Source organism: Cupriavidus sp. FW306-1B-F12B (assembly GCF_058781795.1).
This window is the reverse complement of the sequence record NZ_JBYSXC010000017.1, coordinates 55,224-108,920: the sequence shown is the minus strand read 5'-3', so window position 1 is coordinate 108,920 and position 53,697 is coordinate 55,224. Positions and strand designations below refer to the sequence as shown.

The window sequence follows — 53,697 nt, the reverse complement described above, 5'->3', positions numbered from 1 at the left end:
CATCTTCCGGCTGGTCGAGCGCGATCTCTTTGTCTCGGTGCTGGCCACCTTCGGCCTGAGCATCGTGCTGCAGCAGCTCGCCAACCTTGCTTTCGGCGCCAACGTGCGCACGCTCGATGCGGGGCTGGGCAGCCTGTTGCTGCCGGTCGGACTGGTGGTGCCGAAGATCAAGCTGGCGGCGTTCGCCGCAGCCCTGGCGCTGGGCGCCGGCCTGATGCTGTTCCTCAGGCATTCGCGCCGCGGCCAGGCGATCCGGGCGACCGCCCAGAACGCGCGCGCTGCCCGTGTGCTGGGGGTGGACGCCGATCGCATCTACGCCTCGACCTTCGCCCTCAATGCCGCCATCTGCGGCGCGGCGGGTGGGCTGGTGGCAATGACCTGGATCATCCACCCCTACCTGGGCCTGCCCTATACCGTGCGCGCCTTCATGATCGTGGTGGTGGCCGGGCTGGGCAGCATGCTGCCGGTGCTCGGTGCGGGAGGCGGGCTGGGCATCGCCGAGAACTATGCCGGCTTCCTGCTCGGCACCGAATACCAGACCGCCTTCCTCTACGCGCTGCTGGTGGTGATCCTGGTAAGCCGCAACCTGATGCTGCGCCGGCGGCGCGGCTACCTGCGATGAAGCTGCACCTGCGCGGCGCGCGCCGGTCCGCATCGGATGTTCCCCCCACCTCCCCGGTGGCCTGGCTGGCGCTGCTCGCGGGCAGCCTGGGCGCGCTGATCGCGCCGTGGCTGTTCGCCGGCATCACCACGCAACTGACCTTTCTCTGGCTGATGGTGCTGTTCGCGCTGACGTGGGACGTCATGGGCGGGCAGATGGGCTACAACTCCTTCGGCAATATCGTGTTCTTCGGCGTTGGCGCCTATGTCTGCGCGGTGGTGCAGCGCGACTTCGGGCTGGGCTACTTCGCCGGCCTCGCGGCGGGTACCGGCCTGGCGGCGCTGGTGGCCGTGGCCGCGGCGCTGGCGCTGGGCCCGGCCATGCTGGGCTTGCGCGGCCATTACTTCGCCATCGGCACGCTGGGCCTGGGCATCGCCTGCGCCGATGGCGCCGCCGGCTGGGACTTCATCGGCGCGGGATCGGGCATGACGCTGCCGCTGTTCCCGGGCGCGGCCGGCAGCCGCGAGCCGTTCTTCTACTACGCGATGCTGGTGCTGGCCGTGGTGACCCTGCTGTCGCTGCGCTGGCTCTATGCGCGGCCATTCGGCCTCGCGCTCAATGCCATCCGCGACGACGAGGACAAGGCCGAGGCGCTCGGCCTGCACACCACGCGCTACAAGATCCTGGCCTGGTGCGTGTGCGCCGTCTTCCTCGGCATGGCGGGCGCCCTGACGGGCAACCTGGTGGGCTTCATCGATCCGCGCGAGCTGGCCTTTGCCGGCGCCACCTTCGGCGTGTGGATGGTGGTGATGGCAATCCTGGGCGGCAAGGGCACGCTGTGGGGGCCGGTGATCGGCGCCGCGCTGTTCCACCTGACCCAGGAGCTGTTCTGGACTTACCTGCTGAACTGGCAGCGCGTTGCGCTCGGCGTGCTGATCGTGCTGATCGTGGTGCTGTTCCCGACCGGCATCATGGGCTGGCTGCGCGATTACAGCGCAAACCGCCGCCCCATGACGGGGAGTGCCGCGCCATGACCGACCTGCTTGCGGTGCGCGGCGTCACCAAGCGCTTCGGCGGCGTTGTCGCCAACCATGACATCTCCGTGCAGGTGCCGCACGGCAGCATCGTGGGCCTGATCGGGCCGAACGGTTCGGGCAAGACGACCCTCTTCAATTCGATCGTCGGCTACCACCCGATCGACGGCGGATCGATCGCGTTCGACGGCCGCGAGATTTCGCGGCTGCGCGTTCCCGAGATCGCCCGCCTGGGCCTGGTGCGCACCTTCCAGCAGACGCGGGTGTTCGGCAAGATGAGCTGCCTGCAGAACCTGCTGGTCAGCGTGCCCCATATGCATGAAGGACTCGCCGCGATGTGCACGCGGCAGGCACCAGCAGTGACGGAGCGGGCCCGGCAGACCCTGCGCATGGCCGGGCTGCAGGACCACGCGGACCAGCGCGGCGCCGACCTGTCGTTCGGGCAGCAGAAGCTGCTCGAGATCTGCATGGCCCTGATGAACGAACCCAGGCTGCTGCTGCTCGATGAGCCGACCGCCGGCGTGAACCCGGTGATGATCGACAGCCTGATCGCACTGCTCACGGACATCAACGCGCGGCTCGGCATCACCCTGCTGGTGATCGAACACAATATGCGGGTGATGATGCAGCTGGCCGGCCACATCTATTGCCTGGCGCATGGCGAGGTGCTGGCGCAGGGATCGCCGGCGCAGATCACCACCAACCGCGCGGTGATCGAGGCCTACCTGGGAGGACAGCCATGAGCAGCGCGCACACCGCCCGGCCGGTTGTCCACGCGCCTGCCGCCGCGCTCGCCGCAGCGCTCTCGCGCCCCCGGCCAACGATCGAGCAACTCGAGCAACTGGCCGGCGGCACGCCGATGGTCGCGGTGGACAACCTGGTCGCCGGCTATGGCGGCATGGAGATCGTGCACGGCTTCAGCCTGCGCGTGGCGCGCGGCGGTTCGCTGTGCCTGATCGGCCCGAACGGCGCGGGCAAGTCCACCGTGCTGCGCGCCATCTACGGCCTGGCCCGGGTCATGTCGGGGACCGTCACCGTGGCCGGCGCGCCGGTCACCCACCTGCGTGCCGAGCGGAAGCTGCGGCAGGCAGGCGTGGCCTATGTGCTGCAGGAGGGTTCGATCTTCCCTGACATGACGGTCGAAGAAAACCTGCTGATGGGCGGGTACCTGATGCCGCACCCGCGCGATGCCAGGGTTGCGGCCGAGCGCATCTTCCAACGCCATGGCGCGCTCGCGCAACGGCGCGGCCAGCGCGCCAGCGTGCTCTCCGGCGGCGAGCGCAGGCTGCTCGAAATCTCGCGCGCGCTGATGATGGACCCCGCCGTGCTGCTGGTGGATGAGCCCTCGATCGGGCTGGAGCCGCGCTATGTCGATCTGGTGTTCGAACACCTGCGCCAGCTGCAGCAGGACGAGGGCAAGACCATCCTCCTGGTCGAGCAGAACGCCCGCAAGGGGCTCGCTTTCGCCGACCTCGGCTATGTCCTGGTGGCCGGCCAGCTGGCCATGGCCGGAACGGGTGGCGAACTGGGCCGGGATCCGGAGGTCGGCAGGTTGTTTCTTGGCGCCTGAGCCACCGCTGCGGCGCGGTGACGCCGTACAAGGAGATCCAAATGTTCAAGCATCTGCTCGTAGCGGTCGACGGCTCGGACCTGTCCGATACGGCCTACCGCAAGGCCATCGCGCTGGCCAGCTCGATACAGGCCCGCCTTACCGCGATCCAGGTCGTTGCGCACTATGACGTGATGCGCCTGCAGACCGCCATGCTCCAGGAAACCCGGCAACGCTTCATGCAGGAAGCCTACCGGCAGGCCGAGGCCTACCTGGCGACGATCGTGCAGGAGGCCGCCGCGGCCGGCGTGCCCTGCGAAACCGCCTGCCCCACCGGCGACCACATCTTCCAGGCCATCGTCGACGAGGCCGAGGCGAGGAAGTGCGACCTGATCGTGATGGCCTCGCACGGGCGGCGCGGGGTGCAGGCGCTGGTGATCGGCAGCGAGACGCAGAAGGTGCTCACGCACACGAAGATCCCGGTGCTGGTCTACCGCTAGTGTCCTGTTCCGCGAATACCTTGCCATGAAATCGCCCAGTTGGCCGCCATGCGTCGTTGCTCGTCGTTGCCATAGCTACGGCTATGGCGCCTCCTCGCGCCTAGCCTGACAGCCAACTGGACGATTTCACTTTGGCAAGTTATCTGCGCAACAGGACCTAGCGCGCCGGTGCGCCCGGTGCGCTGCGCTCAACCGCCGATGCGCGCCGCCACCGCCGCCACGCGCGCCGCTTGGACACGGTCGCGGATCTGGCCGACGTCATCGCCGCAGGCACGCGCGATCGCGCCGGCGTCGACCGCCGCCGCCGCTTCCAGCGCCGCCAGCAGGCGCGCCGCCTGCGGGTAGGCGCTCGACTCGAAGCCCTTGCGCCCGCGCAGGTCGGCCTCGCAGGCCTGCAGCGCCTCGGCGAAGCGTGCCGGCTTGCGCAGCGCATCGCAGCGCTCGAGCAGGCGCATCACCGCTGCGGCGCTGAACTCGAGCGAGCGGTGGATATTGCCGTGCTCGCGCGCCACCACCAGCGCCAGGTCGCGGCACTCATTGGGTACGCGCAGGCGCACGCAGACGTCTTCGAGCAGCTGCGCGCTGCGCGTTTCGTGACCGATATGGCGCGGCAGCACGTCCGCGGGCGTGGTGCCCTTGCCCAGGTCATGCACCAGCGCGGCAAAGCGCACCGTGAGCGGCGCGCCCATGGCGGCGGCCTGGTCGATCACCATCATCACGTGCACGCCGGTATCGACTTCCGGATGGTAATCGGCGCGCTGGGGCACGCCCCACAGGCGCTCCAGCTCGGGCAGCAGCCGCGCCAGCGCGCCGCATTCGCGCAGCACCTCGAACATGCGCGACGGCTTCGCTTCCATCAGCCCGCGCGCCAGCTCCTGCCAGACGCGCTCGGGCACCAGCGCGTCGACCTCGCCGGCGGCGACCATCTCGCGCATCAGCCGCATGGTCTCGGCGGCAACGCCGAATTCATGGAAGCGCGCGGCAAAGCGGGCCACGCGCAGGATGCGCACCGGGTCTTCGGCAAAAGCGTCGGAGACATGGCGGAACAGGCGCGCGGCCAGGTCACGCTGGCCGCCGTGCGGATCGATGACCGGGCCGGTCAGGTTACCGTCGGCATCGACCGCGCGCGCCATCGCGTTGATGGTGAGGTCGCGCCGCACCAGGTCGTCTTCCAGCGTGACATCGGGCTCGCAATAAAAGGCAAAGCCCTTGTAGCCCATCGCCGTCTTGCGTTCGGTGCGGGCCAGCGCGTATTCCTCTTTGGTGCGCGGATGCAGGAACACCGGGAAGTCCTTGCCGACCGGCTTGTAGCCGGCAGCTTCCATCTGCGCCGGGGTCGCGCCCACTACCACGTAGTCGCGATCCTGGCTGGGCTTGCCCAGCAATTCGTCGCGGATCGCGCCGCCGACGGCATACACCTGCATCGTTCTGGCCTCGTCATGTGCCGGCGCCCGGACCTGGCCCGCCGGCGGTATTGCTCAGTGGTTGATGATTATCGCATCGGGACGATCCGGGGCCAGCCGGTAGGGTTCGTCGTCGGCCAGGAAGTCGCGCTCCTCGCGTGCGCCTGCAATCCATTGCTGCATTGCCGGCAGCGCCAGCATGAAGTCGGCGTAGGCCTTGGCGTCCTCGGCGTCATCGGGCAGGTGGATGCCGTAGGTGGCAAAGCGGCTCACCACCGGCGCAAAGAACGCGTCGGCGACGGTGAACTCGCCGAACAGGAACGGCCCGTTCGCACCGTGCTGCTGGCGCAGCCCTTCCCAGATCGCGGCGATGCGCTCCACGTCGCGCTGCACCGCCACGTTCCAGCCGCGCCCGGGCAGCACCGCGGTCACGTTCATCGGCAACTGGCTGCGCAGGTTGCCGAAGCCCGAATGCATCTCGGCGCAGACGGCGCGCGCCACCGCGCGCTGGGCGCGGTCGGCCGGCCACAGGTTCTTTTCCGGGAAGCGCTCGGCCAGGTATTCGCAGATCGCCAGCGAATCCCACACCGTGACCTCGCCATCGACCAGCGCCGGCACCTTGCCCGCGGGCGAGTAGCGCGCGATCTCGGCGGCGAAGCTGCCGGTGAACAGGCGCACCTGCACTTCTTCGAAATCAATGCCGGCCTGGCGCAGCAACAGCCATGGGCGCAGCGACCAGGAGGAATAGTTCTTGTTGCCGATGACGAGCTTCATCGTGGGTCCTTGGGGGAGGAAACGGAGGGAGACGGCGCAGGCGCGGCGCCTGCGGGCCTGCAGGACGGCATGGCGGCCGCGCGCCGGACTGGTCATTCTGCCAGTGCTGCCGCCCGCGTCAAAGTGAATTGCGCTAGCAACCGATATGAAATCCGGTCACATAGGGCGCACCGGGACGCCGGCGCGTCAGCGGTGCACGCTGGCCCGCATATGCGTCATCGCGGTATCGCGGTTGCGCCCCGCCAGCGCGTCGGTCATGACCGACTCCAGGCTGGCCGGATGCAGGTTCAGTTCGGGTGCGACCGGGTGCTCCAGCACATTGTCGAGCTGCATCGAGTCGAGGTTGTCGCGCGACAGCATCGGTTCGCCCGGCATATGCTCCATGATGCTGGCCTGCACCCGTGCCAGCGCATCGGGCAGCGCGATCACCGGGCGCGGATGCCCGGAAGCGCGGCCGGCAAAGCGCACCAGCTCTTCCAGGGTATAGACCTGCGGGCCGCCCAGCTCATAGCCGTGGCCGATGGTGGCCGGGTTCACCATGGCATTCAGGTAGGCCTGCACCACATCCTGCACGAATACCGGCTGGAAGCGCGCATGCGCGCACGCCAGCGGCACCACCGGGGCCATCTGCTGCATGTGGGCGAACAGGTTCAGGAAATGGTCGTCGGGGCCAAACACCACCGAGGGCCGGAAGATGGTCCAGTCCAGCCCGCTGGCGCGCACCACGCGCTCGCCGTCGCCCTTGCTGCGCAGGTACATCGATGGCCCGTTGCTGTCCGCGCCCAGCGCGCTCATATGCAACAGCCGGCGCACGCCGGTGGACAGGCACGATGCCGCGATCTGCCGCACCATCTCCACATGCGCGCTGGCAAAGGCTTCGCCGTAGGGGTCGGCGCGCTCGCCGTGCAGCACGCCCACCAGGTTGACGACGATGCCATCCACGCCCAGCGAGCCGATGGCATCGTCCAGCGCGGCATTGTCGGCCAGGCCCAGCTCCACCACCTCCACGCGCGGCAGCAGCAGCAGGTGCTGCGCATGCTCGATATTGCGCGTGCCGACCACGATGCGGTCGGGGGCGATGGGCGAATCGGGGTTGGCGCCAGGCTCAAGCGGCGCGCCCGAGGCCGAGGCAGCCCCGGCCAGGCGCGAGACGAGGTGGCTGCCGATAAAGCCGGCGCCACCGATAACGAGGACGTTGCTGGTCTGCATGATGCCTCCGTGCCAAGAAAACTGCACGCCGCGGCACCCTGCGCCAGCCCGGGCCCGCCGGATCGTCCCGGCAGGGGCCGTCCTGCCCGCCCCCGCAGGGGTGACTTCAGGGCAGGCTGGTGGTAGTCACCGCCGACGGCGCGACCATGCCCAGGCGCGATTTCAGCGACTGCGGACGGCCACTCATCAATGCAGCATAGTACGTGGCGTTGGAAAGCACATTCTTCACATAGCCGCGCGTTTCATTGAACGGAATGGTCTCTGCAAAGATCGCGCCTTCCACCGGCCGCGCCAGTGTGCTGCGCCAGGCCTTGGGCCGGCCCGGGCCGGCGTTGTACGCAGCCGAAGCCAGCGTCCACGAACTGTCCAGGTCGGTCAGCACCATGTTCAGGTAATTGGTGCCAAGCAGGATGTTGATATTGGGATCGCCCATCATCGACGGCGAAAAGTCGTTCATGCCGATCTTGCGCGCGACGTACTTGGCCGTGGCCGGCATTACCTGCATCAGGCCATGTGCGCCCGCCGACGAGCGCGCATTCATGATGAAGCGCGATTCCTGGCGGATCAGGCCGTAAACCCACGCCATGTCCAGGCCGACATCGTCGGTGGCGCGCTGCATGATGTCGCGATACGGCATCAGGAAGCGCAGCGTGAAATCATGTTCGTTGCGGGTCCGGTCGGCGGAGTTGACGGTGCGGTCCAGCAGCTCCAGGCGGCGCGCATACTCGGCCGCGGCCAGCAGTTCGCGGTCGCTCATATTGCGCAGTTCCCAGTTCCACTCGCGGTTGCCTTCGAAGCGCAGGTTCATGTTGTAGAACTTCTGCGCCCGCTGAAAACCGGGGCGCGAACGCATGGCCATGGCCTCGGCGTCGCTGACGGTGGTGCGCGCCGGCAGCGTGATGCGGTTGCCCAGCTCTTCGCTGGCCAGCTGGCCGTAGAAGTTGAACTGGCCGGCGATCTGCTGGAAGTTCTGCTGGGCCTCGGTGTCGCGGCCGTCGGCCTTGAGCGCGCGGCCATACCAGTAGATCCAGGCCGGGTCCTTGGCGCGCAGTTCGGGGCGCATCAGCTCCACCGCCTGGCGCACCTGTTTCCAGTCGCCCTGGCGCAGCGCGGCGCGCACGCGCCACTCCTGGGTGTCGTCGGAGAGCCACTGGTTGCCGCCCAGGTCCATCTGGCGGCGGTAGTAGCCGGCCGCGTCGGGCAGCAGCTTCTTGGCCGCGAACTGGCCGATCACGCCCCAGGCCGCGCCTTGCTCGTCGCGCGACAGCGCGCCCTGGGCCGTGCCGAGGTAGGCGGCAGCCTGCGACGGGTCGTTGCGCGCCATCTTGACGATGGTGGCGAGCGTATCGCCATCCGCGCGCGCGTCGGGCACCAGCGCGGCGATCTTGCCGGCCAGCGTGACATAGTTCTGCTCCAGCGCCAGCCGCGCCTGGTAGGCGACGTCGCTGCGCTGGATCTGCTGGCTTTGCGCCAGGTAGCCGATCAGGTCGACACAGCCTTCGCCGTAGTACCTGGGGTCGCTCAGCACATTGCGCGCATCGGCGGCCACGTTCTGGCCCTTGAGCGCGCGCGACAGCAGCGCATAGCACTCGACCTGGGTATCGTCCTTGAGCGCGAACTGCGGGTATTCGACATCGAAATTGGCCCAGTCGCGCTTCTTGCCCAGCACCAGCAGCCAGTCATTGCGCATGCGGTCGGCAATGGCGTCGCCCTTGTAGCGCTGCAGGAACACGCGCACCTGGTCGTCGGGCGCATCGATGCGCGCCAGGCCGCTGGCGTCGAACAATTGCGGCTTGATGCGGAAGTACTCGACATAGGAGGGGACCGGGTAGTCCACCAGCGTGGCCGAGATCGCGTAGGCACGCTCCACATCGTTCTTGCGCGCGGCTTCGCGCAGCGCGGTGAAGGCCTCGTCGGGATCGCTCGGGATCACCGCCGCCTGCGGGCGCGACACCGCCTGCGGGCGCTTCTGCGCATGGACGGGCGTGACAAGCAGTGCACATGCCAGCGCGATCCAGGCGGCCCGGCCGGCACGCTGCAGATATACTCCCTTCAGCATTCTTTGCTTCCTTGTCGATGACGGCGGCGCCGGCGCCTGCAACCTTGTGCCCAGCCGCGGTTCCGCCGTTCGTGTTGGTTCGGACGAGGGGCATTATCCCACGCCATGTCATCCACTCCTGCCACGACCGCACCCAACCCCGCCGCCGAAGACCGTCGCGCACTGCGCACGCAGTTGCTGGCGCAGCGCGCCGCCCTGCCCGCACGCGCCGAAGCCGACGCGCGCATCGCCGCCGCGCTGTCCGGATTGCTGGCCGGCCTGGCCGCGCGCTGCCTCGGTTTCTACTGGCCGATCCAGCAGGAGTTCGACGCGCGCGACGCGGTCGGCATCTGGCTAGCCGCCATGCCTGGCCGCAGCGCCGCGCTGCCGTCGGTCAGCCGCCCGGGCGCGCCGCTGGATTTCCACCTGTGGACACCGGACACGCCCATGGCCACCGGCCACTACGGCATCCCGGTGCCGGACGGCACTGAGGCCGTGACGCCCGATGCCCTGCTCATTCCCTGTGTCGGATTCAGCCCGGACAAGTTCCGCCTGGGCTACGGCGGCGGCTTCTACGACCGCACGCTGGCGGCCATGGCGCAGCGGCCGGTGGCGATCGGCATTGGCTACGAAAACTGCCGGGCACCGTTGCAGGCGCAGCCGCATGACATCGCCATGGACTGGATCGTCACGGAATCCGGCGCGTTCTAACCTTGCTCGGCCTCGTCGCGCCGCACCAGCTCGTCCACCAGCGCACGCATGCAGCGCCAGTGCGAGCCCTCCCAGAACACGCGCCGGCACTGGTCGCAGGTGACAAAGCTGCGATGGCGCTCCAGCACCCCTTGCGGCACGCGCCCGGCCGCGCCCGCCGCATCCAGCGCGCGCAGCGGCGCATTGCAGTCCAGGCATAGCGAAAACGGCCGTGCGCTGCGCGCCAGGTCCAGCCGCGCAAAGATTTCCCGCACCTGCAGTTGCGACTTGATCGCGCGCACATAGCAGCCGTGGGTGATGCCGCGGCGCTTGAGCAGCTCGCGGTCGCGCGTCAGCACGACGCGGCCCTGGTCGACGGCGATGCGCTCGATCTCGCTGTCTTCGAAATGGTTGTCGTAGAGGGTGTCGAAGCCGGTCATGCGCAGCAGGTGCGCCAGGCCGCCCAGGTGCGCGTCGGCGACAAAGCGCATCACCCGCAGCGGCTGCTCGCGTACCCGCAGCAGCGGGGACACGTCGAGCCGTTCGAACTTGGGATAGACCGAGACCCGGTCGCCATCGCACAGCGGCCGCTCGAACCCGGACGATTCGCCATTGACCAGGATCAGCTCGACTTCGGTATGCGGCACGCCCAGCGCCTCGATCATGTGCTTGACCGTGGCGGCGCGCGCGCAGGCGCAGGACAGGTCACGCCGGCGCTGGTCCGGCGCGAGGAAGTCGTTCAGTTCCTCGTAGAAGCGGAAGGTGGCGGTGACCATGGTGCCGAGTATGGCACCGATCGCAGGCATCGTGGGAGCACCACAAGCGCCCGCAGCAGGCTCCCCTCTCCCGCACGCGGGAGAGGGAAGCAAACACTCAGCCCGCGTTCCCCAGCCGCAGCGCCGCCTCCACCGCCAGCTTCGCCCAGGGCGTCATCGCGCCGGGCGATTCCAGCGCCGCCGGCGGCAGGCTCAGGTAGTGGCGCATGGTGACCTCGCGCTTTGCCGACTGGTAGCGGAAGGGCTCGCTGCCCTCGGCCTCGAACTTGCCGCGCGTGGCGTCATCCGCCTTCAGGTAGCAGGTGCCTCCCGACACCAGCGCAAACATCAGCCCGTCATAGAACAGGCCATGGCCGCCAAACATGCGCTTGGCCGCAATGGGACCGATGCGCGCCGCCAGCGGCCCCATCAGCTCGAGCAGATGTTCGATGAAGGGATCGGGGCGGCGCGTGGCCATGGCGGGCTTTACAGCTTCAGGCGCTGCCAGATCGCCTTGGTGGCGCCGGCGGCATTGAGCGTGTAGAAGTGCAGGCCCGGCACGCCCGCGGCGAGCAGGCGCTCGCACAGCGCGGTGACCACGTCCAGGCCGAAGGCGCGGATCGATTCGCGGTCGTCGCCGAAGCTCTCCAGCCGCTTGGCCACCCAGCGCGGCACTTCGGCGCCGCACATCTCGGAGAAGCGCATCAGCTGCGAGTAGTTGGTGATCGGCATGATGCCCGGCACGATCGGCACCTCCACGCCCTGCGCCCGCACATCGTCGACAAAGCGGAAGTAGGCGTCGGCGTTGTAGAAGTACTGCGTGATGGCGGAGTCGGCGCCGGCCTTGACCTTGCGCACGAAGTTGTCCAGATCGTGGCGCGGGGACTTGGCCTGAGGGTGGTACTCGGGGTAGGCCGCGACCTCGATGTTGAACCAGTCGCCGGTCTCGGCGCGGATGAACTCGACCAGTTCGTTGGCGTAGCGGAACTCGCCGATCTCGCCCATGCCCGAGGGCATGTCGCCGCGCAGGGCGACGATATGGCGGATGCCGCCCTCGCGGTACTGCTGCAGGATCGCGCGGATGCTCTCGCGCGACGAGCCCACGCACGACAGGTGCGGCGCGGCCTCGATGCCTTCGCGCTGGATTTCCAGCACCGCGTCCAGCGTGCCCTGCTGCGTGGTGCCGCCGGCGCCGAACGTCACCGAGATGTACTTGGGCTTGAGCGGGGCCAGCTGCGCACGCGTGTTGCGCAGTTTCTCCGTGCCCTCCGCCGTCTTGGGCGGGAAGAATTCAAAGCTGAAGTAGCGGTCTTGCATAATGGTGGCGCGCCGCGTTGGCGCGGCGCGCGGTATGGGATTCGTGTCAGTGCAGGCCGCGTCAGGCGGTGCGTTCGCCCAGCAGCAGGCTGGCCAGCAGCCACGAGATCACGCTGTACAGGATGGAGCCCAGCAGGGCCGCCCAGAAACCGCCGACGGTAAAGCCCGACAGCAGGTTGCCGACAAACAGGAACAGCAGCGCGTTGATGACGAAGATAAACAGCCCCAGCGTCAGCAGCGTGACCGGCAGCGTCAGGATCACCAGGATCGGACGGATCAGCGTATTGACCAGGCCCAGCACCAGCGCCGCCAGCATCGCCGAGCCAAAGCTCTGGATGTGGATCGACGAGATGATGTACGGCAGCACGAACAGCGCAACAGCGTTGATGATCCAGACGACCAGTAATCTCATGACGGCTCCTTGAATGTGGTTTCTCCCCCTCTCCCGCAAGCGGGAGGGGGAGCCCTGCCTTCCTGTGCGGATCAGTAGCGGTAGTGGTCGGCCTTGTACGGGCCTTCCTTCTTCACGCCGATGTACGCGGCCTGCTGTTCGGTCAGCTCGGTCAGCTGCGCGTTCAGCTTGCGCAGCTGCAGGCGCGCCACCTTCTCGTCCAGGTGCTTGGGCAGCGTGTAGACGCCGACCGGGTACTTGCCGCTGTCGCGTTCCTGCCAGAGTTCGATCTGGGCGATGGTCTGGTTGGCGAACGAGCTGCTCATCACGTACGACGGGTGGCCGGTGGCGCAGCCCAGGTTCACCAGGCGGCCCTTGGCCAGGATGATCAGCTTCTTGCCGTCCGGGAACTTGACGTGATCGACCTGCGGCTTGATCTCATCCCATTCGTACTTCTCGATCGAGGCGATGTCGATCTCGTTGTCGAAGTGGCCGATATTGCAGACGATGGCCTGGTCCTTCATCTTCGCCATGTGGTCATGGGTGATGACATGGTAGTTGCCGGTGCAGGTGACGAAGATATCGCCATGCTCGGCGGCGTAGTCCATGGTCACCACGCGGTAGCCTTCCATCGCGGCCTGCAGCGCGCAGATCGGGTCGATCTCGGTCACCCACACCTGGGCCGACAGCGCGCGCAGCGCCTGTGCGCTGCCCTTGCCCACGTCGCCGTAGCCGGCCACGATGGCAACCTTGCCGGCGATCATCACGTCGGTGGCGCGCTTGATGCCGTCCACCAGCGACTCGCGGCAGCCGTACAGGTTGTCGAACTTGCTCTTGGTCACCGAGTCGTTGACGTTGATGGCCGGGAAGCGCAGTTCGCCCTTCTGGGCCATCTGGTACAGGCGGTGCACGCCGGTGGTGGTTTCCTCGGTCACGCCGCGGATGGCTGCCAGGTTGCGGCTGTACCAGCTCGGGTCCTTGGCCAGCTTTTCCTTGATCGCGGCGAACAGGTAGGTTTCTTCTTCGCTGGTGGCCTTGGCGATCACCGACTCGTCCTTCTCGGCACGCGCGCCCAGGTGCAGCAGCAACGTGGCGTCGCCGCCGTCATCCAGGATCATGTTGGGGGTGCCGCCATCCGCCCAGTCGAAGATGCGGTGGGTGAAGTCCCAGTATTCCTTCAGCGATTCGCCCTTGAACGCGAACACGGGCGTGCCGCCGGCGGCGATCGCGGCAGCGGCGTGGTCCTGGGTCGAGAAGATATTGCACGAGGCCCAGCGCACGTCGGCGCCCAGTGCCTTGAGCGTCTCGATCAGCACGGCGGTCTGGATCGTCATGTGCAGCGAGCCGGCAATGCGCGCGCCCTTGAGCGGCTGCGCCGCGGCGAATTCGTCGCGGATCGCCATCAGGCCGGGCATCTCGGTCTCGGCAATGGCGATTTCCTTGCGGCCCCAGCCGGCCAGGTTGATGTCGGCGACGAGGTAGTCTTGCTTCAGGTCGGTCACAGCGTTCATGTTTCACTCCCGGTGAAGAGTGGCACGCAGGTGACGAGTACGGGGAATCTGGCAGCCGTGGCATGGCGCAAGGGCACATGCGAAGCACGCGGATAGGTCGACTCGCCTCCGTGCGGACCACGGATCAGCGAGCGCCGTTGAAGACAGTCCGAGCCTGGCGGATGGCATGGGGCGGCTGTGCCGCCGGCCGCGCGATGTGCTTCGCAGGCCGCCATCCGTTGCAACGCTCCTCGGAGTGGCGGTATTGTAGCGTGCCCGGGCGCCTTGCGCACCGGCTCCCTCCGATTCCTGCACAGATGATCCCAACGCCACCCCGTACCCTGACCATCGCCGGTTCCGACTCCGGCGGCGGCGCCGGCATCCAGGCCGACCTGAAGACCTTTTCCGCGCTGGGCTGCTTTGGCATGAGCGCCATCACCGCGATCACCGCGCAGAACACGCTGGGCGTGACCGGCGTGCACGCCATTCCCGCCGACATGGTGGCCGCGCAGATCGATGCCGTGGCCAGCGATATCGGCGTGGACGCGGCCAAGACCGGCATGCTGGGCACCGCCGCCATCGTCGAGGCGGTGGCCGCTGCGGCGGACCGGCACGCCATCCGCAAGCTGGTGGTGGACCCGGTGATGATCTCGACCTCGGGCGCGACGCTGTCCGATGACGCCACCACGCAGGCGATGGTGCGGCTGCTGTTCCCGCGCGCGCTGCTGGTCACGCCCAACCTGCCCGAGGCTTCCTACCTGCTGGGCCGCAGGATCACGCGCCGTGCGGAGATGGAACAGGCCGCCGCCGACCTGATCGCGATGGGCTGCCCCGCGGTGCTGCTCAAGGGTGGCCACCTGGAAGACGGTGCCGCCGCCGGCGGCCTGGATGACCTGCTGATGCTGGCCGACGGCAGCGTGCGCGTGTTCACGCATCCGCGTGTCGATACCCGCAACCTGCACGGCACCGGCTGCACGCTGGCCGCCGCGATTGCCGCTCAGCTTGCGCGCGGCGATGCGCTGGAGGCGGCGGTGGGCACGGCGCTGGACTACGTGGCGCAGGCCATCGCGGCGGGCGCGGGGCTGCGGCTGGGTGCCGGCAACGGCCCGCTGAACCATTTGTTCGCGCCGCGCGCGCTGGGTTGACGGACATGCCGATGCTGGCCGATATCGACCTGCGCAGCGACCCGGCTGCCGCGTTCTACCTCAAGCATGAAGTTGTCGACGTGGTGTTCGCCACCGAACCCGGCGAGCTGATCAGCCGCGAGGGACCCAACCGCTACCAGCCTGGCGATGCGCTGATCACCAGCCGCGGCGGCGACCGCTGGTGCGTCTCGCGCGACCGCTTCGACCCCAAATACGAGGCCGTGCCGCCGCTGGCGCACGGCCAGGACGGCGCCTACCGCAACAAGCCGATCCCGGTACTGGCGCGCGAAATGCACGAGGCCTTCAGCATCGCGCGCAGCGCCGGCGGCGACGTGCTGCACGGCAAGCCGGGCGACTGGCTGATGCAATACGCGCCCGGCGACTATGGCATCACCGAGCGCGCACGCTTCGAACAGGTGTACCGGCCGCTGCAGGACTGAGCGGCCAGGCCGACGCCAGGGTCAGTTGCCGCCGGCGGACAGCGGCACCAGCTTGAATGCGGCCCGCGCCACGCACACCACTGTGCCGGCAGCATCCTTGACCTCGCCCTCGCAGAATGCAATGCGCGCGCCGCGGCGCAGGCAGCGCGCCTCCAGCGTCAGCTCGCCGCGCGCTGCCGCCAGGAAATGCGTGGACATGTCGATCGTGATCACGCCGGTTTCCAGCGGCGCATGCGAGCGCGCGGCTCCGCTCAGGGTGAAGTCCAGCGTCGCCATCAGCGTGCCGCCATGCACATCGCCACGGCTGTTGACCAGCGACGGGTGCGCCGGCAGCCGCGTGCGGCACAGGCCCTCCTCGATCTGAACCGGTTGCAGGCCGAAATAGCGCATCAGCGGCACGTCGATGCCGAAGTAGGGCTTTTCGGGCGTGCCGGGGGCGACGGGGATGATTTCGGGGGCGGTCTGGCTGGACATGATGGGGGATGCTGGATGGTTGGCGGGGAATGCTGCCCAACATCATAACGGCGGGGCCCCGTTCGGTTCCCGCGGCTGGGCGAATGTCGCACAAATCCTGGCGCCGCGCGCGCCCTTCAGAGCACCTTCCGCATCGCCACCCGCTGCCGCAGCCCCGCAGCACGCTGCGCCGCCAGCGCGTCGGCCAGCAGCGGACACAGCTCGTCGTCACGCAACTGGCGAAACCCGAGCGATGCATAGAACGGCGCATTCCAGGGCAGGTGGGCAAACGTGGTCAGGTTGAGCGAGTGCGATCCCCCCGCCCGCGCCCAGCCCTGCACCGCCCCTACCAGCGCCCGCCCGATGCCGCGGCGCCCGTGGTCGGGGTGCACATCCATTTCATCGAGATAGGCGCACTCACCGTTGCGGCTGGCCAGCGCAAAGCCGGCCAGTTCCCCATCGCGCTCGGCTACCCACAGGCGCGCTTCGCGCTGCGCGGCGGCCAGCACCGGCTCGGGCGTGCTGACCAGGCGCAGCAGCGCCGGCAGATCCGTATCAGGGAAGAGCGCCGCGGCGGCCAGTTCGATATCGGCCAGGCGCGGCACCTCGTCCGCCGCTGCCAGGCGGATGTGCGCAGCAGCAGCCATGGCTGGCTCCGCGCTCAGACAGCGGGGAACAGGCTGATCAGTTGGGCCACCGCGGCCGGCACGTCATCAGCCTCGGTCACCGCGCGCACCACGGCGGCACTGCCGACGCCGACGGCCAGCACCTCGCGCATATTGGCCGCGTTGACGCCGCCGATGCCCACCAGCGACGGGATCACCGGCTGCATCAGCTTCACGTAGGCGCGGAAGCGGCCCATGCCCTGCGGCTGGGTCGGCATCACCTTGGTGGTGGTCGGGAAGATCGCGCCCAGCGCCAGGTAGCTGGGGCGGATCGCGGCCACGCGCAGCATCTCGGCATAGCCATGGGTGGAGACACCCAGGCGCAGGCCCGAAGCGCGGATCGCATCGAGGTCGGCATCGTCCAGGTCTTCCTGGCCAAGGTGGATGCCGTAGATGCCGCTCTGATCGCCGCCGTTGGCGGCGCGGTAGTCGATCGCGGCCTGCCAGTGGTCGTTGACGAACAGGCGCGACGACGAGCCCTGCATGGCCTTCGCCGCGCGTGCGATCTCGGCACGCACCGCGGCGGGGTCGTCGGACTTGAAGCGCAGCTGCACCGTCGGCACGTTCAGCGGCGCCAGGCGCTCGATCCATTCGGCGCTTGGCACCACCACGTACAGGCCCAGCGCGGGGCACGGCGCGAACGGCGCCGCGGCCTGCTCGGGTGCCACCAGGGCGGCGTGCCGCACATGCGGGAAGCGGGCAAAGTCAGACGGCCAGTCGGCCGAGCCCGGCTCCCAGGCGCGCGCCAGGCACAGCGCGTCGTGCGCGGGGAAATGCAGCGACAGGCTGGCCAGCAGCACCGCGACGAAGGCGGGCGAATGCGGCTGGTCGGTGTCGGCGGCGACGGAGAAGACCCAAGTGCCCATCGGCGAGCGCACCGTGTCGATCCACTGGCCGCCCTCGCGGTCGGTCTCGATCAGCGTGGCGCCCGCGGCGGCGACGCGCGCGATCGTGCCTGCGTCGGCTTCGCCGTCGAACAGCAGCACGTCGTGGGCGCCGGGTTGCGCGGGCGCGTCGGCCAGGCGCCAGGCCTGCCACGGCTTGTCATCGACGCCGAAGGTCTCGCCATAGTGTTCCAGCACCGCCTGGCGCAGCGGGCCGTCACTGGCGGCATGCACGGCGCGGCGGGTCATGCGCGCTGCTCCGTGCTGTCGGCGTGCCAGAACGGCATGCCAACGACAGGGGTGCTGGCCTGCGCCACCTCGCGCTCGGGCATCGGCCCGGCCAGGTAGGCGGTGCGGCCGGCCTCAACGGCCTGCGCAAAGGCGCGCGCCATATTGACCGGGTAGGCGGCCTGCGCCACCGCGGTATTGAGCAGCACGCCGTCGTAGCCCCACTCCAGCACCTGCGCCGCATGCGACGGCAGGCCCAGGCCGGCATCGACGATCAGCGGGGTGTCGGGCAGGCGCTCGCGCAGCACGCGCATCGCGTGCGGGTTGACCGCGCCGCGGCCGGTGCCGATCGGGGCGGCCCAAGGCATCAGCGCCTGGCAGCCCACGTCGAGCAGGCGGCGGCACAGCACCAGGTCCTCGGTGCAGTACGGCAGCACCTTGAAGCCTTCCTTGATCAGGGTCTCGGCCACGGCCGGCAGGTTCAGCGTATCGGGCTGCAGCGTGTAGTCGTCGCCGATCAGCTCCAGCTTGATCCACGGTGTTTCGAAGACCTCGCGCGCCATCATCGCGGTGGTGATCACTTCCTGCGCGGTGAAGCAGCCAGCGGTATTGGGCAGCACCGGCACGTCCAGCGCCTTGAGCATCTGCCAGAAGGCCTGGCCGCCCTCGCCGGCGCCTACCGCGCCCTGGCGGCGCAGCGCGACTGTGATCATGGCGGGCCTGGAGGCCTGCACGGCCGCCTCCAGCGTGGCCGGCGACGGGTAGCGCGCGGTGCCCAGCAGCAGGCGCGAGCCGAACGACTCGCCATACAGCACGAACGGGTCGCGCAAGGTTTCGGAAGGTTCGAATGTCATGGGTCAGCCTCCCGTCACGGGTTGCACGAGGTCGATGCGGTCGCCGGCCGCAAGAATGGTGTTGGCGTGGGCGCCGCGCGGCACGAACTGGCCGTTGACCGCCGCGGCAAAGGGGGGCGCGATCTGCGCCGCGCTCACCGCGTCCGCCAGCGTGGCGGAATCGGCAAGGGCGAGCGGTCGGCCGTTGAGCAGGATTTCCATGTCAGTCATGCGTTAGTGCAGCAGCCCGCCAGGTGCGGCCATGGTTGCGGCGGCGGGCGCTTCGGTCACGGCTTCGATCATGCCAGGCCAGCGCAGCGCGGCCGGCACCGCATGGGCCGCGGGATCGCCCTTGAGCAGCGCGCCAACCACCGCGCATGCAGCCTCGGTCACCGCCGGCGCAATCAAAAAGCCATGCCGGTACAAGCCGTTGACGCGCACCACGCGCGCGCGCTGGTCCACGCGGATCGCCGGCAGGTGGTCGGGCCGCGTCGGGCGCCGCTGCACGTTCAGTTCCAGCACGCGCGCCTCGCCGAAGGCGGGATGCAGCGAATGCGCCGCCGACAGCAGCTCCAGCGCGGAACGCACGCTCATGGGCGAATCATCCTCGCTTTCCAGCTCGGTGGCGCCGATCACGTACAGGTCGTTGGGCTTGGGCGCGATATAGATCGGGTAGCGCGGATGCAGCAGCCGCACCGGCCGGTGCAGCCTGACGTCGGGCGCATGCACGCGCACCACTTCGCCACGCAGGCCGCGCAGGCCCGGCTTGTCGCCGCCCGGCTGCGCGGGCCACGCCGAGCGCGCGCCCAGGCCGCGGCAATCCAGCACCACGTCGGCACGGATGCCGAGCTTGGGCAGCGATTCGGCATCGACCTCGCCAGCCTCCCAGACGCAATGCACCCCTTCGCTGACCGCGCACGACAACAGCGCGCGCAGCGCGCCACGGTTGTCGAGCTGGCCTTCGCCGGCCAGCAGCAGGCCCTGCGGGAAGCGGCCCGCCAGCGCGGGCTCGACTTCGCCCACGCCCTTGCCGTCCAGCGCGCGCAGCCGCTGCGACACCAGTTCGGGCGGCGCCACCGCGCGCACGCGGCTGGTGAACAGCGACATCTCGGCGCGGTCACGCGCATGCCAGACCACCAGCGTGCCGTCCTCCTGGAAGAAGACCGGCTCAGGCAATTCGGCCAGCCACGCGCGCCACAGGTCGACGCTGGCGATGCCCAGGTCGACGATGCGGCGCTCGGCAATGGCCGATTCCGCCAGCGGCGCCAGCATGGCCGCGGCCACATAGGCGGCCGAGCCCGCACCGTCCGGACCGGCCCGCTCCACCAGCGCCACGCGGGCGCCGCTGCGTACCAGTTGCCAGGCGGCCAGGCGGCCGGCAAGACCGGCCCCGAGGATGGCGACGTCAAACGACTGCACTGCTGTCATGAGGGGTGTTGTACCGGACGGGCGTGCGGCCGCGCCGGCCTCCTTGTTGTCGGTGCCGCCGCGCGAGGCGCTGCGCGGCGGCGAAACACGAGCGGGCATGGGTGCGAAGCCATGCCCGTACTGCCAGTCACTGCATCACGAGTAGATCTTGCTGCCCTTCTTCAGGAACTCGATCGACTTCTCTTCCATGCCCTGCTTCGCTTCCTTGGGCAGCGACGCCGCGTAGTCGCGCACTTCCTGCGTGATCTTCATCGAGCAGAACTTCGGCCCGCACATCGAGCAGAAGTGGGCGATCTTGGCGCCCTCGGCCGGCAGCGTGGCGTCGTGGTACGAACGCGCGCGTTCCGGATCGAGGCCCAGGTTGAACTGGTCTTCCCAGCGGAACTCGAAGCGTGCCTTGGACAGCGCGTTGTCGCGCAGCTGCGCGCCGGGCCAGCCCTTGGCAAGGTCGGCAGCATGGGCCGCGATCTTGTAGGTGATGATGCCTTCGCGCACGTCTTCCTTGTCCGGCAGGCCCAGGTGCTCCTTGGGCGTGACGTAGCACAGCATTGCCGTACCCATCCAGCCGATATTGGCCGCGCCGATGCCGCTGGTGATGTGGTCGTAGCCGGGGGCGATGTCCGTCACCAGCGGTCCCAGGGTATAGAACGGCGCCTCGTAGCAATGCTTGAGCTCTTCGTCCATATTGGCCTGGATGCGCTGCAGCGGCACGTGGCCCGGGCCTTCGATCATCACCTGCACGTCGTGCTTCCACGCCTTGGCGGTCAGTTCGCCCAGCGTGCGCAGTTCGCCGAACTGGGCGTCGTCGTTCGAGTCCGCGATGCAACCCGGACGCAGGCCGTCGCCGAGGCTGAACGACACGTCATAGGCCTTCATGATCTCGCAGATCTCGTCGAAGTGCGTGTACAGGAAGTTTTCCTTGTGGTGTGCCAGGCACCACTTGGCCATGATCGAACCACCGCGCGAGACAATGCCCGTGACGCGGTCGGCGGTCAGCGGCACGTAGCGCAGCAGCACGCCCGCGTGGATGGTGAAGTAGTCCACGCCCTGCTCGGCCTGCTCGATCAGCGTGTCGCGGAACATCTCCCAGGTCAGGTCCTCGGCGATGCCGCCGGTCTTGTCCAGCGCCTGGTAGATCGGCACCGTGCCGATCGGCACCGGCGAGTTGCGCAGGATCCATTCGCGGGTTTCATGGATGTGCTTGCCGGTGGACAGGTCCATGATGGTGTCGGCGCCCCAGCGGATCGACCACACCATCTTTTCCACTTCCTCGGCCAGCGACGAGGTCACCGCCGAGTTGCCCAGGTTGCCGTTGATCTTGACGCGGAAATTGCGCCCGATCGCCATCGGCTCCAGCTCGGTGTGGTTGATGTTGGCGGGAATGATGGCGCGGCCCGAGGCAATTTCCTGACGCACGAATTCCGGCGTGATGTCTTCCGGACGCAGCGGCAGGCCGGCGCCCAGCGCGTTGCCGGGGTGCTGGCGCAGCAGCGCCTTGTAGTCGGGCTTGTCGTACAGCGCCTGCAGGTTCAGCGATTCGCGCAGCGCCACGTACTCCATTTCAGGCGTGATGATGCCGCGGCGCGCATAGTGCATCTGCGACACGTTGGCACCGGCCTTGGCGCGGCGCGGGTTGGTCAGCTGGGCAAAGCGCAGGTGCGCGGTGGCGGGGTCGTTGGCGCGGTCGCGGCCGTATTCCGACGACAGGCCCGGCAGCACTTCAGTGTCGCCACGCTCGTCGATCCACTTGGCGCGCACGGCGGGCAGGCCGGCCTTCAGGTCGATATGCACGTCCGGATCGCTGTACGGGCCCGAGGTGTCGTACACCGGGATCGGCGGATTCTGCATCTCGCCCTTGTCGGTGCGCGTCGACGTTTGCAGGATGGTGCGCAGCGGTACGCGGATATCGGGGCGGCTGCCGGTCAGGTAGGTCTTGCTGGAAGCCGGGTAGGCGAATTTCTGGTCGAGGTCGCTTTCGAGCGATTCGAAGGATGCAGCGGGGGCAGTACGGGCCATGGGTGTCGTCCTCTCTCTTGCGGGGTGGACGAAACCAGGAGCCTTGTGAGCGCTGCCCGGGGCCTGAGGCCTGAGGCGGCGAGTCCCGGAGGGACTGGAGACTTGGTCTTGTGAAACTTCCCACGCCGGTACTAGCCGGATCGGGTTCGAAGGGACTCTCTCAGCCGCACGGCCCATCCGTACGGCACCCCTGTTTCATCCAACGGGGTGAATTTAAGCACAAGGTGCCGGTGGGCGCCAGTGCCAGTTCCCTGCCGTTTGTGGTGCCACACCTGTTCGAAAAGGTATCGAATCGCGCATGCTGCGGCGCAATAATCACCCGCAAGGGGACAACCGCGCACTCAAACGCCGGCGACGTGCTCTACCATGCAGTAAGACGCGTCCATCTTCCGATCCCGCCATGACTGAAGCTGCCACCCACCGCGTGTTCAACCAGGTGCCCGATCTCGCGCACTACAACCTGTTCGCCACCGATCCGGCGCTGCGCGGCGCGCTGGAACGGCTGGGAGGCGGCTGGCACGCCGGCGCGCTGGGCCAGTTCGGCGCGCGCCTGGGCGAGCCGGAAGTCCAGCAATGGGCAGCCGATGCCAACCGCCACACGCCCGAGCTGCACACGCACAGCCGCACCGGCGAGCGCATCGACGCCGTGGATTTCCACCCGAGCTGGCACGCGCTGCTGGCCCTGTTGCGCAGCCAGCAACTGCAGGCCCTGCCCTTCGCGCAGCCGCGCGCGGGCGCATGGGCGGCGCGCACCGCCGGCTACTTCCTGCAGGCGCAGGTGGAATCCGGCTCGCTGTGCCCGCCCACCATGACCTTCGCCAGCATCCCGGTGCTGCGCAAGGAAACCGCATTGTTTGCCGAGCTTGAGCCGCGGCTGTATGCGACCGAGCACGATGCGCGCGACCTGCCGTGGCGCAGCAAGAGCGCGATCATGATCGGCATGGGCATGACCGAGAAGCAGGGCGGCTCGGACGTGCGCGCCAACACCACCGTGGCGCGCGCGGTGCGCGGCGAAGGCCGCGGCGCGGAATACGCGCTGACCGGGCACAAGTGGTTCTTTTCCGCGCCGATGTGCGATGCGCACCTGGTGGTCGCGCGCATGGGCGCCGAAGACGGCCCGCTGTCGTGCTTCTTCGTGCCGCGCTTTCGCGACGACGGCAGCAAGAACGCGGTGCTGATCCAGCGGCTCAAGGACAAGCTCGGCAACCGCTCCAATTCCAGCAGCGAGGTGGAATTCCGAGACGCCACCGGCATCCTGATCGGCGAGGAAGGCCGCGGCATCCCGACCATCATCGAGATGGCCACCGGCACGCGGCTGGACTGCGTGATCGGCAGCGCCGCGATCCTGCGCGCGGCCCTGGTGCAGGCGCTGCACCATGCGCGCCACCGCAGCGCCTTCGGGCGCCTGCTGGCCGACCAGCCGCTGATGCGCAATGTGCTGGCCGACCTGGCGCTGGAATCCGAAGCGGCCACGCTGCTGATGATGGAACTGGGCCACGCCTTCGAGCACGCTGACGATGATCCGCTCGCGGCGGCGTGGAAGCGCGTGGTCACCCCCGCGGCCAAGTTCTGGGTCTGCAAGCGCACGCTGGAAGCCACCGGCGAAGCCATGGAAGTCTGGGGCGGCAACGGCTACGTGGAAGAAGGCCCGATGGCGCGCCTGTACCGCGAGGCGCCGGTCAACTCGATCTGGGAAGGCTCGGGCAACATCATGTGCCTGGACGTGCTGCGCGCGATCCAGCGCAATCCCGACGATGCCGCACGCTTGCTGCAAGACCTGTCGCGCCGCGCCGGCGGCCATCCGGCGGTGCGCGCGGAACTGGCATCGCTGCAGGCGCTGCTGCGCCAGCCGCCGGAATTGCTGGAAGCCAGCGCCCGACGCTTTGCGCAGGGGCTGGTGCTGACCGCACAGGCCGCGCTGATGCTGGCGCATGCCGATACCGAGAATGCCGAGCTGTTCGTCGCCAGCCGGCTGGGACGGCAGCACGGGCGCGTGTTCGGCACCCTGGATGCGGATGCCGACGTGCTCAAGCGGGTGTTTTCGCGCGGCTTCGAAGGCTAGCGATTCAAGCCTCCATCGATTCCAGCACCCGCAGCATCACGCGCGGCGCGTAGCGGATCAGGTCATGCGCGCGCTCGCCGATCATGATGGCGGGTGCATTGATGTTGCCGCCGACCAGGGTCGGCATTACCGACGCATCGACCACGCGCAAGCCCTCGACGCCGCGCACGCGCAATTGCGGGTCGACCACCGCCATCGCATCCATGCCCATGCGGCAGGTGCCCACCGGGTGGTAGATGGTGTCGGCATGCTCGCGGATCATCTCGCGCACGGCAGCGTCGTCACTGCCATCGGCACGCAGGCCGGCGGAATAGAGTTCGCGCCCGCCGAAGCCGGCCAGCTGCGGCTGCGCAAAGATGCTGCGCACGATGCGAACGCCGGCGACCATGTCGTCCAGGTCGCGCGCATCGCTCAGGTATTGCGGGTCGATCAGCGGCGCGCGCCGGATATCGTGCGAGGCCAGCCGCACCTCGCCGCGGCTGCGCGGGCGCAGCACGCAGACATGGCAGGAATAGCCGTGGCCGAAGTTCAGCCGGCGCATGTGGTCATCGGCCATGCCGACCACGAAATGCAGCTGCAGGTCGGGTTCGGGCAGATCCGGGCGGCTGCGCAGGAAGCCGCCTGCCTCGGCGAAGTTGCTTGACATCATGCCGGTGCGCTCGCGGCGGTAGCGCAGCATTTCAGGCACCAGCCGCGCCAGGCCGCCGAACGACACGCCGAACAATTCAGGCACGGCCACGCGCTTGTGCAGCACGATGTCCAGGTGGTCCTGCAGGTTGGCGCCCACGCCGGGCAAGTCATGCACGACGGCGATGCCATGTTCGCGCAAGTGCGCGGCGGGGCCGACGCCCGACACCATCAGCAGCTGCGGCGAGCCGAACGTGCCCGCGCACACGATCACGTCGCGGCGCGCGCGCAGCAGTTGCCGGCGGCCCTCGCGCACCACCTGCACCCCGGCCGCATGGCGGCCTTCGAAGACAATGCGCAGCGCCTGCGTATCGGTCAGCACCCGCAGGTGCGCGCGGCCGCCATTGCAGGCCCGGTCGCGCTTGTTGCCACCGTGCAGGTAGGCACGCGCCGCGTTCCAGCGCTCGCCCGCGTGCTGCGTGACCTGGTACCAGCCCACGCCCTCCTGTTCTTCGCCGTTGAAATCGTCATTGCGCGGGAACCCCGCCTGCTGCGCGGCCTCGATGAAGCGTTCGGCAAAGGGGTTGGGGGTGCGCAGGTCGCTCACGTGCAACGGCCCGTTGCCGCCGTGCAGCGGGTCGTCGTCGCTGCCGGCCAGGCGTTCATTGCATTCGGCGCGGCGGAAGTACGGCAGCACGTCGTCCCACGACCAGCCGTCGCAGCCGGCGGCGGCCCACGCGTCATAATCGGCGGCGCGGCCGCGCGTGTAGATCATGGCGTTGATCGAGGAACTGCCGCCCAGCCCGCGCCCGCGCGGCTGGTAGCCGCGGCGGCCGTTCAGGCCTGGCTGCGGCACGGTTTCATAGCCGTAGTTGCGTGCCCCCGCGCGCGGCAGCAGCGCGGCAAGCGCCGCGGGTGTGCGTACCAGCACATGGTGATCGTGGTGCCCGGCCTCGACCAGGGCAATGGTGTCGTCGCCGCTGTCGGCAAGCCGCCCCGCCAGCGCACAGCCCGCCGAGCCCGCGCCGACGATGACGTAGTCAAAGGTGGTTTCCATCTGTCTCCCCGCGAGTCCGCAGGCGGCGCGCGTGCGTGAGCCGGGCCGCGCCGGTGCATGCGCGCCCTGTCCGTCCAGCGGATGGCAAGCTGTGAGATTCAGTGTAGGCGCTAGCCCGGACGGTGGAGAAGCCCGGTGGCGCGGGCCGCCGGCGCTGCGCAGACGGGCGTTTGAATTGCCCTTCTGGTAGGAAACTTCCATTGCCATGGCTGGCACGCTACCTTATCGTGCGCGGGAACACGCGGACCGCTGCAGCGCCACCCGCCGCGATCCACATCCACTTTCCCCGCACGTCCCGTGCCCAGGAGCGCAGCAATGCGAGAAGTCCCCGACCTGTCGTCCGTCTTTGGCGCCATGCACGCCGCGTCGCGGCGCGACCAGCTGCCCGCCTGGGCCGTGCGCGCCGACCGCCTGCAGCGCCTGCGCCGGCTGGTGACAGAAAACGAGGCTGCGATTGCCGCCGCCATCCACGCGGACTTCACCAACCGGCCGCGGCAGGAAACCGCGCTGCTGGAGGTATTCCCGAGCCTGGGCGGCATCGACGACGCGCTGCGCCACGGCAAGCGCTGGATGCGCGTGCGCCGCGCCGCCACCGGCTTCTGGTTCCGCCCGGGCCGCTCGCGGCTGGTGCCGCAGCCGCTGGGAGTGGTGGGCATCGTGGTGCCCTGGAACTATCCGCTGTACCTGACGGTGGGGCCGCTGGCCGGCGCGCTGGCGGCGGGCAACCGCGCCATGGTGAAGCTGTCGGAATACACGCCGCGCTTTGCGGCCTTGTTCGCGCAACTGGTGCCGCAGCACTTTGCGCCGGACGAGATCATGGTGGTCAATGGCGATGCCGAGGTGGCGAGCGCCTTTACCGCGCTGCCCTTCGACCACCTGCTGTTCACCGGCTCGACCGCGGTCGGCCACCATGTGATGCGCGCGGCGGCCGCCAACCTGACCCCGGTGACGCTGGAACTCGGCGGCAAATCGCCGGCGATTATCGGCGCCGGTGCCGACCTGCCACGTGCGGTGGAGCGCATCCTGGTGGGCAAGCTGATGAACGCGGGCCAGACCTGCATCGCGCCAGACTACGTGCTGGTGCCGGAAGACCTGCGCGAGCAACTGGTGGAAGCGGCACGCCGGTGCGTGGACCGGCTCTATCCGGACCTGGCGCGCAACCGGGACTACACCAGCATCATCAGCCCGCGCCACTTCGCGCGCCTGGCGGCGCTGGTGGATGAAGCCGCGGCGCAAGGCGCGACCGTGGTGCCGCTGTCCGATGCCCAGCCGGACGCGCAGGCGCGGCGCCTGCCACCGGTGCTGCTGCTGGATGTTCCCGAAGGCGTCACGGCGATGCGCGAAGAGATCTTCGGGCCGGTGCTGCCCGTGGTGACGTACCGCACCCTGGACGAGGCGGTGGACTACATCAATGCGCGCCCGCGACCGCTGGCGTTGTACCTGTTCGAGCGCGACCGCGGCGCCATCGGCCATGTGATGAACCAGACCGTTGCCGGCGGCGTCACGGTCAACGACACGCTGTTCCATATCGCCCAGGACGGCCTGCCCTTCGGCGGGGTCGGCGCCAGCGGCATGGGCGCCTATCACGGCCAGGCGGGCTTCGACACCTTCTCCAAGGTGAAACCGGTGTTCCACCAGGCTGGCCTGAACGGCGCAGGACTGCTCAAGCCGCCCTACGGCAAGACCTTCGAAACCATGTTGCGCCTGCTTCTGCGTTGATCAGGACACCAGCATCGGCCGCCCGAGCATGCGCGACAGCACCGCCTCGGGCGAGTGGGTGTGGTCGGAAATCGCCTGCGGCGCCAGGTAGATGGTCTGCTCCATCATCGCCCGTCCGCGCATGGCCGCGTGCAGCAGCTGGTCGCTGAAGACGATCCAGGTGGAACCCGGCGGGAAGTGGAATTCCTGCTGCGGCACCTTGGCCTGGTAATCCAGGTCGGCCTTGGCCAGGTCATGCAGCTGCAGCATGCGGTGGTCGTATTCCGAGCGCTTGCGCTTGGTGATATGCAGCAGCTTCATCAGCGCCGCCTGCCCCGGCCACAGGCCATGGGTCTTGGGCACGAACTTCTGCGCAAAATCGCCGAACGGCTCACCCACGCGCCACACGCGCGCCGCGGCCGGGTCGATGTTGTGGAACACGCGCAACAGGCGCTTGCCCAGCATCGGGTTGGACGGGAACGAGTCCACGTGCAGGCGGGTGTCATCCTTGCGCCAGCTGACCGGGCGCCCGGCGATCTCGCTGGGCCGCAGCGAGGTGCCGGCGCGCGTCATGTGCGGGATGTATTCCGGGAACAGCGTGCGCACCAGCAATTCGCTGTTGTCGGCGTAGCGGCGGATCAGCGTGTACAGGTCCGCCAGGTCCTGCGGGCTGCCCTGGGCGCCGCGCACCGCGGTGTCGTCGGCGCGCAGGTTGATGTTCTTGGACTTGCCGTCGGAATAGCGGCTGTCCAGGAAGCGCTCTTCGCCCGGCTGGAAACGGAAATTCAGGTTCGGGAAGTACAGCACGGCGCCCTGCTCCAGCTCGCGGCGCAGCGTGGCGCGTTCCTCGGCCGTGACCTGCGGCGCCCAGTCGGCATACGGCTGCGGGCGGATCAGGTTGAGCTGGCCGGCGGCGGGCGGCCGGGTTGAAGTCGAGGGGGCAAGGACAGGCGCTTCGGACATGGCATCCTCTGGAAACGGTCACCAGTGTTTGGGGTGGGCCGCCGGCGTGGCGGCTGGGGATGGCGGGATTTTACTCCCTGCCGCCCGCCGTGGCGCCGGCGTCACGCGGCGACTGGACCAGGATCAAGCCCGCGTAAAAAAACCCCGCTGGCCCTTGCGGGCCGGCGGGGCTTGCCGTCAGTGCTGCTGGCGCGGGTGGCGCTTACAGGCCGGCCGCGGCGCGCAGGGCAGCCGCCTTGTCGGTGGCTTCCCACGAGAATTCCGGCTCTTCGCGGCCGAAGTGGCCGTAGGCGGCGGTCTTCTCGTAGATCGGGCGCAGCAGGTCCAGCATCTGCACGATGCCCTTCGGGCGCAGGTCGAAGTGCTCCTGCACCAGCTCGGCGATCTTGGCGTCGGGGATCTTGCCGGTGCCTTCGGTGTAGACCGTCACGTTGATCGGGCGGGCCACGCCGATGGCGTAGCTGACCTGCACCTGGCACTGGCGCGCCAGGCCCGAGGCCACCACGTTCTTGGCCACGTAGCGCGCGGCGTAGGCGGCCGAGCGGTCGACCTTGGACGGGTCCTTGCCCGAGAACGCGCCGCCACCGTGGGGCGAGGCGCCGCCGTAGGTATCGACGATGATCTTGCGCCCGGTCAGGCCGCAGTCGCCCTGCGGGCCGCCGATGACGAAGCGCCCGGTCGGGTTCACCAGGTACTTGGTTTCCTTCAGCATCTCGGCCGGCAGCACCGGCTTGATGATTTCCTCGATCACGGCTTCGCGGATCTGGGCCTGGGTGATGTCGGGCGAATGCTGGGTCGACAGCACCACGGTATCCACGCTGTGCGGCTTGCCGTCGACATAGCGCACCGTCACCTGGGACTTGGCGTCCGGGCGCAGCCAGGGCAGGCGGCCATCGCGGCGCAGCAGCGACTGGCGCTCGACCAGGCGGTGGGCGTAGTAGATCGGGAACGGCATCAGTTCCGGGGTCTCGTCGCAGGCGTAGCCGAACATCAGGCCCTGGTCGCCGGCACCCTGGTTGAGGTAGTCGTCGGAAGCACGATCCACGCCCTGGGCGATGTCGGGCGATTGCTTGTCATAGGCGACCAGCACCGCGCAGCCCTTGTAGTCGATCCCGTACTCGGTATTGTCGTAGCCGATGCGCTTGATGGTGTCGCGCGCGATCTGGATATAGTCGACGTTGGCGGTCGTGGTGATTTCCCCGGCCAGCACCACCAGACCGGTGTTGCAAAGCGTCTCAGCTGCCACACGCGCGTACTTGTCCTGGGCCAGGATGGCGTCCAGGACGGCGTCGGAAATCTGGTCGGCGACCTTGTCGGGATGGCCTTCGGAGACGGATTCCGAAGTAAAAAGGAAGTCGTTTGCCACGAACTTATTCTCCAGGTTGGCTATTGCGTGCCAGCCCGATCGGTTCATGGCGGCGACGCTTTAGCGGTATTTCAAGCAGCCAGGTTAGAGCCGCATCGCCCCGCAAGTTGTCAGTTAACTCGGCGATACACGCTATTATACGCGCCTGCCGGACTCGTTGCAGCGCGCCAGGGGCGCCGGCGCAACACCAGCGCCGCCTTGGCGCGCGCTGGCCGTGCGCCTTGCCGGATGTCGGCACGCTGCGCGCGGATCTGAATACCGCCATCGAAAAAAACGCCTGTTGGCCCGCCCGTTTTCCGGCACGGACGCGCGACAGGCTCGCTTTTCGCGCCTGATGACCTTTCTTTTCTGGCTGATCTCCCGTTTTCCGCTCCGCCTGCTTCAAGCCTTGGGAGGCGTGCTTGGGCTAGTCGCGGCGAGACTGCCCGGCCGCTATAGCCAGCGCCTGAGGGAAAACTTCCGCCTCGCGTTTCCGGATGCGACCGACGCGATGATCGACGAAGCCGGCCGCTCGGCCGGGCGCATGATCATCGAGATGCCTTACTTCTGGAGCCGCAGCCAGATCGGCGCGAAGCTGCATGGCTTCGACGACGACATGTGGCCGGCCTTGGGGGCGCTGCAAGCGCGCGGCAAGGGGCTCATCATCCTGACGCCGCACCTGGGCTGCTTTGAAGTGCTGCCTCAGTCCCACGCCTTGCTGCGCCCGGTCACCGCCCTGTTCAAGCCGCCGCACCAGCCGTGGCTGCGCGACTGGATCGAGAAAATGCGTACGCGCCCCAATATGCACATGGCGCCGGCCACGCCACGCGGCGTGCGCATGCTGGTCAAGGCACTCAAGCGCGGCCAGGCGGTGGGCATCCTGCCGGACCAGGTCCCGACCGGCGGTGAAGGCAACTGGGCGCCGTTCTTTGGCAAGCCGGCCTACACCATGGCGCTGGTGCACCGGCTGCAGCAACTGACGCAGGCGCCGGTGGTGGTGGTGTTTGCCGAGCGGCTGCCGCGCGGCGCGGGCTATCGCGGCCACTACCGCGTGATCGACGGCGGCGGCATGCTGCCCGAGGATGCCGCCGAGGCCGCCGGCGTGATCAACCGCCATATCGAACAACTGGTGGCCATGGCGCCCACGCAGTACCTGTGGGGCTACCACCGCTACAAGCATCCGGCCGGCGCCGAGCTCCCGCCTGACTATGCCGCCAGCACCGCGACCAAGACGACCACTGATCCTTCCCTTTCATGAGCCGCGTGTTCACCTGGCTCGGCATCGGACTGCTGACGGTGCTGGGCAAGCTGCCATATCCGTTTGTTGCCCGCTTCGGCGAAGGACTGGGCCGCCTGCTCTACCTGGTCCCCAGCGAACGCCGCCGCGTGGTGCGGGCAAACCTGCGCCTGTGCTTCCCTGACAAGACCGAGGCCGAGATCGACGAACTGTCTCGCGAGAGCTTCCGCATCCTGTTCCGCAGCTTTGCCGAACGCGGCATCTTCTGGACCGGCAGTGAAGCGCAGATGCGCCGCTGGGTGCAGATCGACGACCAGGCCGACCTGGTGGCGCTGGATGGCACCCCGCATATCCTGGTGACGCTGCACCTGTCGGGCGTGGAAGCCGGTGCGATCCGGCTCACCATCCACCTGCGCGAGCATCTCGACCGCTCCGGCGCGTCGCTCTATACCAGGCAGAAGAACGACCTGTTCGACCACTTCCTGAAGCGCGCGCGTGGCCGCTTCGGCGCCAACATGATCTCGCGCAACGACAGCGCGCGCGACATCCTGCGCTGCCTGAAGAAAGGCGAGGCGCTGCAGCTGATCGCCGACATGGATTTCGGCGAGCGCGACTCGGAGTTCGTGCCGTTCTTCGGCGTGCAGGCGCTGACACTGACCTCGGTGTCGCGGCTGGCGCGCCTGACCGGGGCCAAGGTGGTGCCGATCTATACCGAGATGCTGCCCGACTACCAGGGCTATGTGCTGCGCATCCTGCCGCCCTGGGAAGACTACCCCGGCGCAAGCGTCACCGACGACACGCGCCGCATGAATGCCTTCTTCGAGGACTGCATCCGCCCGCGCGTGCCCGAGTACTACTGGGTGCACAAGCGCTTCAAGCACCGCCTGCCGGGCGAGCCCGAGATCTACTGAGCGCGCCGGCACGTCCGGCGCCGCGCAGCTACAATCCCCACCATGAAACTCCAGTTCACCAAGATGCACGGCGCGGGCAACGACTTTGTCGTGCTCGACGGCATCCACCAGCAGATCGACCTGACCCCGGCGCAATGGCGTGCGCTGGCCAGCCGGCATTTCGGCGTTGGCGCTGACCAGATCCTGATCGTTGAAAAGCCGTCCCGCCCCGATGTCGACTTCCGCTACCGCATCGTCAATGCCGATGGCAGCGAGGTGGAGCACTGCGGCAACGGCGCGCGCTGCTTTGTGCGCTTTGTCACCGACAAGGGCATGACCGACAAGCGCTCGGTGCGCGTCGAGGTGATGAACGGCGTCATTACCCTGACGCTGCAGGACGACGGCCAGGTCACAGTGGACATGGGTGCGCCCGAACTGGAACCGGCGCGCGTGCCGTTCCGTGCCGAAGGCCTGCCCACCCGCGCGGAAGGCGCGGACACGCTCTACGGCCTGGAGGTCAACGGCCGCACCGAATGGATCTCGGCGGTATCGATGGGCAATCCGCACGCGGTGCAGGTGGTGGACGACGTGGAGAACTTCCCGGTGCTGCAGGACGGCCCGGTGGTGGAGCACCATGCCGCCTTCCCCAACCGCGTCAATGCCGGCTTCATGCAGGTGCAGGACCGCCATGCCATCCGGCTGCGCGTCTACGAGCGCGGTGCCGGCGAAACCCTGGCCTGCGGCACCGGCGCCTGCGCGGCCGTGGTGGCCGGCATCCGGCGCGGCCTGCTGGACTCGCCGGTGCGGGTGCATACCCACGGCGGCGAACTGACCATTGCCTGGGACGGCGGCGCGGAACCGGTGCGCATGACCGGCCCGGCCACCACCGTGTTTGAAGGCAGCATTGACCTGGCAGCCCTGCCGGCCTGACCATAGGGGCTGTGCGCCCCTGTCCACACGCCCCGCATTCCTTGCCGCGGAGCCCCGGCCGGGGCGCCCATTCCCTTGATCTTGCTGGTCAGACCGATGGAGCGCCCATGCCGCTGGACGATTTCCGCATTACCTCGGGCAAGCGTTTTCGCCTTGCCGGCTTCGACCCGGGCAGCAAGCCGCTGTCGTGCGGCAAGAAAGAAGAAGACCTGGCCCGCATCATCGAGCTGAGCAACGCCCTCGACGCGCAGCAGGACATCTTCTACGCCGAGCACCGGCGCAAGCTGCTGGTGGTGCTGCAGGGCATGGATACCAGCGGCAAGGACGGCACCGTGCGCGGCGTGTTCCGCAGCTTCGATCCGCTGGGCATCCGCGTGGTGGGCTTCAAGTCCCCGTCGCCGGAGGAACTCGCGCGCGACTACCTGTGGCGCATCCACCTGCAGGTACCGAAGACGGGCGAGATCGTGGTCTTCAACCGCAGCCACTATGAAGACGTGCTGATCACGCGCGTGCACAACTGGATCGACGCCGCCGAGTGCGAGCGGCGCTTCCGCCAGATCCGGGACTTCGAGTCGATGCTGACCGAGACCGGCACCACCATCGTCAAGTGCTTCCTGCACATATCCCGCGACGAGCAGAAGGCACGGCTCGAAGCGCGCCTGGCAGACCCGGATAAACACTGGAAGTTCGACACCAACGACCTCGCCGAGCGCAAGCACTGGAAGGCCTACATGGACGCCTACGAGGCTGCCATCATGGCGACCAGCACGCCCGAATGCCCGTGGTACGTGGTGCCGGCCGACTCCAAGACACACCGCAACCTGATGGTGGCGGAGATCCTGACCAAGGTCTTCGAGGACCTGAAGCCGGCCTACCCGCCCGCCCGGCCGGAACTGGCCAGTATCAAGGTCGACTGAGCCGCCCGGCCGCCTCAGCCACCGTTGCCGCGGTGCACGTCGTGCGTGACGAAGGGGTGCTCGCGGCTGGGCATCGCCAGCCATTGCGGGTGGCGCAGGGTCTGGCGGATATCGTCCAGCCCGCTGGTCCAGTGCTCATGCATGGTGAGCGCGCCGAACTGGTAGTCCTTGGCCAGGTTCTCGAACGACTTGTCGCGGTAGATCAGCTGGATCACGTTGCGGCGCGCGTCGCAGGCCTGCTCCGCCGCGCGGCGGTACCAGGCGTTGTCGCGCTTTGACGGCGGCACCAGCGCCATCACCTCGTTGAGCATGCGGCGCATGTTCTGCTGCTCGCGCATGTAGTCGGTAATGGCCCGCGTGCGGCTGGAATACTGGATGTCCTTCTGGCGCTCGGCCACGTCGACCAGGTCGTGCGGCAGCTTGCCGCGCGCGCTCCACAGGTCGACCTGGAAGATCAGCGCATCGCGCCGCGGCTGCGCGGTCAGCACCTCGGCCAGCGGTGTGTTCGACACCAGCCCGCCATCCCAGTAGTACTCGCCATCGATCTCCACCGCCGGAAAGCCCGGCGGCAGCGCGCCCGAGGCCATGAAATGCTCGGGGCAGAGCTTGTCGCGGGTATTGTCGAAGTAGGCGAAATTGCCGGTGCGCACATTGACCGCCCCCACCGAGACGCGCATCAGGTCGGGGCGGTGGTTGATCAGGTCGAAGTCGGCAAAGCGCTCGAGCGTCGCCTTCAGCGGCGTGGTGTCGTAGAAGCTGACATGGCTCGGGTCCGAGTAGCGCGACATCAGCTCCGGCCAGCCGCGCGGCTGGAAGAAGCCACGCTGGCCTTCCAGCATGGCACGCGCTGCATGCAGGCCATCGAACCAGATCCGCATTGGCTCGGGCCAGCCTTCGGCATGGTCGGCGAACCAGGTGTGCGACAGGCTGGGCAGCCACGGCTGCGCGCAGATGTACTCCCAGAAGGCGCGCAGTTGTTCCACGCGGCGCTGGGGCGGATTGCCGGCGATGATGGCGGCGTTGAGCGCACCGATCGAGATGCCGGCAACCCAGTTCGGGTAGATGCCGCCCTCGGCAAGGCCCTGGTACACGCCGGCCTGGTAGGCCCCGAGCGCGCCGCCGCCCTGCAGCACCAGCGCGCGCACGGCATAGGCCTCGTGCGCCGGCCGGTCCGGGGCCTTGGCGGCCCGGCGCACCGGCTTGCGCGGCTGCACCTGCGCGCCGCGCTCGGCCAGCGAATCGCCATTGCCGGCCGATTCCGCCCTTGTGGATGGCGTTGCCGCCTGCTGCCCTGCCCGTTCCTGCCGCTCTTTTGCCGCCACGCCGCGCCCCCTCCCAGTCTGAAAGTCAGCCGTCCGCCCGCTGTCCGCGGATTGGGCACCGGTGTCCGGCGCCCATGTTCATCAACGGATTCAGACGCCGTAGCGCTGACGATAGGCCGCCACGGCCTCGCGCGAAGCCCCCAGCGCCGGGTCCTGCGACGCATCCAGGTACGCCAGCAGGTCCTTCAGGCTGGCGATCGCGATCACCGGGATGCCGAATTCGCGCTGCACGTCCTGCACGGCGGAATGGGTGCCGACCTGCTCGGCGGTACCGCTCTTTTCCATGCGGTCCAGTGCGATCAGCACCGCGGCCGGCTCGGCGCCGGCGGCGCGGATCATGTTTACCGATTCGCGCACCGAGGTACCGGCGGAGATCACGTCGTCGACGATGACCACCTTGCCCTGCAGCTTGGCCCCGACCAGGGTGCCGCCTTCGCCGTGGTCCTTGGCTTCCTTGCGGTTGTAGGCGAAGCCGACATCACGTCCCATGCCCGCCAGCGCCACCGCGGTGGCCGACGCCAGCGTGATGCCCTTGTAGGCCGGCCCGAACAGCACGTCGAACTGCACGCCCGAGGCCAGCAGCGTTTTGGCATAGAATTGCGCCACCTCGCCCAGCATCGCGCCCTGGTTGAACAGGCCCGCGTTGAAGAAGTAAGGCGACTTGCGGCCGGCCTTGGTGACGAACTCGCCAAACGACAGCACGCCCGCATCGAGCGCAAAGCGGATAAAGGTCTGGCTGAGGTCGGCACCCGCGGGCGGTTTCTGCTGCGTCATCATTTCTCTCTGAATTCAAAATTTCCCCGAATGTTACGGATTATCAGCGCCAACCTCAACGGCATCCGCTCCGCGTCGAAGAAGGGCTTTTTCGACTGGATGGGCAAGCAGGACGCAGACATGGTCTGCGTGCAGGAACTGAAGGCACAGGCCGCCGACATGACGGAAGCGTTCCTTGCGCCACATGGCTACCACGGCTATTTCCATTACGCCGAGAAGAAGGGCTACAGCGGCGTAGGCCTATACACGCGGCATCAGCCCGAGCGCGTGGTTACCGGCTTCGGCATTCCCGAGTTCGACAACGAAGGCCGCTATGTGGAAGTGCAGTACCCGCACCTGGCGGTGATCTCGGTGTACGTGCCGTCCGGCTCCAGTGGCGAGGAGCGCCAGCAGGCCAAGTTCCGCTTCATGGAGTCCTTCCTGCCGCACCTGCTGCAACTGAAGGCAAGCGGGCGCGAGATCGTGCTGTGCGGTGACGTGAACATTGCGCACAAGGAAATCGACATCAAGAACTGGAAGGGCAACCTGAAGAACTCAGGCTTCCTGCCGGAAGAACGCGCCTGGATCGGCGAACTGTTCGACACCCACGGCTATGTCGACGTGTTCCGCAAGCTGGACCCGCGCCCTGACCAGTACACGTGGTGGAGCAACCGCGGCCAGGCCTACGCCAAGAACGTCGGCTGGCGCATCGACTACCACCTTGCCACGCCCAGGATCGCCGACACCGCGCATCTTTGCTCGATCTACAAGGACGAGAAGTTCAGCGACCACGCGCCGCTGTCGATCGACTACGACTATCCGCTCTGAGCACTGCGCTTACGCCGCCCGAATCTCTTCGAGTAGTTCCGGGTGGCGGTCAAGCAGCTTGAGCAGCTTGACCAGCGCCAGCGGCGGCTTGGTCCGGCCGGTCTCGTAGCGCGAGAACGCGTTGACCCCGCCGCCGAAGATCTCGGCAGCTTCGCGCTGGTCAAGGCGGAGTTTCTTGCGCACGCCGGTGATATAGGCCGGATCGACAAGCGAGGCGTTGACCTGCTTGTTGAAGGCGAGCATCGCATCGCTCACCCAGTCGCTGTCGCGAGGCAGCACGCCCTCGCCGCACTTGGGACACCATTGCCCCGGCACATCGCGAATTACGGTTGTTTCACCACGATACCTATAAGGCATGTCGCGAATCCCCGCCTCGAGATCCGCGCCACCGCACTCAGGACACTTCATCTGGCCTCTCCTTTGACTGTCTGCGCCGCTGCTACCTCAACTTGAAGGAGATGACCCGCACCTCATCGGTGACCGTGAGCTTCACATTCAAGGCGCCTTGCGGCGTGACAGGCCTGTAGACGTCCTGCCAAACCCTGTGGTCTTCATATGTTGTCATGCTCTTGTAGAAGTCCGCCGGACCCAGCTGCATCAGGATTTCGCGGCTCCATCGCAGACCCATCATCGCCGCATGGGAATAGGCCGCAAACGTCATTTCCATCTTGCCGGCTGCCAACAATGCCTTCACGTCCCATAGCCTGTAATGCGCCGTCCCCTTTTTCATGAAAATTAACCCACTTGGTTAAATCCCGCAAGCCCGGAACAGCGCCAGATCGCAACAAATCCCATCGGTACAAACCCCTGCGATCAGCCCCCATCCCCGCTACAATGCAGGTTCCCTACCGCATGCGGCAGGGGACATTTCGCATTTCCCGCACTTCATTGAGTGAGTCAGCCATGGTTTTCAAAGTGTTCGTCGATGGTCAGGAAGGCACCACCGGTCTCCGGCTGCTTGACTATCTTTCCGGCCGTTCCGACGTGGAACTGCTGCGCATTGCCGATGACAAGCGCAAGGACCCGGCCGAACGAGCACGATTCCTGAACGCCGCCGACGTCGCTTTCCTGTGCCTGCCCGACGTGGCCTCGCGCGAGGCGGTGTCGCTGGTGACCAACCCGAACACCTGCGTGATCGACGCCAGCACGGCGTTCCGCACCACCGACAGCTGGGCCTACGGCCTGCCCGAGCTGGCGCGCGGCCAGCGCGAGAAGATCCGCGCCAGCAAGCGCATTGCGGTGCCGGGCTGCCACGCCAGCGCCTTCGTGCTGGCGGTGCGTCCGCTGGTGGACGCCGGCGTGCTGCCGGCCGACTACCCGGTTTCGGCGTTTTCGCTGACCGGCTACAGCGGCGGCGGCAAGTCGATGATTGCCGAGTTCGAAGCCGGCGGTAACCCGAAGCTGGACAGCCCGCGCCCGTACGCGCTGGGCCTGGAACACAAACACCTGCCCGAGATGCGCGTGCAGGCCGGCCTGGCGCAGGCGCCGGTCTTCAACCCGATCGTCGGCAACTTCCTGAAGGGCCTGGCGGTGACGGTGCCGGTGTTCACGGACCGGCTGGCGCGCAAGGTCAGCCCCGAGCAGATCGTCGAGATCTACCGCAAGCACTATGAAGGCGAGCAGTTCGTGCGCGTGATGCCGTACAACAGCGCCGACAACCTCGATGGCGGCTTCTTCGACGTGCAGGCCAACAACGACACCAACCGGGTCGACCTGTTCGTGTTCGGCAATGCCGAGCGCCTGAACCTGGTGGCCCGCCTGGACAACCTGGGCAAAGGCGCGGCCGGCGCGGCGGTGCAATGCATGAACGTGCATGTGGGCGCCGACGAGGCCACGGGGCTGCGCGCCTGACGCAGCGGCAAGCCCTGAATGAGGAAAAAGCCGGCATTGCCGGCTTTTTTCATTTGCGCCAGCGGACCGCTCAGCGTTGCAGCGGCTTCTGCCGGTCGTCGTCGCCGCTGTCCACCGGCGCGCCGCCCAGGCCCGCCATGTTGGCGCGGTATGGCGGCAGCCTCTCCACCGTGGTATTGCTCGCGCGCGCATAGAGCGGCAGCACCTCCGGCAGGTGCTTCTCCAGGTCGGCGATGCGGCTGCGCCCGGACGGATGCGTGGACAGGAACTCGGTGCCGGACTGGCTCACCTTGCCCATCTTCTGCCACAGCGACACCGCGGCGCGCGGATCATAGCCGGCGCGCGCGGCGATTTCCATGCCGATCAGGTCCGCCTCGGATTCATCCGCACGCGAGAAGCGCAGCGTCAGCAGGTGGGCGCCGGTGCCGAGCGCCATATTGCCAAGGTTGCCGAAGCCGAACAGCTGCGAGATCACGTTGGCGCCGAGGTTGGTGATCTCGGACTTGGCAGCGCGCTCGCGCGCATGCTCCTGCAGCGCGTGGGCGATCTCGTGGCCCATCGCCATGGCGATCTCGTCGTCGGTCAGCTTGAGCTGGTCGAGCAACCCGGTATAGAAGGCGATCTTGCCGCCCGGCATGCAGAACGCATTGACCTGCCTGGAGCCGATCAGGTTGATCTCCCACTGCCACTGCCGCGCGCGCTCGTTCCAGCGTGCGGTCTGCGGCAGCAGCCGCTTGCCGATCGTGCGCAGGCGCACCAGCTGCGGGTTGTCGGCGGCGGCCAGTGCATGCTTGGCGATGGCTTCCTGCTTGAGCTGCTCATATTCTTGCGCGGCCTGCTGCTCGATGGCCTCGACCGGCACGATCTTGCGCACGGCCGAGCCGCTGCGGTCCAGCCGGATGCCGCCAGCCTCGCTGTCCTGCGCCTGGGCGGGCAGGCACCAGGCCATGGGCGCCGCCACCGCGGCCAGCGCCAGCGCGCGCACCAGCCGGTCACGGGTAGGACGCTGAACACCTTGCAGGCGGCGGAGCATTTGCGGTTCCTCGGACGCAGTGGAAGACCAGGCAGGCGGATCGGTGATCCGCGGCAACGATGCCGTGCCGCATGTGGCGGGCAGGCAAACAGGTGATGCAATAATACACGGCGCCCGCGCAGCCGCGCGGCGCTTCACGCCGGCCCGTTCATGACCTTCCAGACCTACCTCGATATCTTCCGCAACCGCCGCATCGGCGCCATGCTGGCGCTGGGCTTCGCCTCCGGGCTGCCGCTGGCGCTGACCTCCGGCACCTTGCAGGCATGGATGACGGTCGAGGGGCTGGATATCAAGACCATCGGCTTCTTCTCGCTGGTGGGCCAGGCCTATATCTTCAAGTTCCTGTGGGCGCCGCTGATGGACCGCTACACGCCGCCGCTGCTGGGGCGGCGGCGCGGCTGGCTGCTGGTGACGCAGCTGGGGCTGGTGCTGGGCATCGCCGGCATGGCCTTCTGCCCGCCGCGCGAGGCGCTGTGGACGCTGGCCGCGCTGGCCACGCTGGTGGCCTTCCTGTCGGCCTCGCAGGACATCGTCTTCGACGCCTACAGCACCGACGTGCTGCGCCCGCCCGAGCGCGGCGCCGGCGCGGCGGTCAAGGTGTTGGGCTACCGGCTGGCGATGCTGGTTTCGGGCGGCCTGGCGCTGTGGCTGGCCGACCGCGTGCTGGGCTGGCAGCAGACCTACCTGCTGATGGCGGCACTGATGGGCGTGGGCATCGTCACGCTGCTGTGGGCGCCGGAACCGGACGTCCCCGCGCGCGCGCCGCGCTCGCTGGAAGAGGCGGTGGTAGGGCCGCTGCGCGACTTCTTTGGCCGCCAGGGCGCATGGTGGCTGCTGCTGCTGATCGTGCTGTACAAGCTCGGCGACGCCTTTGCCGGCAGCCTGTCGACCACCTTCCTGATCCGCGGCGTGGGCTTCTCGGCGGGCGAGGTGGGCATCGTCAACAAGACCCTGGGGCTGGCCGCCACCATCATCGGCGCGCTGTTCGGCGGCACGCTGATGGTGCGCCTGGGCCTGTACCGCTCGCTGATGCTGTTCGGCGTGCTGCAGGCGGTGTCTAACCTGGGCTACTGGATCCTGGCGGTGACGCCGCCGCACCTGTGGACCATGGGCGCGACCATTGCGGTCGAAAACCTGTGCGGGGGCATGGGCACGGCGGCCTTCGTGGCGCTGCTGATGACGCTGTGCAACCGCTCGTTCTCGGCCACGCAGTACGCGCTGCTGTCGGCGCTGGCGTCGGTGGGCCGGGTCTACGTGGGGCCCTCGTCGGGCTATATGGTCGAGGCCTGGGGCTGGGCGCCGTTCTACCTGGGCACCGTGGTGGTGGCGCTGCCCGGCGTGATGCTGCTCTGGGCCATGCGCCACACCGTGCATCGCTACGAGGCCCAGGCGCGCGAAGCGATCGCCTGAGCCCGCGCCTGCCTCATTCCTTGTAGTAGACGACCTGATGCGAGCTGGCGATCAGCTCGCCGCCGGCACTCCATAGCTGCGCGCGCTGGTCGAAGAAGCCCTGCCTGAACACCTGCGCCTGCGCGCTGGCCAGCACGTGGCTGTCGCCCAGCGCAGCCAGCGTGGCCGCATCGGCATGGAAATAGGTGGTCATCGAGACCGTGCCGGCCGGTACGAAGCCCGCGCGCTTGAGGAAGATGCGCGGGTAGAAGCTGTCGGCCCAGGCCGCCACCGCGGCAAAGTCCGGCGTGCGCGCCGGCGCGTCGCGCAGCCAGAACTGCGTCAGGCTGTCCGGGTGCTCGGTGCCGGCCTCGGCAGTCGGCTTGGCGCCGCGCACCGGGCGCATGTCGTAGGACTTGAGCCAGCGCACCGGCGCAAACCCGCTCATGGGCGGGAGGGCGTCGGCCGCCGGCACCTCCGGCATCAGCGCCTCGCCGCAGGCCCAGGTCTCGCGGCGCACCGCAAACATGGCGGTGGCGGTGGTGGCCACGGCATCGCCCTGGCGCAGTTCCAGCGTCCAGTGCTGGGTCGAGCGGTTGGTGCGCACCGGGCGCGCCTCGATCTCGAACGGCCCCTCGGCGATCGGCCCGGCAAAGTTGACCGTCAGCGAGACCGGGTCGCCCAGGCGCTGCGGATGGTCCAGCGCCGCCTGCAGCAGCGTGGCGGCGGTGATGCCGCCGAACGGGCCGATCATGTTCCAGTACTCGGGCGTGGTGCGGCCCAGGAAGCGGTGCTCGCCGGCCGGCTCCAGCGCCAGCGCGTCGTCAAAGGGATGGAGCGGGCTGGCGGCGGTGGCCGCCTGGGTCTGGGGCGCAGTGGACATGGCTGGTATGGGTTGGTGACTCGCAGGGAATAGCACGATCGTTCGATGCGCTGCCTACACTAACCGTAGTCAGCGTTCGGGTCAAGACGTCAATCCTCCAGCCGCTGGCACCGTGGCGCCCGCATCAGCCTTGCACCCGCCGCCGCAGCGGCAGGCTCCAGCCCAGTTGGTTAGCGACCACGCCCAGCAGCACCAGCGCCATCCCGGCGATCTGCAGCGGACCCAGCACCACGCCGAACACCATCACGTCGATCACGATCGCCACCAGCGGATAGATGAAGGACAGTGTCGCGATCGACACCACGTTGAGCCGCTGGAACGCGCCATACAGCAGCGTGTACATCACGCCCGTATGCACCAGCCCCAGCGCCAGCAGCGCGGCCCAGGTGCCGGTGCCATAGCTGCCGGCCGCGGGATGTGCCAGCAGCGCCAGCATCAGCACGCCCAGCACCATCTGCAGCCCGGCAATCTGGCCTGGCGGAATCGCCTGCAGCCGCCGCGTGGCCAGGGTCGTCACCGCATACAGCAGTGCCGCCAGCAGGCCCAGGCCGATACCGGCCAGCATCGCAGTGCCAGTGGCGCCATGCTCAAGCCCGGTGATCAGCATCACCCCGGCAAAGGCCAGCACCAGCCACGGCAGTCGTGCGAACGGGAACGGCTCGCGCTGGATCACCGAGGTCAGCAGCAGCAGGAAGAACGGCTGGGTGTGGTAGACCACCGTGGCAATGGCGATGCCGCTGTACGCATACGCCGAGAACAGCGCCAGCCAGTTGAGCACCAGTGTGACGCCGCCCAGCGCCAGCCAGCCAAGCTGCGCGCGGCTCATCCGAACCCAGCCGCGCTGCAGCGTCAGCACGCCCAGCAGCGCCGCGCCGCCGAACAGGCAGCGGAAGAAGACCACATCGAGCGGCGGCTGGCCGCTGGTGACCACGAACCAGCCGATGGTGCCAGACAGCAGCATGGCCGCGACCATGCGCCAGGCGCCGCCTGGCAAGGGTTGTTGCGAGGGCATGACGGACTCCGGTCAGACAATGGCCGCATTGTTCCATCATGCGATCTGCTCAACAATCCCGTCAGAGATCAATTAGTATTTGATTTGAAGTCAAAAAAAGAGGACGTGCCATGCCGGATATGCCACTTAATGCGATGGCCGTGTTTGCGCGCGTGGTCGAGTGCGGCAGCTTCTCGGCTGCCGCACTCGACCTGGGCATGACGCCGTCGGCGGTCAGCCGGCACGTCTCCCGGCTCGAAGCCACGCTCGGCGCCAGCCTGCTGCAGCGGACCACGCGCGCCTTTGCACTGACTGAACTGGGCCAATCGGTCTACGCCGCCTGCGCCCGCATGACCGCGGCAGCGCGCGACGTCACCGCGCTGGCCGGCGAGCACGGCGGCACGCCGCATGGCGTGCTGCGCGTGAGCGCGCCGGTCTCGTTCGGGCAGGCCTGGCTGGCGCCGCGGCTGCCGGCGCTGCTGGCCAGATACCCGGGGCTGGACCTGCAGCTGACGCTGGCCGACCGCATGGTCGACCTGGTCGAAGAAGGGATGGACGTGGCCGTACGCATCGCGCGCGAACTGGCACCCGGGCTGGCCGCGCGCCCGCTGCGCGAGGTGCGCTACCGGCTGGTGGCCTCGCCCGGCTACCTGGCCCGCCACGGCACGCCGGCCACGCCCGCCGACCTGCCCGCCGCACGCTGCCTGTACCTCGGCTACGGCAACTTCGGCGAGCGCTGGGCCATGCGCCACCAGGCCAGCGGCGAGAAAGTGGAGGTGCGCATCCCGCCGCGCCTGACGCTGAACAACAGCCTGGCGATCATGAGCATGGTGGAGCGCGATGCCGGCATCGGGCTGGTGCCGGACTTCTCATTGGGCGATGCGCTGGACCAGGGCCGGGTCGTCACCGTGCTGGCCGACTGGGACATCCTCGAGCCCTACATCGGCACGGCCTACGCGGTCTACACGCCCACCCGGCATGTACCGCCCAAGGTGCGCGCCTTTGTCGATCATCTGGCCGGCACCGCCGGCGACGCGCCGCGCTGACGCCTCAGGCCGCGCAGACCCGGTACACCGCCAGGCTGCCGCGCCAGTTGCCGCCCCAGTTGACGGTCACGCCCTCGTGCATCACCACGCGGTCGATCACGCGCAGGCCGACCTTGGGCGCCAGCGCCTCGAAGTCGCTGATGGTCAGCACGCGCACGTTGGGCGTGTTGTACCACTGGTAGGGCAGCGATTCCGACACCGGCATGCGGCCGCGGAACACCGACAGCCGGTGCGGCCAGTAGCCGAAGTTCGGGAACGACACGATGCACTCGCGCCCCACCCGCAGCGTGTCGCGCAGCACCTGCGCGGTGTTGTGGATGGTCTGCAGCGTCTGCGACAGGATCACGGTGTCGAAGCTCTTGTCCTCGAACAGCGCCAGCCCGCCCTCCAGGTTCTGCTGGATGACATGGACGCCCTTCTGCGCGCACGCCAGCACGCCTTCGTCGCGGATCTCGATGCCGTAGGCCTGCACGTCGAGCTCGTCCTGCAGCACGCGCAACAGGCTGCCGTCGCCGCAGCCCAGGTCGAGCACGGTGGAATGGGGTTCGATCCAGCGCGCGATCGCGCGGAAGTCGGGGCGCAGCGCCAGGATATTGGGATTGGCCAGGGCGTTCATGCGCCGATCTCCTCTGCGATGCGGTCGTAGTAGGCGCGCATCAGGTTGTGATAGCGCGGGTCGTCGAGCAGGAAGGCGTCGTGGCCGTGCGGCGCATCGATCTCGGCGTACGAGACCGGGCGCTTGTTGTCCAGCAGCGCCTTGACCAGCTCGCGGCTGCGGCTGGGCGCGAAGCGCCAGTCGGTGCCGAAGCTCGCCACCAGGAAGCTGGCCTGGGTCTGCGCCATCGCGCGCGTCAGGTCGCCGCCGAAGGCCAGCGCCGGGTCGAAGTAGTCGAGCGCGCGCGTGATCAGCAGGTAGGTGTTGGCGTCGAAGTACTCGGCGAACTTGTCGCCCTGGTAGCGCAGGTAGCTCTCCACCTGGAACTCGACATCGAAGGAGAAGCGGATGTCGTCGGTCTTCAGCTCGCGGCCGAATTTCTCGGCCATGTCCTCGTCCGACAGGTAGGTGATATGGCCGATCATGCGCGCCACGCGCAGGCCGCGCTTGGGCTTGACGCCATGCGCGTAGTAGTTGCCGCCGTGGAAATCAGGGTCCGACAGGATGGCACTGCGCGCGACCTCGTTGAAGGCGATGTTCTGCGCCGACAGCTTGGGCGTGGACGCGACCACAATGCAGTGGCGCAGGCGTTCCGGGTACAGCAGGCTCCAGGCCACCGCCTGCATGCCGCCCAGGCTGCCGCCCATCACCGCGGCGAACTGCGTGATGCCGAACGCGTCGGCCACGAGCGCCTGCGCATTGACCCAGTCCTCCACCGTCACCACCGGGAACGCCGCGCCGTAGGGCGCGCCGGTGGCCGGGTTGAGGCTCATCGGTCCGGTCGAGCCGAAGCATGAGCCCAGGTTGTTGACGCCGATGACGAAAAAGCGATTGGTATCGAGCGGCTTGCCGGGCCCGACCATGTTGTCCCACCAGCCCACGTCGCGCGGGTCTTCCGCATAGACGCCGGCCACATGGTGCGAGGCATTGAGCGCGTGGCACACCAGCACCGCGTTGGAGCGGGCCGCATTGAGCGTGCCATAGGTCTCGACCATCAGGTCGTAGCCGGCAATGGACGAGCCGTTGCGCAGCTTCAGCGGCTCGGCAAAGTGCATGCGCTGCGGCGCAACTACGCCGACCGAATCGGGCGGCAGGTCGAACGCGGCAGGCGCGGCGGTCGGCAGGGCGACATCAGTCATGGAATCCGGCCCGTGGCGAACGGGCATAAAAAAACCCGACCGGCATTTGCGTATGAAGCGTCGCAGCCAAGTCGGGATTCACTGGATTCCTTGCGGGATTCCGCGTGCCGGCGCCATCCACTACCGTGGTGGCATGGGGCGCCGACCCAACCTCTTTAGCCGCATTTATAGTGGCAACCCGGAACTTGGTCCCTTGGCTGCCGCGCGCCCGCAAGCCAGTCATCAAATCGGCGCGACCGGGCAATTATAGAGCAATCGGCCCGGCATGTTGTTTTCAGCCCAGCAAGACCCGCAGATGCGCCTCGGCATAGTGCGACGGCGACTTGCGGAAGCCGCTCTTGGCGTAGCGGTGCCACTGCCCCTGCACCGCCGCCATGATCAGCGCCGCGCGCGCCGGGATGTCGGCGTCCGCCGGGAACGCGGCCTGTGTCACCGCCATCTTCAGGCACTGGCGCAGCGAGGCCTCGATGCGGTCCACCACCTGGTTGATGCGCTCCTGCAGGCGTTCGTGCTCGCCCACCAGCGCCTCGCCGGTCAGCACGCGCGTCATGCCCGGGTTCTTCTCGGCAAACGACAGCAGCATGCGCACGATGGCATGGGCCTGGCGCAGGCCGTGCTCTTCCTTGTCGGTGATCTGGTTGATCAGGCCGAACACGGTCTGCTCGATAAAGCCGATCAGGCCCTCGTACATCTGCGCCTTGCTGGCGAAATGGCGGTACAGCGCCGCCTCGGACACGCTCAGGCGCGCAGCCAGCGCCGCCGTTGTGATCTTCTCCCCGCGCGGGTGCTCCAGCATGGTGGCCAGCGTCTGCAGGATCTGCACGCGGCGCTCGCCCGGGCGCGGGCGCTTGCGCACCTGCGTGGCCGGCGGCTGGCCTCCGTCCTGCGCATCCTGCGCACTGCCTGAAATGACCGCCTCTGGCTCGCGCCCGTTGCTTTGCGTCATGACCCGATTCTCCGCATTCGTCGTTGGAGTTGATGCATCGATTGTACTTTTATGTCCACATAGGCCGGCCGGTTCGGCACGCGGGCGCGCACGCGCCGCACGTTGTCGGGCTGCGCCTGCGGTGCCTGGGTCTCCGCGGCCACCAGCGTCACCGACTGCTCCTGCGCGGCGTGGCCGACATGGCGCCGGTCCTCCGCCTCCAGCGTCGAGCGTACCGCGGCATCGCGCCGGCTGCCGTCATCGCGCACCGCAGGCACCTCATGCGGGCGCGGTGGCGCGATCGTGCGCAGGTAGCCCGTCACCCACGCGGTGCGGATGCCGGTGCCGGCATAGCGCTTGAGGTGCGACACGGTGTCTTCCACCAGCACCGCGCGATGTGGCGCGATGCGGGTCTGCACCAGCAGCCGGCGCAGCATGCGGCGGTCCGGCTTGGGCCGCAGGTGGCCATGCACCCACATCTGCTCGATTGCCACCACGCGCTCGAAGCAATGCCGTATGCCCGCTATCTCCAGCACCGCCCGCGCGTAGTCCTGCGGCGCATTGGTGACCAGGATCTTGCGCCCCGGCAGGCGCCGCAGGTGCGCGGCCAGCCCGCGCCGCACCCGCACCATGTCGGCCAGCGCCGGGAATTCATGCGCGGCGCGCAGGAAATCAGCCGGATCCACGCCGTGGTGCCGGATCATGCCGAGCAGCGTGGCGCCGTAGCGCTGCCAGTAGTCCACGCGCACGCGGCTGGCGGTGGCCTCGTCGCAGCCGAGCACGCGCGCCACGTAGTCGGTCATCAGCCGGTTGATGGCCGGGAAGATCGCGTGCGAGGCGTCGTGCAGGGTGTTGTCGAGATCGAACAGCCAGACCGTATTGCCCGAGGTATTGCCCGCGGGGTGGCGGCAGAGGCGAGCGCGGACACGGCGCGGAGAACGAAGACTGGAAGGCACGCCGGGCAACTCGGAGGGTGATGGGATGTCCGGGGCGGCCGGCCGCTGCCGGCACCGCCCCGAGGCTCCGCTCAGTGCGAGCGGATCATGGTGCCGAAGGCCTGCTCGGTCAGGATTTCCAGCAGCAGCGAATGCTCGATGCGGCCGTCGATGATGTGCACCGAATGCACGCCGCTCTTGGCCGCATCCAGCGCCGACGAAATCTTCGGCAGCATGCCGCCCGAGATGGTGCCGTCGGCGAACAGCTCTTCGATCTCGCGCGCGGACAGGTCGGTCAGCAGGTTGCCCTTCTTGTCCATCACGCCCGGGATGTTGGTCATCATCACCAGCTTCTCGGCCTTCAGGATCTCGGCCATCTTGCCGGCAACCACGTCGGCGTTGATGTTGTAGGCCTGGCCGTCGTCGGAGAAGCCGATCGGCGAGATCACCGGGATAAAGGCGTCGTCCTGCAGCGCCTTGACCACCGCGGGGTTGATCGCCTCGATGTCGCCGACGTAGCCGATATCGATGAACGCCCCCGGGTTCTCGCGGTCGGGCATCTGCAGGCGCTTGGCGCGGATCAGGCCGCCGTCCTTGCCGGTCAGGCCCACGGCCTGGCCGCCGTACTGGTTGATCAGCATCACGATGTCCTGCTGGACTTCACCGCCCAGCACCCACTCGACCACTTCCATGGTCTCTTCGTCGGTGACGCGCATGCCCTGCACGAAGGTGCCGACCTTGCCGACCTTCTTCAGTGCCTCATCGATCTGCGGGCCGCCGCCGTGCACCACCACCGGGTTCATGCCGACCAGCTTGAGCAGGATCACGTCGCGCGCGAAGCCATGCTTGAGCTTCTCTTCGGTCATGGCATTGCCGCCGTACTTGACCACGATGGTCTTGCCGTGGAACTTGCGGATATACGGCAGGGCCTCGGCGAGGATCTCGGCTTTCAGCGCGGGAGCAATGGCGGCCACCGTGGTTGCGGCAGGCCCGGGGTTGTCGGCGTTCATGGGGGACATCCGTGAGAATCAACAGGTATGATGGCTAATCGGCCACGTAGCCAGGGATAACCAACGGGGATCGCCCGAAAGTGCGCCATCCGGCCATGGCAGGCGCCGATTTTACAAGAAACCGCGCGGGGCGCGAGTCAACCGGCCGAACGTGGTCCCGCGAACCGCCTGCAAGCGCCCCACGGGGCACCAACGCGTTCCGTCCACGCAACAACGTGCCGCCACCACTCAGCCGTTTGGCCTGCGCCGCGGCACAGCGTTCCCCATCTTGACCATCATGCCCGCCGCCAGCCGCCTCTTGCCAGCCCGGATCCCCGATTTCCCGCCAGCGCCGGGAGACCTGCCATGAGCGACGCCTCGACCGTGCTGACCGGCCAGCTGCGCCCGGTCGAACATTGCAGCCGCTGCGGCGCGGGCTTTGTCTGCGGCTACGTGGCGGGGCTGCCCGAGTGCTGGTGCGCCAGCCAGCCGCTGCTGCCGGCGCGGCGCATCGTGCCGGGCCAGCACTGCCTGTGTCCGGCCTGCCTGGCAGCGCGCCGGCAAGCGGCTCAGGAACCAGATTCCGCCGCTGGCTGAGGCGCCGGCCCGGGCCCTGCGGCGCTGCCCCACTGCATCACCAGCATCCCCGCCACGATCAGCGCCGCGCCCGCCAGCCGCGCCGGCGTGAGCGCGCGCACCGCAAAGCCGGCCAGCCCGAACTGGTCCACCAGCAGCGCCGCCAGCACCTGGCCCGCCACCACCGCGGCGATAAAACCCGCGGCGCCCAGCTTCGGCGCCATCATCAGCGCGGCCGAAATATAGAACACCCCCAGCACCCCGCCGATCCAGAGCCAGCCAGGCGCACGCGCCAGTGCCGCTGGCGCCGGCAGCGGCACGCGCATCAGCCACAGCACGGGCAACAGCGCCGCCAGGCTGACCAGCAGCGACACCAGCGTGGCCGACAGCGGATGCCCGAGCGTGCGCCCGAGGGTGGCGTTGGCGCCGGCCTGGAAGGGGATCGCCGCGCCGGCCAGCACGGCCGTGCCAAGCGGCAGCCAGAGTGAAACCGGGAGGGAAAACGGCAACTGGGTGCCTGACATGAAGCGCTCCATAGGGCAAGATGCGATGCCAGCAGTTTGAAATATCGCAATGCGAATTTCCAATTCTGCTTTCGTACGTTTATTATTCGCCGAATGAATAGCCTACGCGGAATCGACCTCAACCTGCTGGTGGTGCTCGAAGCACTGCTGGCCGAGCGCCATATCTCCCGCGCCGCGCTGCGGCTGCACCTGAGCCAGCCGGCGGTCAGCCACGCGCTCGGGCGCCTGCGGCAGCTGCTCGACGATCCCATCCTGGTGCGCGGCAAGGGCGGACTGGTGCTGAGCGCGCGCGCCCATGAGCTGTCCGGCCCGCTGGCCGAGGCGCTGGCGCAGGTGCGCATCCTGCTGGGGCCGAGCGGCTTCCAGCCAGCCACCGCGCGGCGCAGCTTCCGCCTGGCCATGTCCGACTACGGCGCGCTGGTGGTGCTGCCGCGGCTGCTGCGCGCGGTGCGCAAGGCCGCGCCCAATATCGACCTGGTGGTGTCGCAGGCCAGCCGCGAAGGCATGACCGCCCAGGTCGCCGATGGCGAGATCGACATGGCGCTGGGCGTGTTCACCCACCAGCCCGAAGGCGTGAAATCCGCGGAGCTGTTCTGCGAGAGCTATGCCTGCGCGGTGGATGCCGCCACCGTGCGCGACACCGGCCGGCTCGACCAGGTGGCCTACCTGGCGCGCTCGCACGTGCTGGTGGCCACGCACAGCGAACGCATGGACGCGATCGACACCGCGGTGGCCAAGCTGGGCGGACGGCGCAAGATCGCCTGCGTGGTGCCGCACTGGAGCGTGGCGCCGGCGCTGATCGCCGGGACCAACCTGGTGCTGACCACGGCGCGGCGCAGCCTGGCCGCGCTGGAAGAGGACCCGCGCTACGCCGTGTTCGCGCCGCCGTTTGCGCTCGACGACTTCACCTTCAGCATGATCTGGCACGAGCGCACCGAAGCCGATCCCGCCCACGCCTGGCTGCGCGAGCGCGTGCTGGCCGCGGCGGCCAGTCAGGAATCGGAAGAGCCGATCAGCTTGCGCGGCTGACGGCGCCCCCCCGGCTTGGCTGGCGCCGGGGGCTGGGCATCACGGCGCTGCGCGGGAACAGCAGGTGGCCTGGCGGGGCGCGTGTCCCCGCGAAAGACCAGCTTCTGCCGGGTGCCGTGCTGCTTGTTGGCCATGATGGCGGGATGGGTGGATGGACGAGGCCGGGCCCCGTCAGGCGCTCAGTGCTTGTGTTCGCCGTGGCCGCCGCTCGCGCCGGCGGCAGCGGGCACCATGTCGCGCACTTCGGCCGTGACCTTCTGCTCGATCACCTTGCCGCCCTGCTCGATCTTCAGCGTGATGGGCACGGTGTCGCCCTTCTTGAGCTGCGACTTCAGGTCCATCAGCATCACGTGGTAGCCGCCCGGCTTCAGCTCGACGTCCTTCATCATTGGCAGGTCCAGCGACTTGACCTGGCGCATGCGCATCACGTTGCCTTCCATCTTCATCTCGTGCAGCTCGGCCGCGGCCACCGGCGACGACACGCCGACCAGCTTCGCGTTGTCGTGCGCGTGCAGCACCATGAAGGCGCCGGAGGCAGTCTGGGTCGGCACCGTGCCGCGCACCCAGGCGTTGCTGACATCGACCTGGGCCAGCGCGGCGCCGGACGCCAGCGCGGCGGCGAGGGCGACCGATGCGGCCAGGGTGGCCGAGCGGAATTTGGCTTGCATGAAAGGCTCTCCTGAAAGCAAACATTAGACCATGGCGATGCCCGCCCGTGCATGCCCCAGGCAACCCCGCCATGCGGCGCACAGCCGGCTAGTCTGGCAGCCCGACCGGCGCGGCGCCAATGCGGCAAGGTGTCGCACGCACCGGTGCCCCGCGGCCGCATTGATACACTCGCGCCATGACCACCGCCGCAGCCGTGACCCGCTTGCCCGACCTCCCCTTCCTGTCGCCACTGCCGGCGGGCACCTCCGCCCGCCATGGCCAGGTGACGCTGCGCCGGCTGTTCTGGCTGCGCTGGGCATTGCTGGCGGGACAGGCGCTGACCGTGCTGAGCTGCGAGCCCATCGCCGGCATCCGCCTGCCCTACGGGCCGCTGCTGGTGGTGTTCGGCCTGCAGGCGCTGTTCAACCTGCTGACCGGCCTGCGCCTGCGCCAGCACACGCGGCGCAACAGCGCCCCCGGCGAGGCCGAGCTGATGGGCCAGCTGCTGGTGGACCTGACCGCGCTGTCGGCCATCCTGTTCTATACCGGCGGCGCGACCAACCCCTTTGTCTCGTTCTACCTGCCGGGGCTGGCCATTGCCGCCGCCATCCTGCCGTGGCGCCAGGTGATCGCGCTGGCGCTGTACGCGCTCGCCTGCTACACGCTGCTGCTGTTCGAATATGTGCCGCTGGACCTGCACAACCCGGACAACGCGGTGAACTACCACCTGGCCGGCATGTGGCTGAACTTCGTCGCCAGCGCGGTGATGATCGCGCTGTTCGTGGCGCGCCTGTCCGGCGTGCTGCGCCAGCGCGAGGCGCAGCTGAACCTGGCACGCGAGCAGCTGCTGCGCGAGGCGCGCGTGGAAGACCTGAACGGCCAGGCCGCCGCGGTCGCGCATGAGATCGGCACGCCGCTGGCCACGCTGGCGGTCATCGCCGGCGAGCTGCGTGCCGATGCCTCCGACGCGGGCCGCGGCACCTCCGCAATCAACAGCTACCTGCCCGACCTGCAGACCATGGAGCAGCAGCTGGCGCTGTGCCGCACCACGCTCGCGCGCCTGCGCGAAGACCCGGCCACGCTGGCGCCGCAGCGCATCGACGGCTGGCTGCCGGCCTTTGCCGAGCGCTGGCAGCTGCGCCACCCCAACGCCAGCCTGCAGGCCAGCGCCACGCCGGGCGCCGGCGCGCAGGCGGTGGAAACCGCGCGCGTGGGCCAGATCCTGACCATCCTGCTGGATAACGCCGCGCGCAGCCAGCAAGCCGCCGGCCGCGGCCAGGAGCCGCTGCAGCTGCAGATCGCCATGGCGCCCGGCAATACCGCGCCGTGGCTGTCGTTCCGCATCGCCGACCACGGCGACGGCATTCCCGAGATGCTGCGCGGCCAACTGGGCGAAACCCCGGTGGCCAGCCAGCACGGCGGCCAGGGCATCGGCCTGTACCTGGCGCAAAGCGCCGCCCGGCAGATGGGCGGCGAGCTGGCCTGGCATGACCGCGCCGGCGGCGGCACCGTTGCCGAGTTGCGCCTGCCCGCGCTGTCCACCCTTTCCGCATCCGCCGCCGCCACGGCACCACGAACCCCATGACCGACACCCTCACCCCGGTACCCGAAGCCACCGCACCGGCTGGCACGCCCTTCCTGGTCATCGACGACGACGAAGTCTTTGCCGGCACCCTGGCCCGCGCGCTCACGCGACGCGGCTATGCCGTGCAGGTGGCGCACGACGGCCGCACCGCACTGGCGCTGGCATCACGCATCGAGTTTGCCTATGTCACGCTGGACCTGCACCTGGAGCCGCCGCCGGACGCCGGCAGCACCGTGCCCGCCGAATCGGGGCTGCAGCTGGTGTCGCCGCTGCGCCAGGCGTTGCCGGACGCACGCATCCTGATCCTGACCGGCTACGCCAGCATCGCCACCGCGGTGGCGGCGGTCAAGCAAGGCGCGGACGAATACCTGGCCAAGCCGGCCAATGTCGATTCGATCCTGACCGCGCTGATGGCGGGCGTGTCCGAAGATGCGGCGCAGGCCGCGCTGGAAGAGCCGGTGCCGCTGTCGGTGGCGCGGCTGGAATGGGAGCATATCCAGCGCGTGCTGGCCGAGCATGACGGCAATATCTCCGCCACGGCACGGGCGCTGAACATGCACCGGCGCACCTTGCAGCGCAAGCTGGGCAAGCGGCCGGTGTCGCGGTAATTGCCGCGGCGATAAGCGAAAAGGCCGCGCCTGTGCGCGGCCTTTCACATGCCCAATGGCAAGCGCCATCCAGGTTACAGGCGCAGCTGGACATAGTCCCAGTCCAGGCCCTCGGCGCTGTCCTGTGGCGTGCTGCCTTGTGCGATGCGCATGGCGTCGCCGGCATGGCGGTCTGCCAGCGTGAACAGCGCGCCCGAGTCCAGCGCCAGCGCCGCCGCCGCGGCAGCGGCCGCACCGACCGTGCCCGATTGCGCGGCTTCGGCAGCCGGAATGGCCGGACGCACACACAGGAACGCGGTTGCCGCCGCCAGTGCGGCCAGCAGTCCGCCCGTGGCGAGCACTACGCGCCGGGTCTTGTAGTTGACCATCTGATTTCTCCTGCCAGTGAGTTGATGGGGATGCGGTGGCTCCCGCACCGG

General features: G+C 68.4%; 56 protein-coding genes and 2 riboswitches (1 of these 58 cut by a window edge). Of the genes, 22 read left to right on the top strand and 34 right to left on the bottom strand.

The window, feature by feature from the left end; all coding sequences use genetic code 11:
• The 5 genes in view from AC3WLE_RS25380 to AC3WLE_RS25360 are tightly spaced (at most 41 nt apart) and all read left to right on the top strand, a layout consistent with a single transcriptional unit that may run on beyond the window.
• Positions 1–622 carry the 3' portion of a branched-chain amino acid ABC transporter permease gene (locus AC3WLE_RS25380; RefSeq protein WP_035820609.1) on the top strand. Its footprint begins 275 nt before the window's first position, so only the last 622 of its 897 coding nucleotides appear in the window; its start codon lies beyond the left edge, outside the window; the stop codon is at positions 620–622.
• Positions 619–1,635: a branched-chain amino acid ABC transporter permease gene (locus AC3WLE_RS25375; RefSeq protein WP_492321186.1), complete on the top strand. Its 1,017-nt coding sequence runs from the start codon at positions 619–621 to the stop codon at positions 1,633–1,635. Before AC3WLE_RS25380 ends, AC3WLE_RS25375 begins: the two co-directional genes overlap by 4 nt.
• Positions 1,632–2,378, top strand: a complete 747-nt coding sequence (locus AC3WLE_RS25370; protein ID WP_492321185.1) for an ABC transporter ATP-binding protein — start codon at positions 1,632–1,634, stop codon at positions 2,376–2,378. Before AC3WLE_RS25375 ends, AC3WLE_RS25370 begins: the two co-directional genes overlap by 4 nt.
• Positions 2,375–3,205 (top strand): ABC transporter ATP-binding protein, encoded by an 831-nt coding sequence (locus AC3WLE_RS25365; protein WP_492321184.1) that lies wholly within the window; start codon positions 2,375–2,377, stop codon positions 3,203–3,205. The genes AC3WLE_RS25370 and AC3WLE_RS25365 overlap by 4 nt, the downstream gene beginning before the upstream one ends.
• A gap of 41 nt (positions 3,206–3,246) precedes the next feature.
• Positions 3,247–3,684 carry a universal stress protein gene (locus AC3WLE_RS25360; RefSeq protein WP_492321183.1) on the top strand — a complete coding sequence of 146 codons (438 nt, stop codon included), beginning with the start codon at positions 3,247–3,249 and terminating at the stop codon, positions 3,682–3,684.
• Positions 3,685–3,872: 188 nt separating this feature from the next.
• Here AC3WLE_RS25360 and AC3WLE_RS25355 read toward each other — a convergent pair whose 3' ends face one another.
• The 4 genes from AC3WLE_RS25355 to AC3WLE_RS25340 form a co-directional block, all read right to left on the bottom strand.
• Entirely contained in the window at positions 3,873–5,108 is a 1,236-nt protein-coding gene (locus tag AC3WLE_RS25355; RefSeq protein ID WP_492321182.1) for a multifunctional CCA addition/repair protein, read from the bottom strand.
• Positions 5,109–5,162: 54 nt separating this feature from the next.
• Positions 5,163–5,861, bottom strand: a complete 699-nt coding sequence (locus AC3WLE_RS25350; protein ID WP_492321181.1) for a glutathione S-transferase family protein — start codon at positions 5,859–5,861, stop codon at positions 5,163–5,165.
• 186 nt (positions 5,862–6,047) lie between these two features.
• Positions 6,048–7,070 carry a complex I NDUFA9 subunit family protein gene (locus AC3WLE_RS25345; protein WP_492321180.1) on the bottom strand — a complete coding sequence of 341 codons (1,023 nt, stop codon included), beginning with the start codon at positions 7,068–7,070 and terminating at the stop codon, positions 6,048–6,050.
• Between the two features lie 106 nt (positions 7,071–7,176).
• Positions 7,177–9,129 carry a lytic transglycosylase domain-containing protein gene (locus tag AC3WLE_RS25340; protein ID WP_492352516.1) on the bottom strand — a complete coding sequence of 651 codons (1,953 nt, stop codon included), beginning with the start codon at positions 9,127–9,129 and terminating at the stop codon, positions 7,177–7,179.
• A 105-nt stretch (positions 9,130–9,234) separates the two neighbouring features.
• On the opposite strand from AC3WLE_RS25340, the gene AC3WLE_RS25335 reads away from it, so the two are divergent.
• Positions 9,235–9,819, top strand: coding sequence for a 5-formyltetrahydrofolate cyclo-ligase (locus tag AC3WLE_RS25335; protein ID WP_492321178.1), 585 nt, complete (start codon positions 9,235–9,237; stop codon positions 9,817–9,819).
• Here the strand turns inward: AC3WLE_RS25335 and AC3WLE_RS25330 are convergent.
• The 5 genes from AC3WLE_RS25330 to ahcY form a co-directional block, all read right to left on the bottom strand.
• The gene (locus AC3WLE_RS25330) at positions 9,816–10,574 is read right to left on the bottom strand and encodes a Mut7-C RNAse domain-containing protein (RefSeq protein WP_492321222.1); all 759 of its coding nucleotides are present in this window, start codon (positions 10,572–10,574) and stop codon (positions 9,816–9,818) included. The genes AC3WLE_RS25335 and AC3WLE_RS25330 overlap by 4 nt on opposite strands.
• A 97-nt stretch (positions 10,575–10,671) precedes the next feature.
• Positions 10,672–11,031: a TfoX/Sxy family protein gene (locus AC3WLE_RS25325; protein ID WP_492321177.1), complete on the bottom strand. Its 360-nt coding sequence runs from the start codon at positions 11,029–11,031 to the stop codon at positions 10,672–10,674.
• Between the two features lie 8 nt (positions 11,032–11,039).
• Positions 11,040–11,870: a methylenetetrahydrofolate reductase [NAD(P)H] gene (metF, locus tag AC3WLE_RS25320; RefSeq protein ID WP_115711511.1), complete on the bottom strand. Its 831-nt coding sequence runs from the start codon at positions 11,868–11,870 to the stop codon at positions 11,040–11,042.
• Positions 11,871–11,931: 61 nt separating this feature from the next.
• Positions 11,932–12,282, bottom strand: a complete 351-nt coding sequence (locus tag AC3WLE_RS25315) for a phage holin family protein (protein ID WP_011614424.1) — start codon at positions 12,280–12,282, stop codon at positions 11,932–11,934.
• A gap of 71 nt (positions 12,283–12,353) precedes the next feature.
• A complete protein-coding gene (ahcY, locus tag AC3WLE_RS25310) occupies positions 12,354–13,772 on the bottom strand; it encodes an adenosylhomocysteinase (protein ID WP_492321176.1) in 1,419 nt (472 codons plus the stop codon).
• A gap of 122 nt (positions 13,773–13,894) precedes the next feature.
• Positions 13,895–14,010, bottom strand: a riboswitch (S-adenosyl-L-homocysteine riboswitch).
• A 58-nt stretch (positions 14,011–14,068) separates the two neighbouring features.
• On the opposite strand from ahcY, the gene thiD reads away from it, so the two are divergent.
• Both thiD and AC3WLE_RS25300 read left to right on the top strand, forming a co-directional pair.
• Positions 14,069–14,896, top strand: coding sequence for a bifunctional hydroxymethylpyrimidine kinase/phosphomethylpyrimidine kinase (gene thiD, locus AC3WLE_RS25305; protein WP_492321175.1), 828 nt, complete (start codon positions 14,069–14,071; stop codon positions 14,894–14,896).
• A gap of 5 nt (positions 14,897–14,901) precedes the next feature.
• A complete protein-coding gene (locus tag AC3WLE_RS25300; RefSeq protein ID WP_011614421.1) occupies positions 14,902–15,336 on the top strand; it encodes a PGDYG domain-containing protein in 435 nt (144 codons plus the stop codon).
• A gap of 21 nt (positions 15,337–15,357) precedes the next feature.
• On the opposite strand, the gene AC3WLE_RS25295 is transcribed toward AC3WLE_RS25300, so the two are convergent.
• The 7 genes from AC3WLE_RS25295 to thiC all read right to left on the bottom strand — a co-directional run bounded on the left by AC3WLE_RS25295 (position 15,358) and on the right by thiC (position 21,843).
• Entirely contained in the window at positions 15,358–15,810 is a 453-nt protein-coding gene (locus AC3WLE_RS25295; RefSeq protein ID WP_456803365.1) for a PaaI family thioesterase, read from the bottom strand.
• A 116-nt stretch (positions 15,811–15,926) separates the two neighbouring features.
• Positions 15,927–16,436, bottom strand: a complete 510-nt coding sequence (locus tag AC3WLE_RS25290; RefSeq protein WP_492321174.1) for a GNAT family N-acetyltransferase — start codon at positions 16,434–16,436, stop codon at positions 15,927–15,929.
• Between the two features lie 14 nt (positions 16,437–16,450).
• Positions 16,451–17,587, bottom strand: coding sequence for a thiamine phosphate synthase (locus tag AC3WLE_RS25285; RefSeq protein WP_492321173.1), 1,137 nt, complete (start codon positions 17,585–17,587; stop codon positions 16,451–16,453).
• Positions 17,584–18,420 carry a thiazole synthase gene (locus tag AC3WLE_RS25280; RefSeq protein ID WP_010813326.1) on the bottom strand — a complete coding sequence of 279 codons (837 nt, stop codon included), beginning with the start codon at positions 18,418–18,420 and terminating at the stop codon, positions 17,584–17,586. Before AC3WLE_RS25280 ends, AC3WLE_RS25285 begins: the two co-directional genes overlap by 4 nt.
• A 3-nt stretch (positions 18,421–18,423) precedes the next feature.
• Positions 18,424–18,621 carry a sulfur carrier protein ThiS gene (thiS, locus tag AC3WLE_RS25275; protein WP_011614418.1) on the bottom strand — a complete coding sequence of 66 codons (198 nt, stop codon included), beginning with the start codon at positions 18,619–18,621 and terminating at the stop codon, positions 18,424–18,426.
• Positions 18,622–18,633: 12 nt separating this feature from the next.
• Positions 18,634–19,827, bottom strand: coding sequence for an FAD-dependent oxidoreductase (locus AC3WLE_RS25270; protein WP_011614417.1), 1,194 nt, complete (start codon positions 19,825–19,827; stop codon positions 18,634–18,636).
• Between the two features lie 135 nt (positions 19,828–19,962).
• Complete coding sequence (thiC, locus tag AC3WLE_RS25265; protein ID WP_492321172.1) at positions 19,963–21,843, bottom strand: phosphomethylpyrimidine synthase ThiC; 1,881 nt, start codon at positions 21,841–21,843, stop codon at positions 19,963–19,965.
• A 100-nt stretch (positions 21,844–21,943) separates the two neighbouring features.
• A riboswitch (TPP riboswitch) is annotated at positions 21,944–22,045 on the bottom strand.
• A gap of 198 nt (positions 22,046–22,243) precedes the next feature.
• Between thiC and AC3WLE_RS25260 the strand changes: the two genes are divergently transcribed.
• Entirely contained in the window at positions 22,244–23,905 is a 1,662-nt protein-coding gene (locus AC3WLE_RS25260; protein WP_492321171.1) for an acyl-CoA dehydrogenase family protein, read from the top strand.
• A 4-nt stretch (positions 23,906–23,909) separates the two neighbouring features.
• On the opposite strand, the gene AC3WLE_RS25255 is transcribed toward AC3WLE_RS25260, so the two are convergent.
• On the bottom strand, positions 23,910–25,589 hold the full coding sequence (locus AC3WLE_RS25255) for a GMC family oxidoreductase (protein ID WP_439668492.1): 1,680 nt from the start codon (positions 25,587–25,589) through the stop codon (positions 23,910–23,912).
• Positions 25,590–25,904: 315 nt separating this feature from the next.
• Here AC3WLE_RS25255 and AC3WLE_RS25250 point away from each other — a divergent pair, with 315 nt between their 5' ends.
• Positions 25,905–27,308 carry a coniferyl aldehyde dehydrogenase gene (locus tag AC3WLE_RS25250; RefSeq protein ID WP_492321170.1) on the top strand — a complete coding sequence of 468 codons (1,404 nt, stop codon included), beginning with the start codon at positions 25,905–25,907 and terminating at the stop codon, positions 27,306–27,308.
• Here AC3WLE_RS25250 and kdoO read toward each other — a convergent pair whose 3' ends face one another.
• Together kdoO and metK are read right to left on the bottom strand one after the other, a co-directional pair.
• The gene (gene kdoO / locus AC3WLE_RS25245; protein ID WP_492321169.1) at positions 27,309–28,250 is read right to left on the bottom strand and encodes a Kdo hydroxylase KdoO; all 942 of its coding nucleotides are present in this window, start codon (positions 28,248–28,250) and stop codon (positions 27,309–27,311) included.
• A 202-nt stretch (positions 28,251–28,452) separates the two neighbouring features.
• The gene (metK, locus tag AC3WLE_RS25240; RefSeq protein WP_029047350.1) at positions 28,453–29,616 is read right to left on the bottom strand and encodes a methionine adenosyltransferase; all 1,164 of its coding nucleotides are present in this window, start codon (positions 29,614–29,616) and stop codon (positions 28,453–28,455) included.
• Positions 29,617–29,950: 334 nt separating this feature from the next.
• Between metK and AC3WLE_RS25235 the strand changes: the two genes are divergently transcribed.
• From AC3WLE_RS25235 to AC3WLE_RS25220, 4 genes are all read left to right on the top strand, one after another.
• A complete protein-coding gene (locus tag AC3WLE_RS25235) occupies positions 29,951–30,853 on the top strand; it encodes a lysophospholipid acyltransferase family protein (protein WP_492321168.1) in 903 nt (300 codons plus the stop codon).
• A complete protein-coding gene (locus AC3WLE_RS25230; protein WP_492321167.1) occupies positions 30,850–31,743 on the top strand; it encodes a lipid A biosynthesis lauroyl acyltransferase in 894 nt (297 codons plus the stop codon). Before AC3WLE_RS25235 ends, AC3WLE_RS25230 begins: the two co-directional genes overlap by 4 nt.
• Before the next feature lie 42 nt (positions 31,744–31,785).
• Positions 31,786–32,652: a diaminopimelate epimerase gene (dapF, locus tag AC3WLE_RS25225; RefSeq protein WP_492321166.1), complete on the top strand. Its 867-nt coding sequence runs from the start codon at positions 31,786–31,788 to the stop codon at positions 32,650–32,652.
• A 107-nt stretch (positions 32,653–32,759) separates the two neighbouring features.
• The gene (locus AC3WLE_RS25220) at positions 32,760–33,569 is read left to right on the top strand and encodes a polyphosphate kinase 2 family protein (protein ID WP_492321165.1); all 810 of its coding nucleotides are present in this window, start codon (positions 32,760–32,762) and stop codon (positions 33,567–33,569) included.
• A gap of 14 nt (positions 33,570–33,583) precedes the next feature.
• Here the strand turns inward: AC3WLE_RS25220 and AC3WLE_RS25215 are convergent, their stop codons facing one another.
• Positions 33,584–34,891 carry a patatin-like phospholipase family protein gene (locus AC3WLE_RS25215; RefSeq protein ID WP_492321164.1) on the bottom strand — a complete coding sequence of 436 codons (1,308 nt, stop codon included), beginning with the start codon at positions 34,889–34,891 and terminating at the stop codon, positions 33,584–33,586.
• Between the two features lie 90 nt (positions 34,892–34,981).
• On the bottom strand, positions 34,982–35,668 hold the full coding sequence (gene pyrE / locus AC3WLE_RS25210; RefSeq protein ID WP_152548499.1) for an orotate phosphoribosyltransferase: 687 nt from the start codon (positions 35,666–35,668) through the stop codon (positions 34,982–34,984).
• Between the two features lie 27 nt (positions 35,669–35,695).
• Between pyrE and AC3WLE_RS25205 the strand changes: the two genes are divergently transcribed.
• A complete protein-coding gene (locus tag AC3WLE_RS25205; protein ID WP_492321162.1) occupies positions 35,696–36,472 on the top strand; it encodes an exodeoxyribonuclease III in 777 nt (258 codons plus the stop codon).
• 9 nt (positions 36,473–36,481) lie between these two features.
• Here the strand turns inward: AC3WLE_RS25205 and AC3WLE_RS25200 are convergent, their stop codons facing one another.
• Entirely contained in the window at positions 36,482–36,880 is a 399-nt protein-coding gene (locus AC3WLE_RS25200; protein WP_492352867.1) for a type II TA system antitoxin MqsA family protein, read from the bottom strand.
• A 31-nt stretch (positions 36,881–36,911) separates the two neighbouring features.
• On the bottom strand, positions 36,912–37,202 hold the full coding sequence (locus AC3WLE_RS25195; RefSeq protein WP_492321160.1) for a type II toxin-antitoxin system MqsR family toxin: 291 nt from the start codon (positions 37,200–37,202) through the stop codon (positions 36,912–36,914).
• 173 nt (positions 37,203–37,375) lie between these two features.
• On the opposite strand from AC3WLE_RS25195, the gene argC reads away from it, so the two are divergent.
• Positions 37,376–38,323, top strand: coding sequence for an N-acetyl-gamma-glutamyl-phosphate reductase (gene argC, locus AC3WLE_RS25190; protein WP_492321159.1), 948 nt, complete (start codon positions 37,376–37,378; stop codon positions 38,321–38,323).
• 70 nt (positions 38,324–38,393) lie between these two features.
• On the opposite strand, the gene AC3WLE_RS25185 is transcribed toward argC, so the two are convergent.
• A complete protein-coding gene (locus AC3WLE_RS25185; RefSeq protein ID WP_492357231.1) occupies positions 38,394–39,356 on the bottom strand; it encodes a M48 family metallopeptidase in 963 nt (320 codons plus the stop codon).
• 150 nt (positions 39,357–39,506) lie between these two features.
• On the opposite strand from AC3WLE_RS25185, the gene AC3WLE_RS25180 reads away from it, so the two are divergent.
• The gene (locus AC3WLE_RS25180; protein WP_492357230.1) at positions 39,507–40,766 is read left to right on the top strand and encodes a muropeptide transporter; all 1,260 of its coding nucleotides are present in this window, start codon (positions 39,507–39,509) and stop codon (positions 40,764–40,766) included.
• A gap of 13 nt (positions 40,767–40,779) precedes the next feature.
• Here AC3WLE_RS25180 and AC3WLE_RS25175 read toward each other — a convergent pair whose 3' ends face one another.
• Together AC3WLE_RS25175 and AC3WLE_RS25170 are read right to left on the bottom strand one after the other, a co-directional pair.
• Positions 40,780–41,628, bottom strand: a complete 849-nt coding sequence (locus tag AC3WLE_RS25175) for an acyl-CoA thioesterase (RefSeq protein ID WP_492321156.1) — start codon at positions 41,626–41,628, stop codon at positions 40,780–40,782.
• A 124-nt stretch (positions 41,629–41,752) separates the two neighbouring features.
• Positions 41,753–42,640 (bottom strand): DMT family transporter, encoded by an 888-nt coding sequence (locus tag AC3WLE_RS25170; RefSeq protein WP_492357229.1) that lies wholly within the window; start codon positions 42,638–42,640, stop codon positions 41,753–41,755.
• A gap of 110 nt (positions 42,641–42,750) precedes the next feature.
• On the opposite strand from AC3WLE_RS25170, the gene AC3WLE_RS25165 reads away from it, so the two are divergent.
• Positions 42,751–43,665 carry a LysR family transcriptional regulator gene (locus AC3WLE_RS25165; protein WP_492321155.1) on the top strand — a complete coding sequence of 305 codons (915 nt, stop codon included), beginning with the start codon at positions 42,751–42,753 and terminating at the stop codon, positions 43,663–43,665.
• A gap of 4 nt (positions 43,666–43,669) precedes the next feature.
• Here the strand turns inward: AC3WLE_RS25165 and metW are convergent, their stop codons facing one another.
• The 5 genes from metW to argB all read right to left on the bottom strand — a co-directional run bounded on the left by metW (position 43,670) and on the right by argB (position 48,329).
• Entirely contained in the window at positions 43,670–44,281 is a 612-nt protein-coding gene (metW, locus tag AC3WLE_RS25160; protein ID WP_010813300.1) for a methionine biosynthesis protein MetW, read from the bottom strand.
• Entirely contained in the window at positions 44,278–45,459 is a 1,182-nt protein-coding gene (gene metX, locus AC3WLE_RS25155; RefSeq protein ID WP_011614402.1) for a homoserine O-succinyltransferase MetX, read from the bottom strand. Before metX ends, metW begins: the two co-directional genes overlap by 4 nt.
• A gap of 274 nt (positions 45,460–45,733) precedes the next feature.
• The gene (gene slmA / locus AC3WLE_RS25150; protein ID WP_492321154.1) at positions 45,734–46,405 is read right to left on the bottom strand and encodes a nucleoid occlusion factor SlmA; all 672 of its coding nucleotides are present in this window, start codon (positions 46,403–46,405) and stop codon (positions 45,734–45,736) included.
• Positions 46,402–47,340: a pyrimidine 5'-nucleotidase gene (locus tag AC3WLE_RS25145; RefSeq protein WP_492321153.1), complete on the bottom strand. Its 939-nt coding sequence runs from the start codon at positions 47,338–47,340 to the stop codon at positions 46,402–46,404. Before AC3WLE_RS25145 ends, slmA begins: the two co-directional genes overlap by 4 nt.
• A 71-nt stretch (positions 47,341–47,411) precedes the next feature.
• Positions 47,412–48,329, bottom strand: a complete 918-nt coding sequence (gene argB / locus AC3WLE_RS25140) for an acetylglutamate kinase (protein WP_010813296.1) — start codon at positions 48,327–48,329, stop codon at positions 47,412–47,414.
• 345 nt (positions 48,330–48,674) lie between these two features.
• Between argB and AC3WLE_RS25135 the strand changes: the two genes are divergently transcribed.
• Positions 48,675–48,905: a cysteine-rich CWC family protein gene (locus AC3WLE_RS25135; RefSeq protein WP_492321152.1), complete on the top strand. Its 231-nt coding sequence runs from the start codon at positions 48,675–48,677 to the stop codon at positions 48,903–48,905.
• On the opposite strand, the gene AC3WLE_RS25130 is transcribed toward AC3WLE_RS25135, so the two are convergent.
• The gene (locus AC3WLE_RS25130) at positions 48,878–49,408 is read right to left on the bottom strand and encodes a DMT family transporter (protein ID WP_492321151.1); all 531 of its coding nucleotides are present in this window, start codon (positions 49,406–49,408) and stop codon (positions 48,878–48,880) included. The genes AC3WLE_RS25135 and AC3WLE_RS25130 overlap by 28 nt on opposite strands.
• A 93-nt stretch (positions 49,409–49,501) precedes the next feature.
• Here AC3WLE_RS25130 and AC3WLE_RS25125 point away from each other — a divergent pair, with 93 nt between their 5' ends.
• Positions 49,502–50,437, top strand: a complete 936-nt coding sequence (locus AC3WLE_RS25125; RefSeq protein ID WP_492321150.1) for a LysR family transcriptional regulator — start codon at positions 49,502–49,504, stop codon at positions 50,435–50,437.
• Positions 50,438–50,616: 179 nt separating this feature from the next.
• On the opposite strand, the gene AC3WLE_RS25120 is transcribed toward AC3WLE_RS25125, so the two are convergent.
• Entirely contained in the window at positions 50,617–51,105 is a 489-nt protein-coding gene (locus AC3WLE_RS25120) for a copper chaperone PCu(A)C (protein WP_492320730.1), read from the bottom strand.
• Between the two features lie 176 nt (positions 51,106–51,281).
• Here AC3WLE_RS25120 and AC3WLE_RS25115 point away from each other — a divergent pair, with 176 nt between their 5' ends.
• Both AC3WLE_RS25115 and AC3WLE_RS25110 read left to right on the top strand, forming a co-directional pair.
• On the top strand, positions 51,282–52,670 hold the full coding sequence (locus AC3WLE_RS25115) for an ATP-binding protein (RefSeq protein WP_492320731.1): 1,389 nt from the start codon (positions 51,282–51,284) through the stop codon (positions 52,668–52,670).
• Complete coding sequence (locus tag AC3WLE_RS25110) at positions 52,667–53,278, top strand: response regulator transcription factor (RefSeq protein ID WP_011614398.1); 612 nt, start codon at positions 52,667–52,669, stop codon at positions 53,276–53,278. Before AC3WLE_RS25115 ends, AC3WLE_RS25110 begins: the two co-directional genes overlap by 4 nt.
• A gap of 74 nt (positions 53,279–53,352) precedes the next feature.
• Here the strand turns inward: AC3WLE_RS25110 and AC3WLE_RS25105 are convergent, their stop codons facing one another.
• Complete coding sequence (locus AC3WLE_RS25105; RefSeq protein ID WP_436220631.1) at positions 53,353–53,646, bottom strand: hypothetical protein; 294 nt, start codon at positions 53,644–53,646, stop codon at positions 53,353–53,355.
• Between the last annotated feature and the right edge of the window lie 51 nt (positions 53,647–53,697).

What these genes read in the sequence shown, in the direction of transcription:
- AC3WLE_RS25375 (WP_492321186.1), top strand. Translation starts at nt 619, where the DNA reads ATGAAGCTGCACCTGCGCGGCGCGCGCCGGTCCGCATCGGATGTTCCC.
- AC3WLE_RS25370 (WP_492321185.1), top strand. Translation starts at nt 1,632, where the DNA reads ATGACCGACCTGCTTGCGGTGCGCGGCGTCACCAAGCGCTTCGGCGGC.
- AC3WLE_RS25365 (WP_492321184.1), top strand. Translation starts at nt 2,375, where the DNA reads ATGAGCAGCGCGCACACCGCCCGGCCGGTTGTCCACGCGCCTGCCGCC.
- AC3WLE_RS25360 (WP_492321183.1), top strand. Translation starts at nt 3,247, where the DNA reads ATGTTCAAGCATCTGCTCGTAGCGGTCGACGGCTCGGACCTGTCCGAT.
- AC3WLE_RS25355 (WP_492321182.1), bottom strand. Translation starts at nt 5,108, where the DNA reads ATGCAGGTGTATGCCGTCGGCGGCGCGATCCGCGACGAATTGCTGGGC.
- AC3WLE_RS25350 (WP_492321181.1), bottom strand. Translation starts at nt 5,861, where the DNA reads ATGAAGCTCGTCATCGGCAACAAGAACTATTCCTCCTGGTCGCTGCGC.
- AC3WLE_RS25345 (WP_492321180.1), bottom strand. Translation starts at nt 7,070, where the DNA reads ATGCAGACCAGCAACGTCCTCGTTATCGGTGGCGCCGGCTTTATCGGC.
- AC3WLE_RS25340 (WP_492352516.1), bottom strand. Translation starts at nt 9,129, where the DNA reads ATGCTGAAGGGAGTATATCTGCAGCGTGCCGGCCGGGCCGCCTGGATC.
- AC3WLE_RS25335 (WP_492321178.1), top strand. Translation starts at nt 9,235, where the DNA reads ATGTCATCCACTCCTGCCACGACCGCACCCAACCCCGCCGCCGAAGAC.
- AC3WLE_RS25330 (WP_492321222.1), bottom strand. Translation starts at nt 10,574, where the DNA reads ATGGTCACCGCCACCTTCCGCTTCTACGAGGAACTGAACGACTTCCTC.
- AC3WLE_RS25325 (WP_492321177.1), bottom strand. Translation starts at nt 11,031, where the DNA reads ATGGCCACGCGCCGCCCCGATCCCTTCATCGAACATCTGCTCGAGCTG.
- metF (WP_115711511.1), bottom strand. Translation starts at nt 11,870, where the DNA reads ATGCAAGACCGCTACTTCAGCTTTGAATTCTTCCCGCCCAAGACGGCG.
- AC3WLE_RS25315 (WP_011614424.1), bottom strand. Translation starts at nt 12,282, where the DNA reads ATGAGATTACTGGTCGTCTGGATCATCAACGCTGTTGCGCTGTTCGTG.
- ahcY (WP_492321176.1), bottom strand. Translation starts at nt 13,772, where the DNA reads ATGAACGCTGTGACCGACCTGAAGCAAGACTACCTCGTCGCCGACATC.
- thiD (WP_492321175.1), top strand. Translation starts at nt 14,069, where the DNA reads ATGATCCCAACGCCACCCCGTACCCTGACCATCGCCGGTTCCGACTCC.
- AC3WLE_RS25300 (WP_011614421.1), top strand. Translation starts at nt 14,902, where the DNA reads ATGCCGATGCTGGCCGATATCGACCTGCGCAGCGACCCGGCTGCCGCG.
- AC3WLE_RS25295 (WP_456803365.1), bottom strand. Translation starts at nt 15,810, where the DNA reads ATGTCCAGCCAGACCGCCCCCGAAATCATCCCCGTCGCCCCCGGCACG.
- AC3WLE_RS25290 (WP_492321174.1), bottom strand. Translation starts at nt 16,436, where the DNA reads ATGGCTGCTGCTGCGCACATCCGCCTGGCAGCGGCGGACGAGGTGCCG.
- AC3WLE_RS25285 (WP_492321173.1), bottom strand. Translation starts at nt 17,587, where the DNA reads ATGACCCGCCGCGCCGTGCATGCCGCCAGTGACGGCCCGCTGCGCCAG.
- AC3WLE_RS25280 (WP_010813326.1), bottom strand. Translation starts at nt 18,420, where the DNA reads ATGACATTCGAACCTTCCGAAACCTTGCGCGACCCGTTCGTGCTGTAT.
- thiS (WP_011614418.1), bottom strand. Translation starts at nt 18,621, where the DNA reads ATGGAAATCCTGCTCAACGGCCGACCGCTCGCCCTTGCCGATTCCGCC.
- AC3WLE_RS25270 (WP_011614417.1), bottom strand. Translation starts at nt 19,827, where the DNA reads ATGACAGCAGTGCAGTCGTTTGACGTCGCCATCCTCGGGGCCGGTCTT.
- thiC (WP_492321172.1), bottom strand. Translation starts at nt 21,843, where the DNA reads ATGGCCCGTACTGCCCCCGCTGCATCCTTCGAATCGCTCGAAAGCGAC.
- AC3WLE_RS25260 (WP_492321171.1), top strand. Translation starts at nt 22,244, where the DNA reads ATGACTGAAGCTGCCACCCACCGCGTGTTCAACCAGGTGCCCGATCTC.
- AC3WLE_RS25255 (WP_439668492.1), bottom strand. Translation starts at nt 25,589, where the DNA reads ATGGAAACCACCTTTGACTACGTCATCGTCGGCGCGGGCTCGGCGGGC.
- AC3WLE_RS25250 (WP_492321170.1), top strand. Translation starts at nt 25,905, where the DNA reads ATGCGAGAAGTCCCCGACCTGTCGTCCGTCTTTGGCGCCATGCACGCC.
- kdoO (WP_492321169.1), bottom strand. Translation starts at nt 28,250, where the DNA reads ATGTCCGAAGCGCCTGTCCTTGCCCCCTCGACTTCAACCCGGCCGCCC.
- AC3WLE_RS25235 (WP_492321168.1), top strand. Translation starts at nt 29,951, where the DNA reads ATGACCTTTCTTTTCTGGCTGATCTCCCGTTTTCCGCTCCGCCTGCTT.
- AC3WLE_RS25230 (WP_492321167.1), top strand. Translation starts at nt 30,850, where the DNA reads ATGAGCCGCGTGTTCACCTGGCTCGGCATCGGACTGCTGACGGTGCTG.
- dapF (WP_492321166.1), top strand. Translation starts at nt 31,786, where the DNA reads ATGAAACTCCAGTTCACCAAGATGCACGGCGCGGGCAACGACTTTGTC.
- AC3WLE_RS25220 (WP_492321165.1), top strand. Translation starts at nt 32,760, where the DNA reads ATGCCGCTGGACGATTTCCGCATTACCTCGGGCAAGCGTTTTCGCCTT.
- pyrE (WP_152548499.1), bottom strand. Translation starts at nt 35,668, where the DNA reads ATGATGACGCAGCAGAAACCGCCCGCGGGTGCCGACCTCAGCCAGACC.
- AC3WLE_RS25205 (WP_492321162.1), top strand. Translation starts at nt 35,696, where the DNA reads ATGTTACGGATTATCAGCGCCAACCTCAACGGCATCCGCTCCGCGTCG.
- AC3WLE_RS25200 (WP_492352867.1), bottom strand. Translation starts at nt 36,880, where the DNA reads ATGAAGTGTCCTGAGTGCGGTGGCGCGGATCTCGAGGCGGGGATTCGC.
- AC3WLE_RS25195 (WP_492321160.1), bottom strand. Translation starts at nt 37,202, where the DNA reads ATGAAAAAGGGGACGGCGCATTACAGGCTATGGGACGTGAAGGCATTG.
- argC (WP_492321159.1), top strand. Translation starts at nt 37,376, where the DNA reads ATGGTTTTCAAAGTGTTCGTCGATGGTCAGGAAGGCACCACCGGTCTC.
- AC3WLE_RS25185 (WP_492357231.1), bottom strand. Translation starts at nt 39,356, where the DNA reads ATGCTCCGCCGCCTGCAAGGTGTTCAGCGTCCTACCCGTGACCGGCTG.
- AC3WLE_RS25180 (WP_492357230.1), top strand. Translation starts at nt 39,507, where the DNA reads ATGACCTTCCAGACCTACCTCGATATCTTCCGCAACCGCCGCATCGGC.
- AC3WLE_RS25175 (WP_492321156.1), bottom strand. Translation starts at nt 41,628, where the DNA reads ATGTCCACTGCGCCCCAGACCCAGGCGGCCACCGCCGCCAGCCCGCTC.
- AC3WLE_RS25170 (WP_492357229.1), bottom strand. Translation starts at nt 42,640, where the DNA reads ATGCCCTCGCAACAACCCTTGCCAGGCGGCGCCTGGCGCATGGTCGCG.
- AC3WLE_RS25165 (WP_492321155.1), top strand. Translation starts at nt 42,751, where the DNA reads ATGCCGGATATGCCACTTAATGCGATGGCCGTGTTTGCGCGCGTGGTC.
- metW (WP_010813300.1), bottom strand. Translation starts at nt 44,281, where the DNA reads ATGAACGCCCTGGCCAATCCCAATATCCTGGCGCTGCGCCCCGACTTC.
- metX (WP_011614402.1), bottom strand. Translation starts at nt 45,459, where the DNA reads ATGACTGATGTCGCCCTGCCGACCGCCGCGCCTGCCGCGTTCGACCTG.
- slmA (WP_492321154.1), bottom strand. Translation starts at nt 46,405, where the DNA reads ATGACGCAAAGCAACGGGCGCGAGCCAGAGGCGGTCATTTCAGGCAGT.
- argB (WP_010813296.1), bottom strand. Translation starts at nt 48,329, where the DNA reads ATGAACGCCGACAACCCCGGGCCTGCCGCAACCACGGTGGCCGCCATT.
- AC3WLE_RS25135 (WP_492321152.1), top strand. Translation starts at nt 48,675, where the DNA reads ATGAGCGACGCCTCGACCGTGCTGACCGGCCAGCTGCGCCCGGTCGAA.
- AC3WLE_RS25130 (WP_492321151.1), bottom strand. Translation starts at nt 49,408, where the DNA reads ATGTCAGGCACCCAGTTGCCGTTTTCCCTCCCGGTTTCACTCTGGCTG.
- AC3WLE_RS25125 (WP_492321150.1), top strand. Translation starts at nt 49,502, where the DNA reads ATGAATAGCCTACGCGGAATCGACCTCAACCTGCTGGTGGTGCTCGAA.
- AC3WLE_RS25120 (WP_492320730.1), bottom strand. Translation starts at nt 51,105, where the DNA reads ATGCAAGCCAAATTCCGCTCGGCCACCCTGGCCGCATCGGTCGCCCTC.
- AC3WLE_RS25115 (WP_492320731.1), top strand. Translation starts at nt 51,282, where the DNA reads ATGACCACCGCCGCAGCCGTGACCCGCTTGCCCGACCTCCCCTTCCTG.
- AC3WLE_RS25110 (WP_011614398.1), top strand. Translation starts at nt 52,667, where the DNA reads ATGACCGACACCCTCACCCCGGTACCCGAAGCCACCGCACCGGCTGGC.
- AC3WLE_RS25105 (WP_436220631.1), bottom strand. Translation starts at nt 53,646, where the DNA reads ATGGTCAACTACAAGACCCGGCGCGTAGTGCTCGCCACGGGCGGACTG.